A 55,013-nucleotide genomic window follows, 5' to 3' on the forward strand; every position below is an offset into this window, starting at 1 on the left:
ACGCGACGAGACGCAGGCCATACCCGGTGCATTCCCGGCAGTCGCGGCGTTAGGGTCGCAACGTCTTCCGCTCATTACATCTTTGGAGGTTCCCCGTGGCCGGACTGCGCCAGTACCTGGGCGTCTGGCGGATCCCGGGCGCGCCGATGCTGCTCGTCCTCGGCGTGATCGGCCGGCTCGGGATCGGTATGACACCGCTGGCGCTGCTGCTCGTCGTGGAACAGGTGACCGGGCGGTACTCCCTCGCCGCGGTCGCCGGCGGCATCTACGCCCTCTCCAGCGCCGCGTTGAGCCCGATCGCCGGCCGGGTCGCCGACCGGGTCGGCCCGACGCCGGTGCTGCTGGCCACCGCCGTCGCCCACCCCCTCGCGCTGTCCGGCCTGCTGATGGCGAGCCGCTCCGACGCCGGCAACCTGGCCCTGATCTACGTGGCCTCCGGGGTCGCCGGCGCCACGTACCCGCCGCTGACCGCCGCGATCCGGGGGGCCTGGAACGACCTGACCGGCCCCGCCTCCGGCCGGTACCACCTCCGCAACACCGCCCTGGCCGCGGAGACCACGCTCTTCGAGGTGGTCTTCGTGCTCGGTCCGCTGCTGGTGGCCGCGTTCGTCCTGTTCGCCGACGCGACGGCCGCCCTGGTCGGCGCGGCGGTGGTCACCCTGGTCGGCACCACCGCCGTGGCGTTCGGCCGGGTGATGCGCGGCTGGCGCCCGCACGCGCACGAGCACCAGGCGAAGGGGCTCGGCCCGCTGCGGGTCGGCGGCTTCCCCGCACTGCTGCTCTGCGTCGCCAGCCTCGGCATCGCGTTCGGCGCCGCCGGGGTGATCGTGCCGGCCTTCGCCGGGAGCCAGCCGACCGACGACCCGGAGAGCCTGGCCGGGCTGCTGCTCGCGGTCTGGGGGATCGGCAGCGCGGCCGGCGGGTTCTGGTTCGGCGTCCGCAAGCCGGCGGCGAACATGACCCGCCAGTTCGCCTGGCTGCTCGCCGCCGTCGCCGGCAGTTTCGTCGTGTTCGCGGTGATGCCCGGGCCGCTGCCGCTGGGCGTCGCACTGATCGTCGGCGGGGCCACCATCGCGCCCGCGTTGACCCTGGAGAACACCCTGGTCGGGCGGATCGCCCCCGTCGGCATGCTGAACGAGGCGTACACCTGGGTGGTCACCATGTCGGTGGCGGCCAGCGCCGCCGGCGGCGCGGTGGCCGGGCTGATCGTCGACCACAGCGGCGGCGTGTCCTGGGCGTTCCTCTTCGCCGGGGCTGCGGTCGCCGTCGGGGCCACGGTCGCCGCGCTCCCCGCCGGCCCGATCGCCCGGGCCGAGGCCACGGCGGTACGCGCCGAGCAGACCCTCGCCGCCTGACCCCGGCCCGACGGACGGTCGGAATTCGATCCCCCAGCAGGCGCTCCGGGCACCGGGCTGCGGTGCCCGGAGCGCCTGACTGATGTACCGATCAGACCTGGATGCCGACCTTGCGGCGGATCCGGCTGGCCCCGAGCAGGAGCGCACCGGCGGCCAGCAGGCCGCCACCCAGGGAGAGGACACCGGCGGAGCTGTCACCGGTGACCGGCAGCTCCTGTTCGTCCTTGCCCTTGTCGCCCTTGTCGTCCTTGCCGTGCTCGTCGTCCTTGCCGTCCTTGCCGTGCTCGTGGTCCTTACCGTGCTCGTCGTCCTTGCCGTCTTTGCCGTGCTCGTGGTCCTTGCCGTGCTCGTCGTCCTTGCCGTCGTGCCGGGGGTCGAACTTGCCATCCCGGATGCAGACGGTGACGGTCGCAGGATCGGAGACCACGGTCTTGCGGTAGAACTTGCCGATGGCGCGGGCCGTGTTGACCACCTTTCCGGTCTTGACGTCGGCCGAGGTCACCACATGCGGCTTGACGGCGTGGCAGTCGGTGCTCGTGCCCGGTGCCAGCGTGGTGCTGTTGCAGACCACCCGACCGGCCTTGCGGTCGTGGACGGCCACGTCGGTGATGGCGACCGTGCCGGTGTTGGCCACCCGGTAGGTGTAGAAGATCTTGTCGCCCTTGGCCGCGAAGCCATCGTTCTCACACTTGTTGCGGCAGTCCGACTCGACCCGGGCCTTCTTGTCGATCGACAGGCTGATCTGCTTCGGCGGGACCCGCTCGGTGGTCACGGTGAACGTCGCGTAGTCGGACAGCACCTTCTGCCGGTGGAACAACCCGGAAGCCTGCGCGGTGTTGACGATCTTGCCCTTGGCCACGTCGGTCTTCGTGACGGTGTACGTGCCGTGGCAGGTGGTGCTCGCCCCCGGCTTGAGTGACGTGTCCTCGCAGACGATGCCGGTGACCGTGTCGTCGGTGACAGTGATGTCGGTGACGACGATCGGGTAGGTCGTGCCCGTGTTCTGGTTCGTCACCGTGTAGGTGTAGGTGACCTTGTCACCGGCCTGTACGTCGGTGGCCGGGGTTGCGGTCTTGGTCAGCCCCAGCTTCAGGTCCGCCGGTCGCCTCGCCCCACAAGTGCTGATGAGCTCGAAGGAGCGTGCGTTTCCGGACACCAGCACAGCGGTGGCGCCGGTGAGCGTCCCGCCGGCCGGGAGCCGGATCCACGCCTTGCTCGTGCCCATGTCATTGACGATCTTGCTGTTGGGAGCGGTGGGGATCGTCCTCGTGACAGTGCCGCTCGGCGTGCTGAACGTCGCCGTGACCGACTGGAAGGCGCCGCTGGTGTGCGGGTTGCCCGGCAGGTTGAAAACCCACGCGTCCTCGTTCGGGAAGGGCCCACCGCCGAGCTTGGGGTCGCAGTTCTGGGTGAACTGGGCTGCCGTCGTCGGCACGTTGCCCGGGCTGATGTTGATCGGCGGTGCCGCAACGGCCGGCGAGCCGGCCGCGAGCAGCAGGCCGCCGGCCAGCAGCGTGAAGGCGGCCAGTCGTACGCGGATGCCGGCTCGTGTGCGCGGCGAAGAGGTCTTGCTCATGTGTTCCCCCGTGTCGTGGACTGTTGACAAGGGGGGCAACGAGTAGTAAAAGACGCGCGTCACGCAGGAGAAGGTGAAATCCCCCGCTAGATGGAAAAGGTGCCCTTCTCCAACCAAAACACCTCGGCTACCCCATCCAGGCGCCCAGGGCGGCTGCCTGGGGCGTGAGTTTCGTACCCGGCGAGCCCGTCGGCAGCGGACGGGAGGCCCCTGAGGCGGGCTACAGCCTTCGTCCCCGATGTGACTCAGCTGGATCGGACGGGAACGCGGTACTCGCGAGCTGCGCCTTCGGCGACCTCCGGGCGCAGTTGCCGCCGCGCACCGACGGTGGCGGCCGGCCCCCGAGGACGGCGGCCGGTCGCCACCGCGTCAGCGGTAGTTGGTGAACTGGAGGGCGACGCCGAATTCATCACCCTTGAGCAGGGCGATGATGGCCTGGAGATCGTCCTTCTTCTTGCCGGTGACCCGGAGCTGGTCGCCCTGGATCTGCGCCTGGACGCCCTTGGGGCCCTCGTCCCGGATCTTCTTGCTGATCACCTTGGCCTTGTCCGAGTCGATGCCCTGGATCACCTTGGCGTCGATCTTGAAGATCTTGCCGGAGGGACGCGGGTCGCCGGCGTCGAGGGACTTCAGCGAGATGTTCCGCTTGACCAGCTTCTCCTTGAAGACGTCCAGGGCCGCCCGGACCCGCTCCTCGGTCTCCGCCTGGAGGCTGATCGCCTCCTCGCCCGACCAGGAGATCTCCGCGCCGGTGCCTCGGAAGTCGAACCGCGTCGCGAGCTCCTTCTCCGCCTGGCGGAGGGCGTTGTCGACCTCCTGCCGGTCGACCTTGCTCACGATGTCGAACGACGGATTCGCTGCCATGCTCATGCTCCTGCTGTCCGGGCGGTCAGTGCTCGTACGCGTCGCCCGCCGACCAGCGGCACGACTCCCCTGACGGTACCCGGTTGCGCCGGGCCCGGGAGTAACCGCTATCCTTGGCTCCGCTGCCGCGCACAGCGCGGTGGTGACGCCCTGGCGGGTTGCCCGAGCGGCCAATGGGAGCGGACTGTAAATCCGTCGCGAAAGCTTCAGAGGTTCGAATCCTCTACCCGCCACCAGGTGCGAGAACGGCCCCTGAACAGCAGGAATGCTGATCGGGGGCCGCTTTCGTTGGTCCCGCTGGGTCTCACTCCGGACCGCTCGATCTCGCTGGCTGTGTCACATGCGTGTCACCGCCCGGACTGCCCTTGCGGCCTGTTCCCACCATGGGCAAGTGGCGTGGGAGTGGTTAGGGCCGGTTGCGACCGGCGTCGTGGGCATTGCGGGCATCGTAGGTAGCGTCTGGACTGCGGCATCTGCTCGGCGGAGCCAGGCGGAGTCGCTGCGCAGCCAGTCGAACGCGGAGTCTCGACAGGCGTTCCGTGCGGACAAACAGGCCCTCTACACGAGAGTTCTGCATGAGTTGACCACTTTTGTGGAGACCTCTGTTCGCCGTAAGGCACTCACGGCGGCGAAAGCCACCACCGATGAGGAACTAGATGAGTTGCGCTCCGTCGTCGATGCGCACTCCAAGCAGATGCTTGTTGTCGGACGGCTGCGCGCAGAGGTAGCCGTGGTAGCCGGACCAGCTCTAGCCGATGAGGTCCGCAGGGTCGCCGTAAAGTTGATCGCAATCTCAGACGGCAAGGGCGACGTCGACGGTGCCCCGGATGTACTCGCTGAGCTGATCGAAGCCATGCACGCCGACCTCAAGGTCGATGTCTGACTCCCGCAAGTGCTGCCTCGATCCGACGGCGGGCGGCTTCCTCCTGGCCGTAGACACACTTCGCGTAGACCCGCATGAGGACGTGCACGCTGTGCCCGGCCCACTCAGCTACTTGGGTCGTCGGCACCCCGGCATTGAGCCAGAGCGACACGGCGGCGTGCCGTAGGTCGTACGGTCGCCGGGCCAGCGGGGAACGCTGCTGTGCCGGCGTGAGTACCTCTCCCCGCGCGTTGCGCCATGCCGTCCCGTAGGTGTTTGTTCGGGATTGGTTGGCCGGCGCTGGGCACCTACCGGCCACCGGGGCCGTGCCGGGTGACGAACAGCTTCCCGTTCGAGCCGGTCAGGTGCAGTACGCCCCCACCCGCCGGACTTGGCAGGTCGCTTGTACTCATCTTCGCGCAGGTGAAGCATTCCCTCGGGACGCAGCAGGACCAGCGCCGCGTCGGCGAGCGCGGTCAGGTCGACGGCGCTCCTCCACCCGGGGACCGACTCGCACGGCTCGAGGAGGAGGAACCGGAGCCGGAATCTTGCCGGGTGGTCGTAAGGAACCGTGGTCGCAGCGACAAGTAGGGGTGTGAGACCACCACCTGGAGGATCGGTGCCGGATGTGCGGAGGACTGCCGCAGACCGTCAGCGCCTGACTGACTTGTTCTGTCGACACGGCGACGCGGTCTTTGCGTACGCCAATGATCGACTGGGCGGCGAGGATGCGCGGGACCTCGTGAGCGAGGTGTTCGCCGTGGCGTGGCGCCGTTTGGCAACCATCAAGGAAGGCCAGGAACGGCCCTGGTTGTTCGGGGTCGCGCGACGGCTGGTGTTGCAGCATCGGCGCAGTCGCGCGGGTTACGCGGCGTTGCGGGCGCGCCTGCATTCGCAGGCCCAGGCCGACGTGACTGAGTACGCCCCGTCCGCCTCCCAACGAACTGACGTGATGGCGGCATTGGCGGAACTGCCAGAGATCGACCGCGAGGTGTTGCTGCTGCGGTACTGGTACGACTTCAACGGCAGAGAATCAGCGAAGGTGCTGGGGTGTACCGCGGCGACGTTTGCCGTGCGGTTGCACCGGGCTCCTCGCCGCTTCGAGGACGCATACGGGACGTCGGCGGGTGGAGCCGAAAGCGTCTCCGATCGGCGGTCTGACCGCGTACACGAGGGGGCTGGAGTGAAGCACTACGACGCAGCAACCGGAGGCCTGATCAATCGTGCCCGGCCCAGCGCCCGGGTCATGTTCACGACAACCCCCCAGGGACAGGCGATGCTCGCTCGCATCCTCGAGCTGCCGCCGCAGCCCGAGGGGAGGTCCCGGAAGAGGCGTTTCGGTATCGCTGTAGCGGCTGCCGCCATGGTTCTGGCCGCTGGTGGCGCGACCGCCGCGATCGGTGGTTACCATGCGCCGACTGGGCCACCGGAGGCAATGCCTGCAAATGATACGGCCTTCGTGTGCGCCACCACCGGTATGCACCGGATGGGGGAAACGGTGGCGAGAGTTGGCGAGGCTCCGGTCGATGCATGTCGGAGGTCGTGGAGCCGGATCTTCAGTGTCAAGGCGCCAGCCCACCTGTTTGCCTGTGTGCAACGTATCGAGGCGATCCCTTCTCCGCGAAGTAGCGCCTCTCCCTCTTCCGAGACGAGGTGGGGGAAGCTTGTGTACGTCATCGACGGTGAGCAGTTCAAGAACCCATGTGTGGATCGGTCAAGATGTTCGTAGCGCCGGCAGGCGACTGAACGCCGCACGACGCCGTCCCAGGTTCGACGGGTGGCCGGGCGGCGACCCGCCCCGGCCCTCCCCGAGCGCCGATCCCGCAGCGGGTACGTGTCACCGACGTACCCGGTCAGCCGTTCTTGACCTGGGCGAGTTGCACGAGGAGCTGGACCACGTCGTACGCCTCGGCGACGTTCCGGCCGGTGAAGGTGACCGTCCGGGCGCCGGCGGCGCGCTCGACGCCCGGGATCAGCGTCGCCATGTCGACGGCGGAGGGGCTGTACAGATCCACCTCCAGCGCCACCGGACCGACGATCGACAGGGGTGGCACCTGTGCCCGTCGTCCCATCGCGGTGGCCGCCCCGTGCCGGAGCCGGTCGCGCGCGACCGCCGGATGCAGCACCTCGGCGGTGAGCTGGCCCAGCGCCCGCTTCACCGGGACGGTCGACGCGTCGGGCACCAGTTCCAGCAGCTCGGCGCAGGCCGCTTCGTCGCCGCTGAGCAGCACGACCGGGGCGCCGTGCTGACCGGCCAGGGCGGCGTTGAGACCGATCTCGCCGACCTCCCGCCCGTTGAGCCGCACCCCGAGGACGGCGTCGCTGATCGTGTGGGCGAGCACGGCGGGGCCGGTGCCCGCCCGGGCGTGGTAGCCGACGAACAGCACGGCATCGACGTCGTCGGCGAGCCCCGCCAGCATGCCCCGCGGGCGGGGTCTGCCGCGGATCAGCCGCACCCGCCGGTCGAGATCCTCCGGCAGCAGGTTGCGGAAGGGGCCGTGCGCGTCGACCACCACGACCTCCGCCGACGGCTCCGCCTCCAGCACCCCGGCGACGACGGCGTTGACGTCGGCCGTCATCAGCGCCCGGCCACGCTCGTAGTCGTACCGGTCGGGGTTGGTCTCCGTGGGGTGGACGATGCCGGAGATGCCCTCCATATCGGCTGAGATCAGTGCCTTCGCCATCGGCTCACCCTAACGCGATCCGCCGTTCCGCTCGGGCTCCGCAGGCCGGGCGGACGCGGGAGGATGGGCCGATGGTGGGAGCATCCGCCGCGCCGGTGGCGAGCACGGACCGGCTCGTGCTGCGGGCGGCCCGGCCCGCCGACCTGGCGGTCCTCGAACGAATGTGGCGTGACCCGCTGATGCGGCGTCACCTCGGCGGCCCGCTGCCGGACGAGGTGGTGGCGAAGCGGCGGGCCGGCGGCGGGATCGACGGGTTCATGGTGACGCTGCGCCTCGGTGAGGTCGTCGGCTGGTGTCGTCTCGGCCGGTACCGCACGGGCGAGCTCGAACTGTCGTACGTCTTCCTGCCGGAGTGGTGGGGGCGGGGGTACGCCCGGGAGGCGTGCGCCGCGGCCGTCGGCCTGGCCTTCGAGCGGTTTCCGGACGACGCCCGGCTGATCGCGGTCACCCAGGAGGCGAACGACCGGTCGGTGCGCCTGCTCGAGGCTCTGGGCATGACCCGGGTCGACGCGTTCGAGGAGTTCGGCGCCCGCCAGGTCCGGTACGCGGTCGACCGGGCGGGGTGAGCGTGGGGACGCCGGCCGGGCGGCCGGGGGCGATCGCGTCGACGGCCCGTCGGCGCCTTCAAGGGGTCGGACCGCCGACGCGGGGTGGGGAACGGCCGGGTGGGGGTCCGGAAATGAAGGTCCCTTTCGATATCCGCTCCACTGTGCTGTGCCGCCCCGGATATAGCGCCATGCGACTTTAGACGCACTCAATGAGTTTCCGTGATTGGCGCGCTTGGTCCGAGTGTTCGCCAAATGAAGCGGGGCGTGGAACCCGGTAACGCTGGGGTATCACCCCGCCAGGCAGGGCATCCTGCCGATCGGTCGGACTTGCTGCCGTCCAGGCGGAGCCAGGCCACCGAGGGCTTTGTTGCCCTCAGTGCGTGTGGCACCATCATGGAATCTTCACGCCCCCCGTGCTGCCCGTTTCGTGACAGGAGCCCCACAGATGCCTACTCAAAAGCTGGGTCGGCTGCTCGGCATGACCCTGATGCTCTTCGCGCTCGCCTCCGGCGTCGCCTCGGTTGCCGGTGATTCGGTCGCCGGTGACCGGGCGACCCTCGAGTTCGAGTGGAACTAGGTTCTTCGCGGTTCGTTTGACACCCGCCGTCGTTCGGGTCACCGGGCGACGGCGGTAGCGACCGGGCATCGGCGCGGAGTTCACTCTCGGTGACGACAAGGGAGCAGGATGACGAGCCGTGCGACGGCCGTGCGACGACGCGGGACTGACCTGGCCTGGTTGATAACCGGGCCGCTGGCGTTCCTGGCTGTCATCTGCTGCCTGCTGATCGCGCTGGTCGAGCGGGAGCCGTACGGCGAGTGGGGCCTGGGCCTGCTGCTGCTCACCGCCCTGTTCGCCGCCCACCTGCCGGTCCTGAGCTTCGTCGTACGGCGGCAGACGTTCTCGGCCACGATCACCGAGATTCCGCTGGTCCTGGCGCTGTACTACCTGCCGCCGCTGACCCTGGTGCTGGTTGCCACCCTCGCCGCGCTGATCGCCCAGCTCCGGCGCCGACTCGGCCCGGCCAAGTTCGCCTTCAACGTCGCCCGCTCCGCCGCGGCGACCTCCCTTGCCGCCCTGGTCCTGCTGGCGCTCCCCCCGATCAGGGGCGTGGGGCCCGGCACCTGGGGCATCCTCTTCGCGGCGGTCAGCACCATCACCCTGGTCACCCTCGCCGCCGTGGTCGGCGTGATCACCCTGCTCCAGGGCTCGCAGGCCGGGCTCGAGGTGGTCCGCACGTCCACCGTGCCGCTGCTGGTCGCCGGCGTGAACGCCACCGTCGGCCTGATCATCCTGCTCGCGTTGACCGCCACCTACTGGTCGCTGCTGGTGCTCGGGGCGCTCGCGGTGACAGTGGCCGTGGTCTACCGGGCCTACGCCCACTTCCTCCGCCAGCACCGCACCCTCGCCGACATCTACGAGCTGACCCGGGCCACGACCCGCAGCGGCCAGGACGGCACGCTGCCGGATGCGCTGCTCGGCCGGGTCCGCGCCCTCATGCAGGCCGAGTACGCCACCCTGTGGCTGCCCGCCCAGGGTCGGCACCCGGAGGTGCTGCTGACCGCCCGGGTCGACGGGCGCGGCCTGCTCGACTTCTCCAAGATCCCGGGGGCGGTCCGGGAGCGGGTCGTGCAGCAGCGACAGACCGCCGCACTCGGCGCCCGGCTCGGCGGCGACCGGGAGCAGCTGGAAATGCTGCGGACCGCGCCCGCGAAGGACGCGATCATCGTGCCGCTGCGCTCGGGGGAGGCGGTGATCGGCACCCTGGAGGTGGTCAACCGGCTCAGCAGCCTCGGTCACTTCACCCCGGCCGACGTGCCGGTGATCGAGACGGTGGCCGCGCACGCGGCGGTGGCCCTGGAAAACTCCCGGCTGGTCGACCGGCTGCGGCACGACGCGTACCACGACACGCTGACCAAGCTGCCCAACCGGCGGAGGATCAGCGGCGCGCTCGACGAGGCCGTGAAGATCCGGGCGCCGGGCGAGGTGGTCGCCGTGCTGCTGTTCGACGTGGACGGGCTGCGTCAGGTCAACGAGTCGCTCGGCCACGCCGCCGGGGACCAGGTCCTCGCCGAGGTCGCCGTACGGCTGCGCGCCTCCGCGCCGTCGTCGGCCCTGGTCGGTCGGGCCGGCGGCGACGAGTTCCTGGTGACGCTGCGGCTGGAGAACGCCGACGTGGCACTGGAGTTGGCCGCGCGGCTGCGCGAGGAGATCCGTGCCGAGATGGTCTTCGACGCGTTCACCCTCGACGTGGACACCGCGGTCGGGGTGGCCGTGCACCCCGACCACGGCAGCGACGCGGCGACCCTGCTGCAGCGGGTCGACCTGGCCGCATCGGCGGCGAAGTCCATGCCCGGCAGCATCCAGCTGTTCAACCCGGCCCTGGAGTCCCGGTCGCTGCGCCGGCTCGGCCTGGCCGGCGACCTGCGCAAGGCCCTCGACGACGGCGAGCTGGAGGTCTACTTCCAGCCCAAGGTGACGCTGCGGGACCGCCGGCTCGTCGGGGTGGAGTGTCTGGCCCGCTGGGAGCACCCCGCGCACGGCGAGGTCGCCCCGGAGGACTTCGTGGCGGTGGCCGAGCACACCGGCCAGCTCGGCAGGCTCACCGAGGTGGTGCTGCGGGAGGGGCTGCGGCGCAGCCGGGACTGGACGCACACCGAGCAGCCGCTCGCCGTCGCGGTCAACCTCTCCGCCCGTACGCTCACCGACCGGCACTTCCCCGACCAGGTGCGCGAGCTGCTGGCCGAGTACGACGTCCCACCGCAGCGGCTCACCTTCGAGATCCGCGAGGCCGGGGTGCTGGACGGCACCGACCGCCCGATCCCGACCCTGCGCCGGCTGCGCGACCTCGGCGTCCGGCTGTCGGTGGACGACTTCGGCACCGGATCGTCCTCGCTGGCCTACCTGCGCCGGCTGCCGGTGCACGAGGTGAAGGTCGACCGGTCGTTCGTGCAGGGCATGGCGACGGACCCGAGTGACCTGGCCATCGTCAACGCGGTGGTGACCCTCTCCCAGCAGTTCGGCCTGGCGGTGGTGGCCGAGGGCGTGGAGAGCGAGCTGACCCTTGAGTTGCTCCAGGACATCGGCTGCGAGATCGGCCAGGGCTTCCTGTTCAGCCGCCCGCTGCCGTACGAGCGGCTGGAGGCGTGGTTCGGGGCCCAGTTGGAGTCCGAGGCGCTCGTCGGCCCGGACGTCCGCCGGCTGCGCGTCGTCCCCTGAGGCGCTGCCCCGAAGGCCGCTCACCTGGGCGGATGTCCCCCCGCCCGAGGGTGGGGGGATCCGATTTCACCTCCAGGGCGGGGCCGTGTACTCTTACTCCTGCGCGGCCACCGGGTGATCGTGCAAGCCCCCTTAGCTCAGTCGGCAGAGCGTCTCCATGGTAAGGAGAAGGTCTACGGTTCGATTCCGTAAGGGGGCTCAAAGGGTCCGGCTGGACCCGCCGCGGCGGTGTAGCTCAGATGGCAGAGCAAGCGGCTCATAATCGCTGTGTCGCCGGTTCAATTCCGGCCACCGCTACTCTCGTCCTTCGGGCTCGTTCCCGGTGGTCGTTGGGATGGGCGCTACAGGCGCCCACTTTGCATGTCCGCGCCCCCAGCACATAGGCTGAGGCGTTGTAGTTAGTGACCGTTAGCGAGGAAGGCACTCCGCCGTGGCGAAGGCTACCGATGTCCGGCCGAAGATCACTTTGGCGTGTGTGGAGTGCAAGGAGCGCAACTACATCACGCGCAAGAACCGCCGCAACAACCCGGACCGCATCGAGCTGAAGAAGTTCTGCCCCCGGGACGGCCGGCACACGGCCCACCGCGAGACCCGCTGATCCGCGCCGGCGCAAGCCGGCCGCACGACACCCGATCGCCGATCCGGAACGGATGCGCGGCTTCTTCCGCGCGTTCGCCCCCGGGTCGGCTTTCGTGCTTTCCGTGTAGGTTCTCGGCATGCCCTTGGACCAGTCCTTCGTCGGCCGGACCTATCCGCCGACCGCCCCCTACCAGGTGGGCCGAGAGAAGATCCGCGAGTTCGCCACGGCGGTCGGCGCCACCGACCCCGCGTACCACGATCCCGAGGCCGCCCGGGCGCTCGGTCACCCGGATGTGGTCGCCCCGCCGACCTTCCCCGTGGTCCTGACGATGGCCGCCAGCCGGCAGATCATCGACGACCCGGCGATCGGTGTCGACTACAGCCGGGTGGTCCACGGCGACCAGCGGTTCGCCTACACCCGTCCGGTGGTGGCCGGTGACGAGCTGGTCTGTGCGAACACGATCGAGGACATCAGCAGCCGGGGCGGGCACGACTTCCTGACCACCCGCACCGACGTCACCACGGCCGCCGGCGAGCCGGTGGTCGCCGTCTGGTCCAAGCTCGTCGTACGCGGGGAGGCCTGACGTGGAACTGCCCACCAAGACCTTCCGGGTCACCCGGGCCGACCTGGTCCGCTACGCGGGTGCCTCGGGCGACTTCAACCCGATCCACTGGAGCGACCGGTTCGCCACCGGCGTCGGCCTGCCCGGGGTGATCGCACACGGGATGTTCACCATGGCGCTGGTCGGCCGGGCGGTGACCGAGTGGGCCGGCGCGCCCGACGCGGTGGTCGACTACGGGGTCCGGTTCACCCGTCCAGTGGAGGTTCCCGACGATGACGACGGCACCGAGGTCGAGGTGACCGCCAAGGTCAAGGACACCACCGAAGAGGGCCTGACCAGGCTCGACATCATCGCGACGTGCCGCGGGCAGAAGGTGCTCTCGCAGGCCCGGGCGGTGATCCGGACACCCCGCTGAGGGGGTTCCGCCACGCGAGGAGGTGGACCAGTTGGGAAAGTGGCCTCGCTACCCGTACACTGGTCCGCCGTGGGGCAAGTGACCCCGCCCGGTGCTGCACGACCGGGTCGGGGGAGCGTTGCCACACAGGGGTGTAGCTCAATTGGCAGAGCAGCGGTCTCCAAAACCGCAGGCTGCAGGTTCAAGTCCTGTCACCCCTGCGCCTCAGGCCTGACCGTTCCCGTGGGTCGCGCCGCCAACCGGCGGCGTCCGGCCCGTGGTGGTGGCATCGGCGGGGTGGTTCCGAGGCATCTCGGGCCCCATCCGTCGATCCGCCGGCCGCGGCCCGTCGCGGGACGGTTGGTCCGGCCGGCGTGACCAGCGCCGCGTACGCCGCACCGGCGTGCGACCCCGATTCCCGCGACGGAGGGCGAAGTGGCCGAGAACAAGCGGCGCAGCGAGGACGCCGGCGACGACGACCGTCTGAACGACGATGTCGTCGACGACGTGGCCGCCGACGACGCCACCGACGCGGACGAGCCGGTCTCCCGTGGCGGCACGGCGACCCGGGCGCGGGCCAAGGCTGAGTCGGCCGACGAGAGGAAGACCCGCAAGGACACCGAGCGGGTGGGGCCGTTCGCCCGCATCGCGCGGTTCTTCCGCGAGGTCGTGGCCGAGCTGCGTAAGGTCATCTGGCCTACCCGCAAGGAGCTGCTGACCTACACCGCCGTGGTCGTCACCTTCGTCGCGGTGATGCTGACGATCGTGGCAGGCTTGGACTACGCCTTCGCGAAGGGCGTGCTGTGGGTCTTCGGCAACCCCAGCTGACCGGCTGACTCAAGCCGATAGTGACGGAAGTGAGCGAGCGTGCCTGAGTACGACGAGACCGCCGAGACCACGGACGAGCAGTCCGCGGTGGCGACGGCGGCCAACGATGAGTCGGTCGAGGCCGCCAGCGAGCCGGACTTTCCGACCACCGAGCCCGCACCGGAAGAGGACTTCGACCCGGTCGCGGAGCTGCGTCAGAAGCTGCGCTACGCGCCGGGCGACTGGTACGTGGTGCACTCGTACGCCGGCTACGAGAACAAGGTCAAGACCAACCTCGAGACCCGGATCACCTCCCTCGACATGGAGGACTACATCTACCAGGTCGAGGTGCCGACCCGGGAAGAGATCGAGGTCAAGAACGGCAAGCGGTCCCAGATCCAGGCCAAGGTGTTCCCCGGCTACATCCTGGTCCGGATGGAGCTGACCGCGGAGTCCTACTCCTGCGTGCGTAACACCCCCGGGGTCACCGGGTTCGTGGGGGCGACCGACCGGGCCGACCGGCCGGCGCCGCTGAGCCTCGATGAGGTGCTCAAGTGGCTCGCCCCGGCGGTCGAGACTGGGCAGAAGAAGGCCAAGCCTGAGGTCAGGGTGCTGGACTTCGAGGTGGGCGACTCGGTCACCGTCACCGACGGCGCGTTCGCCTCGCTGCCGGCGACGATCAGCGAGATCAACGCCGACCAGCAGAAGCTCAAGGTGCTGGTGTCGATCTTCGGCCGGGAGACCCCGGTCGAGCTGAACTTCAACCAGGTCACCAAGATCTGACGTTCCGGTCGCCGGCGGTGGGCAGCAGCCCGCCGTCGGCGTATCCGTTCCGCCCCCTCGCCGGACCTCGGCGGAGGGGGCGGCGGAGCATTGCGCTACTCTAGAACGTCGGTCGTCGCATCGCGCTGACCGTGCGCGCCCCCGGCCGGCACCTTTCCCAGTTCCAAGCCCCAGGAAGTGACATGCCTCCGAAGAAGAAGAAGCTCGTCAAGACGTTCACGCTTCAGCTGAAGGCGGGCCAGGCCACGCCGGCGCCGCCGGTCGGCCCCGCGCTCGGCCAGCACGGCGTGAACATCATGGAGTTCTGCAAGACCTACAACGCGCAGACCGAGTCCCAGCGGGGCGACATCGTCCCCGCCGAGATCAGCGTCTACGAGGACCGCTCCTTCACCTTCGTGCTGAAGACCCCGCCCGCGGCCCGGCTGCTGATCAAGGCCGCCGGCGCCGAGAAGGGTTCCGGCGTGCCGCATAGCCAGAAGGTCGGCTCCGTCACCCGCGCCCAGCTGCGGGAGATCGCCGAGAAGAAGATGGCCGACCTCAACGCCAACGACATCGACCAGGCTCAGAAGATCATCGCCGGCACCGCCCGGTCGATGGGCATCACCGTCTCCGACTGACCTCGGTCACCGCTTCCCCGTCATTTCGTGGGAGGGTGCGCGGTCACCGCGGCCCGCCATAGACCACAGGAGTAGCAAGAAATGCAGCGCAGCAAGACCTACCGCAAGGCCGCCGAGGTCATCGACCGGTCGAAGCTCTACACCCCGGCCGAGGCTGTCAAGATCGCCAAGGACACCACCAACGCCAAGTTCGACGCCACGGTCGAGGTCGCCATGCGCCTCGGCGTCGACCCTCGCAAGGCGGACCAGATGGTCCGTGGCGTGGTCAACCTGCCGCACGGCACCGGCAAGACCGCCCGCGTGATCGTCTTCGCCTCCGGCGCGAAGGCCGAGGAGGCCGCCGCCGCCGGTGCGGACGAGGTGGGCACCGACGAGCTCGTCGCCCGGATCCAGGGTGGTTGGCTCGACTTCGACGCGGCGATCGCCACCCCGGACCAGATGGCCAAGATCGGCCGGATCGCGCGGATCCTGGGCCCGCGCGGCCTCATGCCGAACCCGAAGACCGGCACGGTGACCATGGACGTCACCAAGGCCGTCTCGGACATCAAGGGCGGCAAGATCACCTTCCGGGTGGACAAGCACTCCAACCTCCACCTGATCATCGGCAAGGCCTCGTTCTCCGAGTCCCAGCTGGTCGACAACTACGCCGCCGTCCTCGACGAGGTGCTGCGGGCCAAGCCGTCGGCGTCGAAGGGCAAGTACCTCAAGAAGGTCACCCTCACCACCACGATGGGCCCGGGCGTTCCGGTCGACCCGAACCTGGTCAAGAACCTCCAGGAGGGCGTGACCGAGGCCTGAGCACCGCTGCCTCGACGGGGCCCCGCCACGACTCGTGGCGGGGCCCTTTCCGTCTCTCCGGTGTGGCAGGCTCGCGGCATGCGGTGGGAGGGTGTGTGGCTGCGGTACCACCGGCGCGGCCCGTGGGTGCTGCGGGAGACCAGCCTGCGGCTCGACCCGGGCGAGGCCGCCGTGGTGCTCGGCCGCAACGGTGTCGGCAAGTCCACTCTGCTCCAGTTGGCGGCCGGGGTGCTCCGGCCGACCCGGGGCCGGGTCGTCGACCGCCCGCGGCACGTCGGCTGGGTGCCGGAGCGGTTCCCTGTCGACCAGCCGTTCACCGTGAGGCGTTACCTGACCGGGATGGCCCGGGTGGCCGGACTGGGTAAGGGCGAGGCGGACCTGGCGGTCGACCGGTGGACCGAACGGCTGGGCCTGACGCGGTTTCGCGGCGTGCGCCTTCCCGAGCTGTCCAAGGGCACGGCCCAGAAGGTGGGCTTGGCCCAGGCGATGCTGCGCCGGCCCGGTCTGCTCATCCTCGACGAGCCGTGGGAAGGCCTCGATGCCGCCGCCCGGGAACTGGTCCCCGGGCTGATCGGCGAGGTGCTGGCGGCCGGCGGGTCGGTGCTCGTCAGCGACCACCGGGGCGAGACGGCACGGCTGCCGGGCGCCGCCCGCTGGGCCGTCGCCGACGGCACCGTCACCGCGCAGGCGCCGGCCGACGCGCTCGTCGTGGTCGAGGTCGCGGTGCCGGCCGCGCGGGTGGCCGGCACCGTCGCCCGGTTGCGCGCCGACGGCCACCACGTCCTGCGGGTACGCTCCGACGCCGCCCCGCCCGACGCCCTCGCCAGGAAGCCGGCCGCCCTCGTCGCCGGGGAACTGGTGACAACGGTTGCGGCGGAGCCGGCCGTCCCCGCCGCCGGTGGCGCGCCCGCCTCCGTCGCCAGAGAGGTGGGCGCTGCTGCCGTCGTGGAACCGGCGGCTCCCGTCGCCGGCGCGCCGGCCGCACCCGTCGCGCCCCCGATCAGCGGTCCGCCGGGCCCTGCCGACGGGGCGGGCGGGGACGTGCCGGCCCCAGGGCCGGCAGGGCGGGTGAGCCGGTGAGCGCGCTGGTCCGGCTGAGGCTGGCCGGCTTCCTGCGTACCGGACGGGCGGTCGCGCCCCTGTTGGCCGGCCTGCTCGCCCTCGGCGTCCTCTACGGCGGTGGGCGGGCCCAGCCTGGCGAGGCGTACGGCGTCTCGGCGGTGGTGTTGTTCCCGGTAGTGGCCTGGCAGACCAAGATCCTGCTCGACGTCGAGCCGGACGTGCAGCGCCGGCTGGCACTGGTGCTCGCCGGGGCGGCCCGGGAACGGGCCGCCGGGCTGCTCGCGGCGGTCGTGGCCGGGCTCGGTACGGTCGCCGCCGGGCTGGTCTACCCGTGGCTGGTGGGCGGGGTGACCAGCCAGGTGCCGCCGGGCGGCCGGTCGCTGGCCGTCGGTGTCGCCCTCGGCGTCTGGGCGCACCTGCTCGCCCTGCCGGCAGCCGTGGCGCTCGGCGCGCTGGCCAGCCGGGCCGTCACGGGCAGCGCCGGGTACGGCGTCGCGGTGCTGGCGCTCGGCGTGGTCGGCACGCTGGTCCTGGGTCTCTCCGACTCGGTGGTCCCGTGGTTGGCGCCGCCGGTGATGTCCACCGCCCGGGCCGCCGCCGCCGGACCGTCCGGCGCCACCCTGGCCCTGCTCAGCGGGTGGGGGGTCGCCTGGAGCGCGACGGCCCTGGCCGCGTACGCCTGGCGCCGGCGGGTTCGCGTCTGATCGCGACCGTCCGGGGTGCCGCACGCTGTGCCCTCCCGAGCTGCTGAGGGCCCCGGTGCACGGTGAACGGGTGCGATCACCGGCGGGGGAGTGACCGGGCGCACCCGGGGGCGATTTGGCGGTCACGGGCGTGTCGCGTAGCCTGAGGCGAAGTAACACCCAGAGACCGCTGGTCACCGTGCCCCGGCACGGTCGAAGGTCCCGCTTCGACGGGCGACCCGCGCAGGGCGGCAAGCGAAACTTGGCCGTGTTCCCGTGGTCCGCCGACTGCGGTGCGACCGGCCGACCCTCGCCCCGTGCGCCCTGCGCCGGGGCGTTTCTCGTTGTCGTGGCCCTCCGGTATCGCGGAAGCCTGCCGGCTTCCCGGTGGGCCAGCCTGGAGCAACGAGAGAGGAGGGACATGGCGGACAAGCCGATCCGGGCCGACAAGGCCACGGCCGTCGTCGAGCTGACCGAGAACTTCCGCAACGCGGGCGCTACGGTGCTGACCGAGTACCGTGGTCTGACGGTTTCCCAGCTCACCCAGCTGCGGCGCTCGCTCGGCAAGGAGACCACCTACACGGTCGCGAAGAACACGCTGGCGAAGCGTGCCGCGACCGACGCGGGCATCTCCGGGCTCGACGAGCTGTTCACCGGTCCTACCGCGCTGACTTTCGTTTCGGGCGACGTCGTCGAGGCGGCGAAGGGGCTTCGCGACTTCGCGAAGGCCAACCCGAAGCTCGTCATCAAGGGCGGCGTCTTCGAGGGCAAGGCCATTTCCGCGGCCGAGGTCACGAAGCTTGCCGACCTGGAGTCCCGCGAGGTGCTGCTGGCCAAGCTGGCCGGCGCGATGAAGGGCAACCTGAGCAAGGCCGCGGCCCTGTTCCAGGCCCCGCTGTCGAAGACCGCTCGTGTCGCGGCAGCCCTGCAGGACAAGCGCGAGAAGGAGGGCGCCGAGGCGGCCTGAGGCCCCGCGGCGCACCCACGTTCTTAGTCAAACATTAGGAAAGGACGCCAGATATGGCGAAGCTCAGCACCGACGAGCTGCTTGACGCGTTCAAGGAGATGACGCTGATCGAGCTCTCCGAGTTCGTGAAGCAGTTCGAGACGACCTTCGAGGTCACCGCCGCGGCTCCGGTCGCCGTCGCCGCCGGGGGCGCTGCCCCGGCCGCCGCCGAGGCCGAGCCGGAGAAGGACGAGTTCGACGTCGTCCTCGACGCCGCCGGTGGCAAGAAGATCCAGGTCATCAAGGTCGTGCGTGAGCTGACCGGCCTGGGCCTGAAGGAGGCCAAGGACCTTGTCGAGGCCGCGCCGAAGGCGGTCCTGGAGAAGGTCAACAAGGAGGCCGCCGACAAGGCCAAGGCCAAGCTCGAGGGCGAGGGTGCCACGGTCGTCCTCAAGTAATTGGGGCTGACCGGGCGCGGGCCCGGCTCAGGTGCACGTGAGCCGGGGCGTACTCCGACACGGCGGGCGACGATCTCGAATTTGGATCGTCGCCCGCCGTGTTCATGTTGGGACCGCCAGCAACGTTCTGAGCAGGGCGCGGACGCCCGGCGCCCGGCGGTACGGCCGGAGCGGAGGTCGTCCGTCAGTGGGAAACACGTGTCGCCGGCGAGACCGGCCCTTGACGCGGCCCCGGGCCGCCAGGCACGCTGACACCTGCAAGACCTTCCGCGCTTGCAACGGCCACCTCTTGGGTATTGGCAGCGGCGGCACCACTGGCCGCCGCACCCGAGCGGATCCGTAGGTCCGCCGCGTTCCGAGCGGCCCGGTCGTCCCTCTTTCGGGGGATGCCGAGGCGCGTTCCGCGACGACCTGCGGGCTGGGCTGGACAGCGGTTAGCCTCTCGGCTACACTGCTAGTTTGCGCTGCCTTCCGACTTGACCCCTGCGCGGAAATGTCCGATTGCGGATATTTCTGGTGGGGATATTGGAGTGCACGCGTACCAGCCGTTCTGCAGCACCGGTCCTCGGAAGGACGCATCTTGGCAGCTTCCCGCCCTGCGAAGACCAGTCGTACGTCGAGCGCTTTCGCTCCCCGCCGAGTCTCTTTCGGCAGGATCACCGAACACCTCGAGGTCCCCAACCTCCTCGCCATTCAGAACGAGTCCTTCGACTGGCTCGTCGGCAACGAGGGTTGGCAGGGCCGGTCGGCGGACGACCCGCACGCACGCTCGGGTCTCGCGGAAATCCTCGAAGAGATCAGTCCCATTGAGGACTTCTCCGGCACCATGTCGCTCTCCTTCTCGGCACCGCGCTTCGACGAGGTCAAGGCCTCGATCGAGGAGTGCAAGGAGAAGGACCTGACCTACTGCGCCCCGCTGTTCGTGACCGCGGAGTTCACCAACAACACCACCGGCGAGATCAAGAGCCAGACGGTGTTCATGGGTGACTTCCCGATGATGACGCCGAAGGGCACCTTCATCATCAACGGCACCGAGCGCGTCGTGGTCAGCCAGCTCGTCCGCTCGCCGGGCGTGTACTTCTCGAAAGAGCCGGACAAGACCTCCGACCGCGACCTCTCCAGCGTCAAGGTCATCCCGAGCCGGGGTGCCTGGCTGGAGTTCGACATCGACAAGCGCGACACGGTCGGCGTCCGCATCGACCGCAAGCGCCGGCAGGCCGTCACGGTCCTGCTCAAGGCCATCGGTTGGTCCGCCGAGCGGATCCGCGAGAAGTTCGGCTGGTCCGAGCTGCTGATGACCACGCTCGAGAAGGACCACATCGCCGGCGCCGACGAGGCGTTGCTCGACATCTACCGGAAGCTCCGCCCTGGCGAGCCGCCGACCCGTGAGAACGCCCAGACCCTGCTCGACAACCTCTTCTTCAACCCGAAGCGGTACGACGTCGCCAAGGTCGGTCGGTACAAGTTCAACAAGAAGCTCGAAGTGGGCGTGCCGATCACCACCGGCACCCTGACCGAGGACGACATCGTCGCCACCGTGGAGTACCTCTGCCGGCTGCACGCCGGCGAGGACGGCTACGAGGCCGACGACATCGACCACTTCGGCAACCGGCGCCTGCGCACCGTGGGCGAGCTGATCCAGAACCAGGTCCGGGTCGGCCTGTCCCGGATGGAGCGGGTCGTCCGCGAGCGGATGACCACCCAGGACGTCGAGGCGATCACGCCGCAGACCCTGATCAACATCCGTCCCGTCGTGGCGGCGATCAAGGAGTTCTTCGGCACGTCGCAGCTGTCCCAGTTCATGGACCAGACCAACCCGCTGGCGGGTCTGACCCACCGGCGCCGGCTGAGCGCGCTCGGCCCGGGTGGTCTGTCCCGGGAGCGGGCCGGCTTCGAGGTCCGCGACGTGCACCCGTCCCACTACGGCCGGATGTGCCCGATCGAGACGCCGGAAGGCCCGAACATCGGCCTGATCGGCGCGCTCTCCACCTTCGCCCGGGTCAACCCGTTCGGCTTCATCGAGACGCCGTACCGGAAGGTCGTCGAGGGTCGGGTCACCGACCAGATCGACTACCTGACCGCGGACGAGGAGGACCGGTTCGTCAAGGCGCAGGCCAACGCGCGGCTGAAGGCCGACGGCACGTTCGCCGAGGACCGGGTCCTGTGTCGCCGTAAGGGTGGCGAGACCGAGGACGTGGTCCCCGGCGCCGTCGACTACATGGACGTGTCGCCGCGGCAGATGACGTCGGTCGCGACCGCGATGATCCCGTTCCTCGAGCACGACGACGCCAACCGGGCACTGATGGGCGCGAACATGCAGCGCCAGGCGGTGCCGCTGGTCAAGGCCGAGTCGCCGTTGGTCGGCACCGGCATGGAGTACCGCGCCGCCGTCGACGCCGGTGACGTGGTCGTGGCCGAGGTCGGCGGTGTCATCGAGGATCTCTGCGCCGACTACATCACCATCCACCAGGACGACGGCCACCGCCGGACGTACCTGCTGCACAAGTTCCGCCGCTCCAACGCCGGCTCCTGCGTCAACCAGAAGCCGGTCGTCTTCGAGGGCGACCGCGTCGAGGCCGGTCAGGTCATCGCCGACGGTCCGTGCACCGACGAGGGCGAGATGGCGCTCGGGCGCAACCTGCTGGTGGCGTTCATGTGCTGGGAGGGCCACAACTACGAGGACGCGATCATCCTGTCGCAGCGCCTCGTGCAGCAGGACGTGCTCACCTCGATCCACATCGAGGAGCACGAGGTCGACGCCCGGGACACCAAGCTCGGCCCGGAGGAGATCACCCGCGACATCCCGAACGTCAGCGAGGAGATGCTCGCCGACCTCGACGAGCGCGGCATCATCCGGATCGGCGCCGAGGTCGTTCCCGGCGACATCCTGGTCGGCAAGGTCACGCCCAAGGGCGAGACCGAGCTGACCCCGGAGGAGCGGCTGCTCCGCGCGATCTTCGGCGAGAAGGCGCGCGAGGTCCGGGACACCTCGCTGAAGGTGCCGCACGGCGAGACCGGCACGGTCATCGGCGTGCGTACCTTCTCCCGCGAGGACGGCGACGAGCTGCCGCCGGGCGTCAACGAGCTGGTCCGGGTCTACGTCGCCCAGAAGCGGAAGATCCAGGACGGCGACAAGCTCGCCGGCCGGCACGGCAACAAGGGCGTCATCTCGAAGATCCTGCCGATCGAGGACATGCCGTTCCTGGAGGACGGCACCCCGGTCGACATCGTGCTGAACCCGCTGGGTGTTCCGTCCCGGATGAACATCGGCCAGGTGCTGGAGACGCACCTCGGCTGGGTGGCCAAGACGGGTTGGAGTGTGGACGGCGACGACACCGACTGGAAGCGCCAGCTGCGCTCCATCGAGGCGCACGAGTCCGAGCCGGACACCAACGTGGCCACGCCGGTCTTCGACGGCGCCCGCGAGGAGGAGATCTCCGGTCTGCTCTCGTCGACCCTGCCCAACCGGGACGGCAAGCAGCTGATCGGCTCCAGCGGCAAGGCGCAGCTGTTCGACGGCCGCTCGGGCGAGCCGCTGCCGGACCCGATCGCGGTCGGTTACATCTACATCCTGAAGCTCAACCACCTGGTCGACGACAAGATCCACGCCCGGTCGACCGGCCCGTACTCGATGATCACGCAGCAGCCGCTGGGTGGTAAGGCGCAGTTCGGTGGCCAGCGCTTCGGTGAGATGGAGTGCTGGGCGATGCAGGCGTACGGCGCCGCATACGCCCTGCAGGAGCTGCTCACGATCAAGTCCGACGACGTCCTGGGCCGGGTCAAGGTCTACGAGGCGATCGTCAAGGGCGAGAACATCCCGGAGCCGGGCATTCCGGAGTCGTTCAAGGTGTTGCTCAAGGAGCTGCAGTCGCTGTGCCTCAACGTGGAGGTGCTCTCCAGCGACGGTGTGGCCCTGGAGATGCGCGAGACCGACGACGAGGTGTTCCGGGCCGCGGAGGAGCTGGGCATCGACCTGTCCCGGCGCGAGCCGAGCTCGGTCGAAGAGGTCTGAGGTGAGCGGTCGGGAGCCGGCTCGCCGGCTCCCGACCCCACCCATTAGCTAAGCAGTACAGACGACGACATAGGGGACATAGTGCTCGACGTCAACTTCTTCGACGAGCTGCGCATCGGTCTCGCCACCGCCGACGACATCCGTCAGTGGTCGCACGGCGAGGTCAAGAAGCCTGAGACGATCAACTACCGCACCCTCAAGCCGGAAAAGGACGGGCTCTTCTGCGAGAAGATCTTCGGCCCTCAGCGGGACTGGGAGTGCTACTGCGGTAAGTACAAGCGGGTCCGGTTCAAGGGCATCATCTGCGAGCGCTGCGGCGTCGAGGTGACCCGCTCCAAGGTGCGCCGGGAGCGGATGGGTCACATCGAGCTGGCCGCTCCGGTGACCCACATCTGGTACTTCAAGGGCGTGCCGAGCCGGCTGGGTTACCTGCTGGACCTCGCCCCGAAGGACCTCGAAAAGATCATCTACTTCGCCTCGTACGTGATCACGAGCGTGGACGCCGAGTCGCGTCACCGTGACCTCTCGACCATCGAGAACGAGATCCTGGCCGAGAAGCGGCAGGCCGAGAACAGCCGCGACTCGGAGATCGAGAAGCGGGCCGCCAAGCTCGAGGCCGACCTGGCCGAGCTGGAGGCCGAGGGCGCGAAGGCGGACGTCCGGCGCAAGGTCAAGGAGGGCGGAGAGCGCGAGATGCGCCAGATCCGCGACCGGGCCCAGCGCGAGATCGACCGCCTGGACGAGGTGCTCGACACCTTCCGCAAGCTGGACTCGAAGCAGCTGGTCACCGACGAGCTGCTCTACCGGGAGCTGCGCGACCGGTTCGGCGAGTACTTCACCGGCGCGATGGGTGCCGAGGCCATCAAGGCGCTGGTCCAGAACATGGACCTCTCCACCGAGGCCGAGAGCCTGCGCGAGACCATCCGCTCCGGCAAGGGTCAGCGGAAGATCCGGGCGCTCAAGCGGCTCAAGGTCGTGGCGGCGTTCCTGAACACCCGCAACTCGCCGCTCGGCATGGTGCTGGACTGCGTCCCGGTCATCCCGCCGGACCTGCGCCCGATGGTGCAGCTCGACGGTGGCCGCTTCGCGACCTCCGACCTGAACGACCTGTACCGCCGCGTGATCAACCGGAACAACCGCCTCAAGCGGCTGATCGACCTCGGCGCGCCCGAGATCATCGTCAACAACGAGAAGCGGATGCTCCAGGAGGCCGTCGACGCGCTGTTCGACAACGGCCGCCGCGGCCGGCCGGTCACCGGGCCGGGCAACCGCCCGCTCAAGTCGCTGTCCGACATGCTCAAGGGCAAGCAGGGCCGGTTCCGGCAGAACCTGCTCGGCAAGCGCGTCGACTACTCCGGCCGTTCGGTCATCGTGGTCGGCCCGAAGCTGAAGCTGCACCAGTGCGGCCTGCCCAAGCAGATGGCGCTGGAGCTGTTCAAGCCGTTCGTGATGAAGCGGCTCGTGGACCTCAACCACGCGCAGAACATCAAGTCCGCCAAGCGGATGGTCGAGCGGCAGCGGCCGGTCGTGTGGGACGTGCTGGAAGAGGTCATCGGCGAGCACCCGGTGCTGCTGAACCGCGCGCCGACTCTGCACCGACTGGGCATCCAGGCCTTCGAGCCGCAGCTCGTCGAGGGCAAGGCGATCCAGATCCACCCGCTGGTCTGCACCGCGTTCAACGCCGACTTCGACGGTGACCAGATGGCGGTGCACGTGCCGCTGTCCGCCGAGGCTCAGGCCGAGGCGCGGATCCTGATGCTGTCGTCGAACAACATCCTCAAGCCGGCCGACGGCAAGCCGGTCACGATGCCCACCCAGGACATGGTCATCGGCCTGTACCACCTCACCCACCTCAGGGCCGGTGAGAAGGGCGAGGACCGGCCGTTCAGCTCGGACGCCGAGGCCCGGATGGCTTTCGACGCCAGCGAGCTGCACCTGCAGGCGCCGGTGAAGATCCGTCTGCGCGGGCTGGTCGGGGTCGACAACGGCGTCGGCGCGGAGCCGTGGGTCGCGCCGGAGGGCTGGGTCGAGGGTGACCCGCTCACCGTCGAGACCACCCTGGGCCGGGTGCTGTTCAACGAGACGCTGCCGCAGGGCTACCGCTTCGTGAACTACGAGATCCGCAAGGGGCAGCTCTCCGCGATCGTCAACGACCTGGCCGAGCGCTTCCCGAAGGTGGCGCTGGCCGCCACCCTGGACGGCCTCAAGGAGGCCGGTTTCCACTGGGCGACCTGGTCCGGCGTGACGATCGGCATGGAGGACGTCATCGCTCCGCCGCGCAAGCGGGAGATCCTGGAGAAGTACGAGAAGGAAGCCGACCGGATCGACAAGCAGTACCAGCGGGGTCTGATGACCGCCGAGGAGCGTCGCGGCGAACTCATCGAGATCTGGACCAAGGCGACCAACGAGGTCGCCAAGGAGATGGACACCGCGTTGCCGCAGGAGAACCCCCTGTGGAAGATGATCCACTCGGGCGCCCGCGGTAACCTGCTCCAGCTCCGTCAGATCGCCGCGATCCGTGGTCTGGTGGCCAACCCGAAGGGCGAGATCATCCCCCGGCCGATCAAGGCCAGCTACCGGGAGGGTCTGTCCGTGCTGGAGTACTTCATCTCCACGCACGGTGCCCGCAAGGGTCTCGCCGACACCGCGCTGCGGACCGCCGACTCGGGTTACCTGACCCGTCGTCTGGTGGACGTGTCGCAGGACGTCATCATCCGCGAGGAGGACTGCGGCACCGACCGGGCCATCCCGATGCAGATCGGCGAGCGGCGCGACGGCAAGCTGTACGTCCACGAGCACGCCGAGACCAGCGTGCACGCCCGGACCCTGGCGGACGACATCAAGGGGCCGGACGGCAACGTCGTCGCCGAGCGCGGCCAGGACGTCAACTCCATCGGGGTCGACCGGATCGTCGCTGCCGGGGTGGAGACGGTGCGGGTGCGCAGCGTACTCACCTGCGAGTCGAAGCTGGGCGTCTGCGGTGCGTGCTACGGCCGCTCGCTGCCGACCGGCAAGACCGTGGACGTCGGCGAGGCGGTCGGCATCATCGCCGCCCAGTCGATCGGTGAGCCCGGTACGCAGCTGACGATGCGTACGTTCCACACCGGTGGTGTCGCGGGTGAGGACATCACCCAGGGTCTGCCCCGCGTCCAGGAGATCTTCGAGGCCCGGGTCCCGAAGGGCAAGGCGCCGATCGCCGACACCCCGGGCCGGATCCGGATCGAGGACGGCGAGCGGTCGCGGAAGATCATCGTTGTGCCGGACGACGGCAGCGAGGAGATCGTCTACGACAAGATCTCCAAGCGGGTCCGGCTGCGGGCCCACGACGGCGACCACGTCGAGGTCGGCGAGAAGCTCACCGAGGGCACCATCGACCCGCACGAGCTGCTGCGCATCCTCGGCCCGCGCGCGGTCCAGGTCCACCTGACCCAGGAGGTCCAGCAGGTCTACCGCTCGCAGGGTGTGCTCATCCACGACAAGCACATCGAGATCATCATCCGCCAGATGCTGAAGCGGGTGACGGTCATCGACTCCGGCTCGACCGAGTTCCTGCCGGGCGTGCTGGTCGACCGGGCGCTGTTCGAGTCGGAGAACCGCCGGCTCGTCTCCGAGGGTGGCGAGCCCGCCGCCGGTCGCCCGGTGCTGATGGGTATCACCAAGGCCTCGCTGGCCACGGACTCCTGGCTGTCGGCGGCCTCCTTCCAGGAGACCACCCGGGTGCTGACCGACGCGGCGATCAACTCGCGCAGCGACTCGCTGGTCGGCCTCAAGGAGAACGTGATCATCGGTAAGCTCATCCCGGCCGGTACGGGCATCAGCAAGTACCGCAACGTCCGGGTCGAGCCGACCGAGGAGGCCAAGGCCAAGGTCTACTCGATGACCGGCTACCCGGAGACCGACTACGGCTTCGGGCCGGCCAGCGGGCAGGCCGTGCCGCTGGACGACTTCGACTTCGGGTCGTACCGCTAAGCAGTAGGAACGACGAGGCCCCCGGCAGCCGCCGGGGGCCTCGTCGTATCCCGGTTCGGACAGAACCGATGGAAGAGATCTCCCGGCCGGGTGCCGTGGTTGCCGAACCCCCGTGGGCGGCGGGGTGGCTCCGGCGGGGAAGAGGGCGGCGGGGGCCGGGTCGCCGACCGGGCCGGAGGGGCATGATGGTGGGCATGACGACCGCACCCGGGCAGGTGCCCGTCGCGCAGCCGGGGCCGCGCCATCCGCTCGATCCTGACCCGGTCCGGTCCAGCAAGGCCCGCGCGGTCTTCGCTCTCGGCCTGATGGGCGCGCTCACCGGGCTCTTCGTCGGTGGGGTGGTGCCGGCCACGCTCGCCCTCGTGCTGGCCCGTCAGGCCCGGCGGGAGGCGTACGCCTCGGGGGGTTTCCTCACCGGCGGGGCCTGGCTGCGGCGGGGGGAGCGGCTGGCCTGGGCGGGGTTGGTCCTGGTCGCGACGACCGTCGTGGTGGCGGTGGTGATCGGGCTGGTCCGACTGGCCGGACAGCCGTTCGGGCACGACTACGCGCCGAACGTGGACTGACCGTCCCGGGGGATGCGTCCCCGCCCACCCACGAGGGCTGGGGCGGCGGCGGTAGCCTGACCGGTGTCCGTCGCGCGGCGGCGGACAGCGACCGGCGACTGGAGGCCCTCGTGACGGAACCGGCGCGGCCCTCGGGCGATCCGGCGGAGCGACCCGCCGCGCCCCCGGATCCGGCCGGGCCCCCCGCATCGCCGGGGGGGAGCCCATGGGCCAGGCCGGCTGCCGACGCGGACGCCGGGCCCCGCATCGCCCCGGAGGTCGCCTCCGTGGAGTACGCGCCGCCGCCGGTCTCCCCGCCGCCCCCGCCGGCCGGGAACGCGGAAGCTCCTCCGGGTCCGTTCCCGCCGGTCGGTCCCGCGTCGCAGGTCGGTCCCGCGTCGCACCCGGGCACCGCGTCGCAGGTCGGTCCCGCCTCGCACCCGGGCACCGCGCCGCCGGTCGGCTGGTCGTCGCCGGCGGGTCCGTCCGGCGGTGAGCGGCCGGCCGGCCCGTATCCGACGCGGGCACCCTGGTCCGGGCAACCGGCAGGGGCTCACCCCGCAGCGGGACCGGTGGGGTATCCGGGCCAGCACGCGGGCCCCGGCTGGGGCGGGCCGGGCACCGGCTGGGGGCGGGTGCCCCCGCCGCCGCGGGAGGCCCCCCGGCCGCCGAAGCGGGTCGACCCGGTGCCCGGCACCCCGTTCGGTGTGGTGCACCTCGACGTCCCCCCGGTCACCTCCGGGCTCGCGGTCGGCTCGTTGGTGGCCGGGATCGCCTCGGCCCTGGTTTCGCTCCTGGTGATCTGTCTGGGGGCGACCGCGGCCTCGCAGGGAGTCTGGGCCGCCGGCGTGTTCGCGTTCCTCGGGGTGCTGGCCGGGGCGGCGGCCGTGGTGGCCGGTCTGCTCAGCACGCGACAGATCCGGCGACCTGCGCCGCCGCCCGCGGTGCGGTTCACCGGCCGGGGCCTGGCCCTGGCCGGGATCAGTTGCGGCGCTTTGGGCCTGGCGCTCAGCCTGCTCGGTCTGGGCCTGGCGCTGCTCTCCGGCCTCGGCTGAGCCGGTGGTCCGCCGGGCCCGGTGATCGACGGCGTCAGGCGGCCGGCCCGAGGTGTTCGGTCCTCCCCGGGCCGTCGAGGTGGCGGGGGCGGACGGCGCGGGCTGGCCGGGGTCCTGCGGGGGCGACCGGGTCGTCTCCGACGGAAGCCGTTACACTTGTTTCCGTAGGTGCCCATCGCGGATGGGCAGGCACGACGGTTCGGCCCGCAGGGCGGTGACGCCGATCTCCGGGACCTCTCCGTTTTGACCTGTGCGGCTGTGATAGGTACTCTTTCCCCTTGCGCCCGGGCCTGCCCGGGCGACTCGTGCGTGCGCTGGACCCGGGCGACCTGGTGATCATGCGGCGACACGACATAGCCAAAGACCCGGCGCGGGTGATCGCGGGCCGGTGACAGAAATCCGGTGCGCGCGCGAGCGGCGGCACCGGGACCGTGAGCTGGGCGACACGCCCGACCGCGGGTGCCGGGACCTCCGCAAGGTGGCCCTGGCCGGAATGTAGGAGAGCCTTCCCACCAGGGGCGGTTACGAGTAGACGGCGCGGCCGCCGGATGGCGGCCGAAGGGAGCGGAGAAACCCGGTGCCCACGATTCAGCAGCTGGTCCGAAAGGGCCGCAAGGCCAAGACGACCAAGACCAAGACCCCGGCGCTGAAGGGTTCCCCTCAGCGGCGCGGTGTGTGCACCCGCGTGTACACCACCACCCCCAAGAAGCCGAACTCGGCGCTCCGTAAGGTCGCTCGCGTCAAGCTCAGCAGCCAGATCGAGGTGACCGCCTACATCCCGGGCGTGGGTCACAACCTGCAGGAGCACTCGATCGTGCTCGTTCGCGGCGGCCGGGTGAAGGACCTCCCCGGCGTGCGTTACAAGATCGTTCGCGGTTCGCTGGACACCCAGGGTGTCCGCAACCGCAAGCAGGCGCGCAGCCGTTACGGCGCGAAGAAGGAGAAGAGCTGAGATGCCGCGTAAGGGACCCGCTCCGCGGAAGCCGCTGGTCGCTGACCCGGTGTACAACTCGCCGTTGGTCACCCAGCTGGTGAACAAGATCCTCATGCGCGGTAAGCGTCAGCTCGCCGAGCGTATCGTGTACGCCGCTCTGGAGGGCTGCCGCGAGAAGTCCGGCACCGACCCGGTCGTCACCCTCAAGCGGGCGATGGACAACGTCAAGCCGACCCTCGAGGTGCGCAGCCGCCGCGTCGGTGGCGCCACCTACCAGGTGCCGGTCGAGGTCCGTCCGACCCGCGCGACCACCCTCGGTCTGCGCTGGCTGGTGACGTACTCCAAGGCCCGGCGCGAGAAGACCATGATCGAGCGGCTCATGAACGAGCTGCTGGACGCGAGCAACGGCCTGGGTGCTGCCGTGAAGCGGCGCGAGGACACGCACAAGATGGCCGAGTCGAACAAGGCCTTCGCGCACTACCGCTGGTAACACACTTGGTTCCGGCGCCTCTCTGGGCGCCGGAACCGCCACCAGTTGTGTCGAGACGACGATAAGTAGGGATTGAAGTGGCCGCCGCAGACGCGCTCGCCAACGTACGCAACATCGGCATCATGGCGCACATCGATGCCGGTAAGACCACCACCACCGAGCGGATCCTCTTCTACACCGGTATCACGTACAAGATCGGTGAGGTCCACGATGGCGGTGCCGTCATGGACTGGATGGAGCAGGAGCAGGAGCGTGGTATCACCATCACCTCCGCTGCTACCAAGTGTGAGTGGAAGGGCCACACGATCCAGATCATCGACACGCCCGGCCACGTCGACTTCACGGTCGAGGTCGAGCGGTCGCTGCGGGTGCTGGACGGTGCGGTCGCGGTCTACGACGGTGTGGCCGGCGTGGAGCCGCAGACGGAGAACGTCTGGCGGCAGGCCGACAAGTACGACGTCCCGCGGATGTGCTTCGTCAACAAGCTCGACCGGACCGGCGCGGACTTCTTCCGCTGCGTGCAGATGATGATCGACCGGCTCAACGCCACCCCGCTGGTGCTCCAGATCCCGATCGGGCTCGAGGGCAACCACATCGGAGTCGTCGACCTGATCGGCATGCGCGCCCTCACCTGGCGCGGGGAGACCCAGAAGGGTGAGGACTACGCGATCGAGGAGATCCCGGCCGACCTCGCCGACTCCGCCGCGGAGTGGCGCGAGAAGCTGTTGGAGACCCTGGCCGACGTCGACGACGCGGTGATGGAGAAGTACCTGGAGGGCGAGGAGATCTCCGTCGAGGAGATCAAGGCCGCCATCCGGCGCGCCACCATCGCCAGCAAGGCCAACCCGGTGCTCTGCGGCTCGGCGTTCAAGAACAAGGGCGTCCAGCCGATGCTCGACGCCGTGGTCGACTTCCTGCCGTCGCCGCTGGACGTCCCGGCGATCGAGGGCACCGCGACCGACGGCGAGACGCCGCTGCAGCGGAAGCCGTCGAAGGCGGAGCCGTTCGCCGGCCTCGCCTTCAAGATCCAGACCGACAAGCACCTTGGCAAGCTCACCTACGTCCGGGTCTACTCCGGCGTAATCGAGACCGGCAACCAGGTGGTCAACTCCACCAAGGACCGCAAGGAGCGGATCGGCAAGATCTACCAGATGCACGCCAACAAGCGGGAAGAGCGCGGCTCGGCCCAGGCTGGCGACATCATCGCGGTGCAGGGTCTGAAGCAGACCACCACCGGTGACACGCTGTGCGACCCGGCGAACCCGGTCATCCTGGAGTCGATGACCTTCCCGGAGCCGGTCATCGAGGTCGCCATCGAGCCGAAGACCAAGGCCGACCAGGAGAAGCTCAGCACCGCCATCCAGCGGCTGGCGGAGGAGGACCCGACCTTCCGCGTCAAGCTGGACGAGGAGACCGGTCAGACGGTCATCTCCGGCATGGGCGAGCTGCACCTGGACATCCTGGTCGACCGGATGCGCCGCGAGTTCAACGTCGAGGCGAACATCGGCAAGCCGCAGGTGGCGTACCGCGAGACCATCCGCCGCAAGGTGGACAAGATCGAGTACACCCACAAGAAGCAGACCGGTGGCTCCGGCCAGTACGCCCGGGTCATCGTCAGCGTGGAGCCGCTGCCACTGGGCAACGACTCCCCGACGTACGAGTTCGCCAACGCCGTCACCGGTGGCCGTATCCCCCGGGAGTTCATCCCGTCGGTGGACGCCGGCGCCCAGGACGCGCTGCAGTACGGCATCCTGGCCGGCTTCCCGCTGGTCGGTGTCAAGCTGACGCTGCTGGACGGCCAGTACCACGAGGTCGACTCCTCGGAAATGGCGTTCAAGATCGCCGGCTCGATGGTGATGAAGGAGGCGGCCCGCAAGGCCGACCCCGCACTGCTCGAGCCGATGATGGCCGTTGAGGTCACCACTCCTGAGGAGAACATGGGTGACGTCATCGGCGACCTCAACTCCCGCCGTGGCTTGATCCAGGCGATGGAGGAGCGCAGCGGCACCCGCATCGTGAAGGCCCTGGTGCCGTTGTCGGAGATGTTCGGCTACGTCGGCGACCTGCGGTCGAAGACCCAGGGCCGGGCCAGCTACAGCATGCAGTTCGACTCCTACGCCGAGATTCCGCAGAGCGTGGCGAAGGAGATCATCGCCAAGGCTACGGGTGAGTGACGCTCACCTGAGCTGATCCGATGAACCGGGGCTGGTCGCGGGAGGGTATCCCCGCCGGCGGCCACCTCGGTCGGGATGCGTGAGACCGGGTCTGTAGGCTTCATCGCCGCAGAACCCACCAAAGCTCTCCGGCCGCGAGGCCGGAAAGGCTGTCGACAGAGTCCTAAGCGCCGACCTGGCGCGCCGGGGCGAACGAACCAAGAAGTCCACAGGAGGACACCAGTGGCGAAGGCGAAGTTCGAGCGGACTAAGCCGCACGTCAACATCGGCACCATTGGTCACATCGACCACGGTAAGACGACGCTGACGGCGGCCATCACCAAGGTCCTGCACGACCAGTACCCCGACCTGAACCCCTACACGCCGTTCGACCAGATCGACAAGGCGCCGGAGGAGAAGGCCCGCGGCATCACGATCTCGATCGCGCACGTCGAGTACCAGACCGAGTCTCGGCACTACGCGCACGTCGACTGCCCCGGGCACGCCGACTACATCAAGAACATGATCACCGGTGCCGCGCAGATGGACGGCGCGATCCTGGTGGTCGCGGCGACCGACGGCCCGATGCCGCAGACCCGCGAGCACGTGCTGCTGGCCCGTCAGGTCGGCGTGCCGTACATCGTCGTGGCGCTCAACAAGAGCGACATGGTCGACGACGAGGAGCTCCTGGAGCTCGTCGAGCTCGAGGTCCGCGAGCTGCTCTCGTCGCAGGAGTACCCGGGTGACGACCTGCCTGTCGTCCAGGTCTCCGCGCTGAAGGCGCTCGAGGGCGACCCGGTCTGGACCGAGAAGCTGCTCGAGCTGATGAACGCGGTCGACACCGCGATCCCGCAGCCTGAGCGCGAGATCGACAAGCCGTTCCTGATGCCGGTCGAGGACGTCTTCACGATCACCGGTCGTGGCACCGTCGTCACCGGTCGCGTGGAGCGCGGCGTTCTCCTGCCGAACGAGGATGTCGAGCTCGTCGGTATCAAGGAGAAGGGCTTCAAGACCAAGGTCACCGCGATCGAGATGTTCCGGAAGACCCTGGACGACGCCCGCGCGGGCGAGAACGTCGGCTTGCTGCTGCGTGGCACCAAGCGCGACGAGGTCGAGCGCGGCATGGTCGTGGTGAAGCCGGGCTCGAACACCCCGCACACGGAGTTCGAGGCGACGGTCTACATCCTCTCCAAGGAGGAGGGCGGCCGGCACACCCCGTTCTTCCAGAACTACCGTCCGCAGTTCTACTTCCGGACCACGGACGTCACCGGCGTCGTCACGCTGCCCGAGGGCACCGAGATGGTCATGCCGGGCGACAACACCACGATGACCGTGAACCTGATCCAGCCCATCGCGATGGAGGACAACCTCAAGTTCGCGATTCGGGAGGGTGGCCGTACGGTCGGCGCGGGTCGCGTCACCAAGATCATCAAGTGACCTGGGTAACCCCGATTAGCGTTGCTGCCGGTAGTGGGGCATACTAGTCAGGTTGCGTAACGACAGTTCGTCGCCCCGCGTCCGGCGTTCGCTGGACCTCCGGGTCGTTGAGCAGTCGCGCGTAGGGTGGTTGGCTTGTCCCTGGCGGCCAACCACCCTCGCACGGCGTTCAGGTCGCGGTGACGCGATCGGCGCCATGACCCACCGCGCGGTCAGCAGAGCTCCGGAGACCCGGGGCGGAGCCTGGTCCGAGGGCGCGACACGCCCGACCGCGGGGGTCGGCGGAAGTGGGCCTGTGCCAGCCGGTGCAGGTGCCCGCAACACAGCGGCATCGAGAGAAGGAACAGAAGCCACCATGGCGGGACAGAAGATCCGCATCCGGCTCAAGGCCTATGACCACGAGGTCGTCGACTCCTCGGCGCGGAAGATCGTCGAGACGGTGACGCGTACCGGGGCGCAGGTCGCTGGCCCGGTGCCGCTGCCCACGGAGATCAACCGTTTCTGCGTCATCCGCTCGCCGCACAAGTACAAGGACTCGCGCGAGCACTTCGAGATGCGCACTCACAAGCGGCTGATCGACATCATCGACCCGACTCCGAAGACGGTCGACTCGCTCATGCGCCTCGACCTGCCGGCTGGCGTCGACATCGAGATCAAGCTGTAGGGACCGGACAAATGGACAGGCAAGTCAAGGGGATCCTGGGCGCAAAGCTCGGCATGACCCAGGTCTGGGACAACAACCGTGTTGTCCCGGTGACCGTGGTTCAGGCCGGCCCGTGCGTCATCAGCCAGGTTCGTAGCGCCGAGAAGGACGGTTACTCCGCAGTCCAGCTCGCCTACGGCACGATCGACCCGCGCAAGGTGAAGAAGCCGGTCAGCGGGCACTACGCGAAGGCGGACGTGGCGCCGCGCCGACACATCGTCGAGCTGCGCACCGCGAACGCCGCGGACTACTCGCTGGGCCAGGAGGTCACGGTCGAGGAGTTCCCGGTCGGCGTCAGCATCGACGTCACCGGCAGGACCAAGGGCAAGGGCTACGCCGGCCCGATGAAGCGGCACGGCTTCCACGGTCTGCGCGCCAGCCACGGTGTCGAGCGCAAGCACCGCTCACCGGGCTCGATCGGCGCGTGCGCCACCCCGGGTCGCGTCTTCAAGGGCACCCGGATGGCCGGCCGGATGGGTGGCGTGCGCTACACCGTCCAGAACCTGACCGTCCAGGCGGTCGACACCGAGAACAACCTCCTGCTCGTTCGTGGGGCCATTCCCGGTCCCAAGGGCGCGCTGGTCCTGGTCCGCAGCGCGGCCAAGACCAAGGTGAAGAAGGGCGGTGTGGCCAAGTGACCACCGTTGACGTCCTCAACGTCGAAGGCGCCAAGAGCAGCTCCGTCGAGCTGCCGGGCGACATCTTCGACGTCCAGGCCAACCTCGCGCTGATGCACCAGGTCGTGGTGGCCCAGCTTGCGGCAGCCCGCCAGGGCACGCACAAGGCCAAGACCCGCGGCGAGGTCGCCGGCGGCGGCAAGAAGCCGTACAAGCAGAAGGGCACCGGTCGGGCCCGTCAGGGTTCGATCCGCGCGCCGCAGTTCGCCGGCGGTGGCGTGGTCCACGGCCCGGTGCCGCGTGACTACAGCCAGCGGACCCCGAAGAAGATGAAGGCCGCCGCCCTGCGTGGCGCTCTCTCCGACCGGGCCCGCGCTGGCCAGGTGCACGTCGTCGAGGCGTTCGTCTCGGGCGAGAAGCCGTCGACCAAGGCCGCCCTGGCCACGCTGGTCAAGCTGACCGAGGCCACCCGGGTCCTGGTCGTGCTGAGCAGCACCGACGAGCTGAACTGGGTGTCGCTGCGCAATGAGCCGCGGGTGCACCTGATCGAGGCCGGCCAGCTCAACACGTACGACGTGCTGGTGGCCGACGACGTGGTCTTCACCAAGGACGCCCTGGACGAGTTCCTGGGTGTTCCCGCCGAGACCACCGAGGAGGGTGGCAAGTGAGCACGATCGCCGATCCGCGGGACATCATCGTCGCGCCGGTCGTCTCGGAGAAGAGCTACAGCGAGCTGAACCGGAACTGGTACACCTTCCTGGTGCGCCCGGACGCGAACAAGACTGAGATCAAGATCGCTATCCAGCAGATCTTCAACGTCCGCGTCCTGACGGTCAACACGCTCAACCGCGAGGGCAAGCGCAAGCGCACCAAGACCGGTTTCGGTCAGCGCAAGGCCACCAAGCGGGCGATCGTGAAGCTGGCTGACGGTGACCGTATCGAGGCCTTCGGCGGCCCGGTCAGCTGAGGGGTGTAGACAATGGCTATCCGTAAATACAAGCCGACGACGCCGGGCCGGCGTGGCTCGAGCGTCGCCGACTTCGCCGAGATCACCCGGTCGAAGCCCGAGAAGTCGCTGCTGGCGCCGCTGCCGAAGAAGGGTGGGCGTAACGTCCACGGCCGGATCACCACCCGGCACCACGGTGGCGGCCACAAGCGCCAGTACCGTCTGATCGACTTCAAGCGGGTCGACAAGGACGGCATCCCGGCGAAGGTCGCGCACATCGAGTACGACCCGAACCGCACCGCGCGCATCGCGCTGCTGCACTACGCCGACGGCGAGAAGCGCTACATCATCGCGCCGAAGGACCTGAAGCAGGGCGACGCGGTCGAGTCCGGACCGGGCGCCGACATCAAGCCGGGTAACAACCTGCCGCTGCGCAACATCCCGGTCGGTACCACCATCCACAACGTGGAGCTGCGTCCGGGCGGCGGCGCCAAGTTGGCCCGCTCGGCCGGCGTCGGCGTCCAGCTGCTCGGCCGGGAGGGCGTGTACGCCACCCTGCGTCTGCCGTCCGGTGAGATCCGGCGGGTCGACGTGCGGTGCCGCGCCAGCGTCGGCGAGATCGGCAACGCCGACCAGTCGAACATCAACTGGGGTAAGGCCGGCCGCATGCGGTGGAAGGGCAGGCGCCCGACCGTCCGAGGCGTCGCCATGAACCCGGTCGACCACCCGCACGGTGGTGGTGAGGGTAAGACCTCAGGTGGCCGTCACCCGGTCAACCCGCAGGGTAAGCCCGAGGGCCGCACCCGTCGCAAGGGCCAGCCGAGTGACCGGCTGATCGTTCGCCGCCGCTACGCCACGCGTAAGCGCGGCTGAGGGAGATAAGACATGCCTCGCAGCCTGAAGAAGGGCCCGTTCGTCGACGACCACCTGCTCAAGAAGGTGGAGACGCAGAACGACAAGGGCTCGAAGAACGTCATCAAGACCTGGTCGCGGCGCTCGACGATCATCCCCGAGATGCTCGGCCACACGATCGCCGTGCATGACGGACGCAAGCACGTCCCGGTGTTCGTTACCGAGGCGATGGTCGGGCACAAGCTCGGCGAGTTCGCGCTGACCCGCACGTTCAAGGGTCACGAGAAGGACGACCGGAAGAGCCGCCGGCGCTGACGCCGCGGGCATACGGATAGAGGAACAAGGGGTTACAGCGATGCCAGGAAAGGGCGACGCTCCGGTGCTTCCGGGCGCGCGGGCGATTGCGCGGCACGTGCGCATCTCGCCGATGAAGGCGCGCCGGGTGGTCAACCTCGTCCGCGGCCTGCCCGCGAAGGAGGCGCTTACGGTGCTGCAGTTCGCGCCGCAGGCTGCGAGTGAGCAGGTGTACAAGGTGCTCGCGAGCGCGATCGCGAACGCGGAGAACAACGAGCGGCTGGACCCCGATGCGCTGCTCGTCAGCGAGGCGTTCGTCGACGAGGGCCCGACGATGAAGCGGTTCCGGCCGCGCGCGCAGGGCCGGGCGTACCGGATCCGCAAGCGGACCTGCCACATCACTGTGGCGGTCGAGGCGGTCGCGCCGGCTGCGCCGAAGAAGTCCGCGGCGAAGAAGGTCGCCCCGGCGAAGCAGGCCGAGGCCGCTGAGACGGAGAGCAAGACGGAGGGCGCCGAGTAATGGGTCAGAAGGTTCACCCCACTGGGTTCCGGCTCGGCATCTCGACCGACTGGAAGTCCCGCTGGTTCGCGGACAAGCTCTACAAGGACTACATCGGCGAAGATGTCAAGATTCGCCGGATGATGTCCAAGGGCCTCGAGCGTGCCGGCATCTCCAAGGTCGACATCGAGCGCACCCGGGACCGGGTCCGCGTCGACATCCACACCGCCCGGCCGGGCATCGTCATCGGCCGGAAGGGTGCGGAGGCCGACCGGATCCGCGGCGAGCTGGAGAAGCTCACCGGCAAGCAGGTACAGCTGAACATCATCGAGGTGAAGAACCCCGAGTCGGACGCGCAGCTGGTCGCCCAGGGCGTCGCCGAGCAGCTCTCCAGCCGGGTCAGCTTCCGTCGGGCGATGCGCAAGGCGATGCAGTCGGCGATGAAGAACCCGGTGTGCAAGGGCATCCGGGTCCAGGTCTCGGGTCGCCTCGGCGGTGCCGAGATGAGCCGGACCGAGTTCTACCGCGAGGGTCGCGTCCCGCTGCACACGCTGCGGGCCAACATCGAGTACGGCTTCTTCGAGGCCCGTACCACCTTCGGCCGCATCGGCGTGAAGGTCTGGATCTACAAGGGTGACGCGGTGCCGGGTCGGGAGACCCCGGCCGAGGCGCCGTCGCGCCCGCGTCGTGAGCGTGCCGACCGCCCCGAGCGTCCGCGCCGTGGTCGGTCCGGTTCGTCCGGCACGACCGCCGGTGGCACCGAGGCCGGCCGGGCTGCTGCGACCACCATCGCGCAGCAGGCTGAGACGCCGAGCGGCGAGCCGATCGACAGCGCTGCTGTCGCCTCGGTCGCTTCGACTCCGGCAGAAACGCAGCAGGAGGGCTGACAGATGCTGATGCCGCGCAAGCCCCCGAAGGGCTTCCGCAAGCCGCACCACCCGGACCGCAGTGGCGCGTCCAAGGGTGGCAACCGCGTGGTGTTCGGCGAGTTCGGGATCCAGGCTCTCGAGCCGGCGTACGTGACCAACCGGCAGATCGAGTCGGCGCGTATCGCGATGACCCGCCACATCAAGCGTGGCGGTAAGGTCTGGATCTCGATCTTCCCGGACCAGGCCCTGACCAAGAAGCCGGCCGAGACCCGGATGGGTTCCGGTAAGGGCTCGCCCGAGTGGTGGGTCGCCAACGTCAAGCCGGGGCGGATCCTCTTCGAGATGTCCTTCCCCAACGAGCAGATCGCGCGAGAAGCGATGCGTCGCGCGATCCACAAGCTCCCGATGAAGTGCCGCATTGTTACGCGCGAAGTGGGTGAATCCTGATGGCAGCGGGCGTTAAGGCCTCCGAGCTGCGTGAGCACTCCGACGAGGAGCTGGTCGCGAAGCTGCGCGAGGCCAAGGCGGAGCTGTTCAACCTCCGCGTGCAGGGCGCAACCGGGCAGCTGGACAACAACCGGCGGTTGCAGGTCATCCGTCGGGAGATCGCCCGGATCTACACGATCATGCGTGAGCGCGAGTTGGGTCTCTCCGCCGCGCCGACTGAGGTGACTGCATCATGAGCGAGAACACCACCACCGCCGAAGCGCGGGCCCGCCGCAAGGTGCGCGAGGGCCTCGTGGTCAGCGACAAGATGGACAAGACCGTCGTGGTCGAGGTCGAGGACCGGGTCAGGCACGCGCTGTACGGCAAGATCATGCGCCGTACCAGCAAGCTGAAGGTGCACGACGAGCAGAACGCCGCCGGCATCGGCGATCGGGTTCTGATCATGGAGACCCGGCCGCTGTCCGCCACGAAGCGTTGGCGGATCGTGGAGATCCAGGAAAAGGCCAAGTAGCGAAGGCTCGATCTCGCCCGGCTTCAGTCGGGCGCGGGTTCCGCCAGGCTCCGGCCGCGGCAGGCGGCCGGAGAACCGGCAGACATAGGAGATAGACGTGATTCAGCAGGAGTCGCGACTGCGCGTCGCCGACAACACGGGTGCCCGGGAGATCCTGTGCATCCGGGTTCTCGGGGGCTCCGGTCGGCGCTACGCGAGCATCGGCGACGTCATCGTGGCCACGGTCAAGGACGCGATCCCGGGTGCCGGTGTGAAGAAGGGCGACGTCGTCAAGGCCGTCGTCGTCCGCACCGCCAAGGAGCGGCGGCGGCCGGACGGCTCGTACATTCGCTTCGACGAGAACGCCGCCGTCATCATCAAGGACGGTGGGGACCCGCGCGGCACCCGTATCTTCGGCCCGGTGGGCCGGGAGCTGCGGGACAAGCGGTTCATGAAGATTATTTCCCTCGCGCCGGAGGTGTTGTGACCGTGAAGGTCAAGAAGGGCGACACGGTCGTCGTCATCGCCGGCAAGGACAAGGGTGCCAAGGGCAAGGTCATCGCGTCCTACCCGCGGCAGGACAAGGTCCTGGTCGAGGGCGTGAACCGGGTCAAGAAGCACACCCGTATCAGCACCACCCAGCGTGGCGCCAAGACCGGTGGCATCGTCACCCAGGAAGCCCCGATCCACGTCTCCAACGTGCAGGTCCTGGATTCCGAGGGGAACCCGACCCGCGTCGGGTACCGCTTCGACGACAACGGCCAGAAGGTCCGCATCGCGCGTAGCACCGGTAAGGACCTGTGATGACCACGGCTACCGAAGCCAAGACCATGCCGCGCCTCAAGGAGCGGTACCGCAACGAGATCGTGGCCAAGCTGCAGGAGCAGCACAGCTTCGGCAACCCCATGCAGGTGCCGCGGCTGGTCAAGATCGTCGTCAACATGGGTGTCGGCGAGGCCGCCCGGGACGCCAAGCTGATCGATGGCGCCGTCCGGGACCTGGCCACCATCACCGGCCAGAAGCCGCAGGTGCGGCGGGCGACCAAGTCCATCGCGCAGTTCAAGCTCCGCGAGGGCATGCCGATCGGCGCGAAGGTCACCCTGCGCGGCGACCGGATGTGGGAGTTCCTGGACCGCCTGCTGTCCATCGCGCTGCCTCGTATCCGCGACTTCCGCGGTCTGGACGGGCGCAAGCTCGACGGGCACGGCAACTACACGTTCGGTCTGACCGAGCAGTCGGTGTTCCACGAGATCGACCAGGACAAGATCGATCGCCAGCGGGGCATGGACATCACGGTGGTCACGACCGCCACGACCGACGACGAGGGCCGGGCGCTGCTCAAGCTCCTGGGCTTCCCGTTCAAGGAGAACTGAGATGGCCAAGAAGGCGCTGATCCTCAAGGCGGCCGCGAAGCCGAAGTTCTCGGTTCGCGCGTACACCCGCTGCCAGCGGTGTGGGCGTCCCAAGGCGGTCTACCGCAAGTTCGGGCTCTGCCGGATCTGCATCCGGGAGATGGCCCACCGCGGTGAGCTGCCGGGCGTGTCCAAGGCTTCCTGGTAAGGGCGACCGCGCCCCGGCTGCCGGCCGGGGCCCCTTGCACCGATCATGTATTGCTCTTCGCCGTAGGCCCGGGGCTCACCGCCCCGGGAACCCCGGCGAGAAAGGCTGACGAAATCCATGACGATGACCGACCCGATCGCAGACATGCTCACGCGTCTGCGTAACGCCAACCAGGCGTACCACGATCAGGTGAAGATGCCCTACTCCAAGATCAAGGCGAACATCGCCGAGGTCCTGAAGGCCGAGGGTTACATCGCAACCTGGTCGGTCGAGGAGCCCGAGGAGGGCGCCGTCGGCAAGCGACTGGTCGTCGAGCTGAAGTACGGCCAGAGCCGCGAGCGGAGCCTGGCCGGCATCAAGCGCGTGTCCAAGCCCGGTCTCCGGGTGTACGCCAAGTCGGACGGGCTCCCGCGGGTGCTCGGCGGGCTGGGCGTGGCGATCATTTCGACGTCCCAGGGGCTGCTCACCGACCGGCAGGCCCGCAAGCGGAGCGTTGGCGGGGAAGTCCTCGCCTTCGTCTGGTAACGGGAGACAGGTAGAAATGTCGCGTATTGGACGTAAGTCGATCCCGGTGCCTGCCGGCGTCGACATCACGATCGACGGCCAGACCGTCAAGGTCAAGGGCCCGAAGGGCGAGCTGTCGCACACGCTCGCCGAGCCCATCACGGCGGAGCGCGCCGAGGACGGCCAGTTGCAGGTCAACCGGCCCAACGACGAGCGCAAGGCCAAGGAGCTGCACGGCCTGAGCCGTACGCTGGTCGCCAACATGATCGTCGGCGTGACCGAGGGCCACCGCAAGAGCCTGGAGATCGCCGGCACCGGTTACCGGGTCACGGCCAAGGGCAAGGACCTGGAGTTCGCGCTCGGGTTCTCGCACGCGGTGTTGGTCCCCGCGCCGGACGGCATCACCTTCACGGTGGAGAAGCCGACGGTGTTCCACGTGGCCGGCATCGACAAGCAGCAGGTCGGCGAGGTCGCCGCCAACATCCGGAAGATCCGCCCGCCGGAGCCCTACAAGGGCAAGGGCGTGAAGTACCAGGGCGAGGTCATCCGCCGCAAGGCTGGAAAGGCAGGTAAGAAGTGAGCGCCACGCTGCTCAAGCGCCGCCGCGGCGTTGCCGCCAAGCGCGCCGTCGGCCGTGCGCGTCGGCACTTCCGGGTCCGCAAGAACGTCAGCGGCACCACCGAGCGCCCCCGTCTGGTCGTCACCCGGTCGCTGCGCCACGTCGTGGCCCAGATCGTGGACGACACCAAGGGTCACACCCTGGCGTCGGCCTCGACCCTGGACGCCTCGCTGCGCGGCACCGAGGGCGACAAGAGCGCCCTGGCCGGCAAGGTCGGCACGCTGCTCGCCGAGCGGGCCAAGGCTGCCGGCATCTCGAAGGTCGTCTTCGACCGCGGTGGCAACCGGTACGCGGGGCGGGTCGCCGCGCTTGCCGACGCCGCCCGCGAAGCCGGGCTCGAGTTCTAGAAACCCCGTCACGAGAGATAAGGAAGGCTGCTGATGCCAGGTCAACAGCGCCGTGGCGGCGGGTCCGGTGGCAACGAGGGTGGTCGCCGCGACAACCGCCGTGAGGGCGGCCGCGGAAACGCGCCCGTCGAGAAGACCCCGCACCTCGAGCGGGTCGTCGCGATCAACCGCGTCGCCAAGGTCGTGAAGGGTGGTCGTCGCTTCAGCTTCACCGCCCTGGTGATCGTGGGCGACGGCGACGGCACCGTCGGCGTGGGCTACGGAAAGGCCAAGGAGGTGCCCGCGGCGATCGCCAAGGGCGTCGAGGAGGCCAAGAAGCACTTCTTCAAGGTGCCGCGGATCGGTAAGTCGATTCCGCACCCGATCACGGGTGAGGCCGCCGCCGGCGTGGTGCTGCTCAAGCCGGCCTCGGCCGGTACGGGCGTCATCGCCGGTGGCCCGGTGCGTGCCGTGCTGGAGTGCGCCGGCATCCACGATGTGCTCTCCAAGAGCCTCGGGTCGTCGAACCCGATCAACATCGTGCACGCCACGGTGGCGGCGCTGAAGGGGCTCGAGTCCCCGGAGGCCGTCGCGGCCCGTCGTGGCCTGCCGGTCGAGGACGTCGCGCCGGCCGCCATGCTGGCGTCGCGGGCGGGGGTGGCATCCTGATGGCTCGCCTGAAGGTCACCCAGCTCCGATCCGTGATCGGGACCAAGCACAACCAGCGTGAGTCGCTGCGTTCGCTCGGTCTCAAGCGGATCAACGACGTGGTGGTCAAGGAGGACCGGCCGGAGATCCGGGGCATGATCTTCGCGGTCAACCACCTCGTGAAGGTCGAGGAGGTCGAGTAATGACGATCAAGGTCCACCACCTGCGCCCGGCGCCCGGGGCCAAGACCGCGAAGACCCGCGTGGGTCGCGGTGAGGGCTCCAAGGGCAAGACCGCCGGTCGCGGTACCAAGGGCTCCAAGGCCCGCAAGAACATCTCGGCGGCGTTCGAGGGTGGGCAGATGCCCATCCACATGCGCCTGCCGAAGATGAAGGGCTTCAAGAACAAGTTCAAGGTGGTCTTCCAGGTGGTCAACCTGGACAGGCTCGCCGAGCTGTTCCCGAACGGCGGCCAGGTCGGCCCGCTGGAGCTGGTCGAGGCCGGCGCGGTCCGCAAGGGCCAGCCGGTCAAGGTCCTCGGCACCGGCGACCTGAGCGGCGTGTCCATCCAGGTGTCGGCGCACGCGTTCAGCGCGTCGGCCAAGGAGAAGATCACCGCCGCCGGTGGCTCCGTCACCGAGCTGTAGGGCAGAACCCGTGGCGCCCGCTCAGTTGTCTGTGACTGGGCGGGCGCCACGGTCTACCCCGAACGTGTGCACCGGGTAATATCGGATTCGGTTTATGTAGCCGGGCACACCTGCCCGGACCGGGATCGGGCTGTTAGAGTCCCATCCCAGCTATGGATATCGGGCGCTCGCCCGGCACCCACCCCGACCGCCAGGGACCACCACCGGCGGCCCGCCTCGCGCAGGAGGAAGAAAGTTGCTGTCCGCCTTTCTCAGTGCGTTCCGTACGCCTGACCTGCGCAAGAAGCTGCTGTTTACGGTAGGCATCATTGCGGTCTACCGGCTCGGCGCAACCCTGCCCAGCCCGGGTGTGTCGTACGGCAACGTGCAGAAGTGTCTCGACAGCATCCAGGGGGACACCACCGGGGTGCTGAACCTGCTCGACCTCTTCTCCGGCGGGGCGCTGCTTCAGCTCTCGGTCTTCGCGCTGGGGATCATGCCCTACATCACAGCGTCGATCATCCTGCAGCTGCTCACCGTGGTCATCCCGCGGTTGGAGCAGCTCCGCAAGGAGGGTCAGGCCGGCCAGGCGAAGATCACCCAGTACACCCGCTACCTCACCCTCGGCCTGGGCATCCTCCAGTCGTCGGCGTTCGTGGCGCTGGCCCGCTCCGGGCAGCTCTTCCAGAACAAGTGCGACCAGTTCCCGATCGTGCCCGAGGGCACCGGCATCCCGAACTGGCTGACGCTGACCATCCTGGTCATGACGATGACCGCCGGCACGGGCATGGTGATGTGGCTCGGCGAGCTGATCACCGACCGGGGCGTCGGCAACGGCATGTCGGTGCTGATCTTCACCTCGATCGCGGCGCGTCTTCCCGCCGAGGGTTGGAAGATCAAGACTCAGCAGGGCTGGGGCAAGTTCTTCCTGGTGCTCGCGCTGGTCCTGGTGGTCATCACCGCCGTCACCTTCATCGAGCAGGCACAGCGCCGGATCCCGGTGCAGTACGCCAAGCGGATGATCGGCCGGCGGATGTACGGCGGCACCTCGACCTACATCCCGCTGAAGGTCAACCAGGCGGGTGTCATCCCGGTCATCTTCGCCTCGTCGCTGCTCTACCTGCCGCAGCTGGCGCTCCAGTTCTTCGACCCGAACAACCCGGGCAAGACCCAGGCCTGGATCCAGAACAACGTGGTCAACCCGTCGAGCCCGGCGCACATCGTGATCTACTTCATGTTGATCATCTTCTTCACGTACTTCTACGTCTCGATCACGTTCAACCCGACCGAGGTCGCGGACAACATGAAGAAGTACGGCGGCTTCGTGCCGGGCATCCGCCCCGGCAAGCCGACCGCCGACTACCTCGACTTCATCCTCAGCCGGATCACCCTGCCGGGCGCGCTCTACCTGGGTATCGTCGCGGTCCTGCCGAACTTCTTCTTCATCTGGCTGAACAACCAGCAGTTCCAGAACTTCCCGTTCGGCGGCACCGCTGTGCTCATCATGGTCGGCGTCGGTCTGGAGACCGTGAAGCAGATCGAGAGCCAACTCATGCAGCGGAACTACGAAGGGTTCCTGCGGTAGATGCGACTCGTTCTGGTTGGCCCGCCGGGCGCGGGCAAGGGCACACAGGCGGAGTTCATCGCCGCTCACCTCTCGGTGCCCAAGATCTCGACCGGTGACATCTTCCGGGCGAACGTCTCCCAGGGCACGCCCCTGGGCATCGAGGCCAAGCGGTACATGGACGCCGGCAAGCTGGTCCCGGACGAGGTGACCATCAACATGGTCCGGGACCGGCTCGCCGAGCCGGACGCCAGCGAGGGCTTCCTGCTCGACGGATTCCCGCGCACCACGCCGCAGGCCGCCGCGCTGGACAAGCTGCTCGCCGACCTCGGCACCGCGCTGGACCTGGTGCTGGAGCTGGTCGTCGACGACGACGAGGTGATCCGGCGGCTCTCCGGCCGGCGTACCTGCCGGGGCTGCGGGAAGATCTGGCACGTCGAGTTCGACGCGACGACCCGGGACGACATCTGCGACCGCTGCGGCGCGGAGCTGTTCCAGCGCGACGACGACAAGCCGGAGACCATCGCCGCCCGGCTGCGGGAGTACGCCGAGAAGACCGCGCCGCTGGTGGACTACTACGGCGCCCAGGGCAAGCTGGTGGGCATCGACGCCACCGGCCCGGTGGAGGACGTCACCGTCCGCGCCATCGACGCCCTCCGCTCATACGGCGGCTGACGACCGCCGGGGCTCCGGCGGATAGAGTGCGAACAGCGGGGTACGTGTCGACGTGCCCCGCTGATCCGCGCGACGAAAGGTAACGGCTCCATGCGTCGTCCACAGCTGGACATCCAGCTGAAGACCCCCGACCAGATCGAGATGATGCGCGCCGCCGGGCTGGTGGTCGCCGAGGCGCTGCGTCGGATGCGAGAAGCGGTCGCTCCCGGGGTCAGCACCGCCGACCTGGACGCGATCGCCGAATCGACGATCCGGGAGGCCGGCGCGGTTCCCTCGTTCAAGGGCTACCACGGCTTCCCCGCCTCGATCTGCTCGTCGGTCAACGAGCAGGTGGTGCACGCCATCCCGTCGCCCGCCCAGGTGCTCCGGGACGGTGACCTGATCTCGATCGACTGCGGCGCGGTGCTGAACGGCTGGCACGGCGACGCGGCGATCACCGCCGGCGTGGGGGAGGTCGACCCGGCACTGCTGAAGATGGCCGCGGTGGCCGAGGACTCGATGTGGGCCGGGATCGCCGCCGCGGCGCGGGGGGCGGCCAGCGGCAAGGGCCGCCTGACCGACATCTCGCACGCGGTGGAGAGCGCGGTCCGCAAGGGCGGCCGGTACGGCATCGTCGACGGGTACGGCGGGCACGGCATCGGCACCGAGATGCACCAGGACCCGCACGTGCTCAACCACGGCCGGCCCGGCAAGGGCCCCCGGCTGGTGCCGGGTATGGCGCTGGCCATCGAGCCGATGATCACCAAAGGCTCGCCGCGCACGGCCGAGCTGGCCGACGGCTGGACGGTCGTCACCCGGGACGGCTCGATGGCGGTGCACGTCGAGCACACGATGGCGCTGCTGCCCGACGGGGTGTGGGTGCTCACAGCGTTCGACGGGGGCCGGGGGCGCCTCGGCGACCTGGTCACCTCCCGTCAGCCCGCGGACTCACCGACCCGCTGAGCCCTCCGCCGCGTCCCGTTGGCGTCTGCGCAGCACCCGGGCCCCCGGCCCGCTGCGGCTCCCACCGCCCCGCCTGGAGCCCGCGCGGTGGCCTTCTGAGGTCCCGCGCGGTGCCGGACACCGGCACGCTGGTGCCGGCCCGGCTCCAGCCGACGCGAGGAGCCGGTGGTCGCCGGACGGTGGCATGCTTGCTGGCATGGAGGGACGCGACGGGATGCGGGCCGCCGACGCGGACCGGCAGGTGGTGGCGGACCGACTGCGGGTGGCCGTCGACGAGGGCCGGCTCGACCTGCACGAGTACGACGAGCGGTTACAGCGGGCGTACGCCTCGCGCACGTACGGCGAACTGGACGCGCTGGTGACCGACCTGCCGGTGCCGGCCACCCCGGCAGCGTCGGAACTCGCAACGGTGCCGGACGCGGTCCCGCCAGCGGTGGACCGCGCCCGGTCGTCGGTGACCGCCCGGTGGCTGGCCGAGGTCTGGCTTCCGTACCTGCGGGTGGTCGCGATCGTGGTGACCGTCTGGGCGGTGACCTCGGTCCTCGCCACCGACCTGCTCTACTTCTGGCCCGCCTGGGTGGCCGGGCCGTGGGGGGCGGTGCTCCTGGTGCGCACGGTCGCCGGTCTCACCTCCGGGGAGCCGCAGCGGTGGGCGGCGGAGCAGGAGCGGCGGCGTGAACACCGGCTCGCGAAGCGGGCGCGCAAGCGGGCGCGGAAGTTGGCTGCCGCCGCCGAGGAGCCCGAGCGGCGGGCGCTGCCGGCCGCCGAAGAGCGGCAGCGCCCGGACCTGGTCCCGCCGGACGGGGAGGACCCTCGGGGGCCGACGGGGAAGGTGCCGGCCGACGAGCGGAAGCGCCGGCGGGGCGAGGCCGGTGCCGAGGTCTGAATGGCCTGGTCTGTCCGGTCCGGCGCACCGATTCCCGCCCGGTTTGGCGGCGGCCCGCAAGCGGCGTAGACTTTCTGATCGGCGCACAGCGTCCACTCCGGCATGCCCATCCTGCGCTTCGGTGGGAGTCGGAGCCGCGGCTGGCGCGGGTCCCGAAACAGCGTTCCGGGGCCCGTGTAAGACGTTGTGAGCCGTCCGGAGCAACCGACGTCAGGACAGCGGAAGTACATGCCGAAAAAAGACGGAGCCATCGAGATCGAGGGGCGGGTCATCGAGCCTCTGCCGAACGCCATGTTCCGGGTGGAACTCGCGAACGGTCACAAGGTGCTGGCTCACATCAGCGGCAAGATGCGGCAGCACTACATCCGTATCCTGCCGGAGGACCGGGTCGTCGTCGAACTCTCGCCGTACGACCTGACCCGCGGGCGCATCGTCTACCGCTACAAGTAAGCGACCTGACGGCGGCCGGGTAGTCCCCGTGTCCGTCTTCGACGTCCGGCGTCGCGCGTGTCGCGTCTCCGGGCCAGATGGGAAGTAAGGCAACCGTGAAGGTCAAGCCGAGCGTCAAGAGGATCTGCAACAAGTGCCGGGTGATCCGTCGGCACGGCCGGGTCATGGTCATCTGTAGCGACCCGCGCCACAAGCAGCGCCAGGGCTGAACCAGTCCGATCGACCGTGATCTACTGATCACGGCCAGTCGAACCGGTCCGGGCCGCAGGTCCAGCCAACACATCATCAGCTCGTCCCAGCCACGAGCGGTACGCGTAGCGCGTACCCCTGCGTGGTTGACCCCCGGTCGGAGGCCGGGGCCCGCTCGGGCAGCGGTCGATCCTCCCGGCGCCACGGCGCCGGGCCGACCGGAGCGGGGTGGGGCGGGTGCAGACCTCCGCAGAACACCACAAGGAGTACGCCCGCACATGGCACGTCTAGCCGGCGTGGATCTTCCCCGCGAAAAGCGGATGGAGATCGCGCTCACCTACATCTTCGGCGTGGGTCGTACCCGCGCCCTGGAGACGCTCGCCGCCACCGGCATCTCGCCGGACAAGCGCGCTCGGGACCTCACGGACGAGGAGCTGGTCCAGCTCCGGAACCACATCGAGGGCAACTACAAGGTTGAAGGCGACCTGCGCCGCGAGGTCGCCGCTGACATCCGCCGCAAGGTCGAGATCGGCTGCTACGCCGGCATCCGGCACCGCCGGGGTCTGCCCGTGCGTGGCCAGCGGACCAAGACCAATGCGCGGACCCGCAAGGGCCCGAAGCGGACCGTCGCCGGCAAGAAGAAGCCCGGCAAGAAGTAACTAGGAGCGCACAGACTTATGCCACCGAAGGCTCGTGCCGGAGCCGCCGTCAAGAAGGTCCGGCGCAAGGAACGCAAGAACGTCGCCCACGGGCAGGCGCACATCAAGAGCACCTTCAACAACACCATCGTGTCCATCACGGACCCGACCGGTGCGGTCATCTCCTGGGCTTCCGCCGGCCAGGTCGGTTTCAAGGGCTCGCGCAAGTCGACCCCGTTCGCCGCACAGCTGGCCGCCGAGGCCGCTGCGCGTCGGGCGATGGAGCACGGCATGCGCAAGGTCGACGTGTTCGTCAAGGGCCCCGGCTCCGGCCGGGAGACCGCGATCCGTTCGCTGCAGGCCGTCGGGCTGGAGGTCGGGCAGATCGCCGACGTCACCCCGCAGCCGCACAACGGATGCCGTCAGCCGAAGCGTCGCCGGGTCTGAGAGGTAGAGAGAGATGGCTCGTTACACCGGTGCTGACTGCCGCCGTTGCCGGCGGGAGAAGATGAAGCTGTTCCTCAAGGGCAGCAAGTGCGATGGCCCGAAGTGCCCGTTCGAGTCCCGGCCGTTCCCGCCCGGGCAGCACGGCCGCGGCCGCACCAAGGAGACGGAGTACCTGCTCCAGCTCCGCGAGAAGCAGAAGGCCCGCCGCGTCTACGGCGTGCTGGAGAAGCAGTTCCGCGGTTACTACGAGGAGGCCGTGGGCAAGCAGGCCAAGACCGGCGAGGTCCTCCTGCAGATCCTCGAGTCGCGGCTGGACAACGTCGTTTACCGGGCCGGGTTCGCGCACTCGCGTGACATGGCCCGTCAGCTGGTCAAGCACGGCCACTTCACGGTGAACGGCAAGAAGGTCGACATCCCGTCGTTCCGGGTGAAGGAGCACGACATCATCGAGGTCCGGGCCAAGAGCAAGGAGCTCACCCCGTTCATCGTGGCGCAGGCTCAGGCCGGCTCGAAGACGGTCCCGGCGTGGCTGGAGGCCATCCCGAGCCAGATGAAGGTTCTCGTGCACTCGCTCCCGGCCCGCCAGGTGATCGACACCCAGGTCCAGGAGCAGCTGATCGTCGAGCTCTACTCCAAGTAGTCGGGCTCGTTGCGGTGGTCCGCCCTGCGGGGCGGACCACCGGAACAGTTTGTGTCGCGGACGTCAAATAGCGGGCGTCCCGGAAGAGAAGAGAAGACATGCTCATCAGTCAGCGACCGTCTCTTTCCGAAGAGTCGATCAACGAGACCCGGTCCCGGTTCACCATCGAGCCGCTGGAGCCGGGCTTCGGCTACACCCTGGGCAACTCGCTGCGGCGCACGCTGCTGTCGTCCATCCCGGGTGCGGCGATCACCTCCATCAAGATCGACGGCGTGCTGCACGAGTTCACCACGATCCCCGGCGTCAAGGAGGACGTGGTCGAACTCGTCATGAACATCAAGGAGCTGTGCGTCAGCTCCGAGCACGACGAGCCGGTCAGCATGTACCTGCGCAAGCAGGGCCCGGGCGACGTGACGGCGGGCGACATCCAGCCCCCGGCCGGCGTCTCGGTGCACAACCCGGACCTGAAGCTCGCCACCCTCAACGGCAAGGGCCGGCTCGACATGGAGCTGACCGTCGAGCGGGGTCGCGGCTACGTGACCGCGGCGCAGAACAAGCAGTCCGGCGCCGAGATCGGCCGTATTCCGGTCGACTCGATCTACTCGCCGGTGCTGAAGGTGACGTACCGCGTCGAGGCGACCCGGGTCGAGCAGCGGACCGACTTCGACCGGCTGATCATCGACGTCGAGACCAAGCCGTCGATGGGCCCGCGTACCGCGCTGGCCTCCGCCGGTTCGACGCTGGTGGAGCTCTTCGGGCTGGCCCGGGAGCTGGACGAGACCGCCGAGGGCATCGACATCGGGCCGTCCCCGCAGGACGCGCAGCTGGCGGCGGACCTGGCCCTGCCGATCGAGGAGCTGGACCTCACCGTCCGCTCCTACAACTGCCTCAAGCGCGAGGGCATCAACTCCGTCGGTGAGCTCATCGGGCGCACCGAGGCTGACCTCCTCGACATCCGCAACTTCGGCCAGAAGTCGATCGACGAGGTCAAGATGAAGCTGGCCGGGATGGGTCTGGGGCTGAAGGACTCGGCCCCGAACTTCGACCCGGCGAACGTCGTGGACGCCTTCGGTGAGGCCGACTACGACACCGACGACTACCGCGAGACCGAGCAGCTCTAGTCCCCGCTGCCGCCACACCTGAGGAGCACCAAAGATGCCCACGCCCACCAAGGGCCCCCGCCTCGGCGGCAGCCCCGCGCACGAGCGGCTGATGCTGGCCAACCTGGCCACCGCGCTGTTCCAGCACGGCAAGATCAAGACCACCGAGACGAAGGCCAGGCGGCTGCGTCCGCTGGCCGAGCAGCTCATCACCAAGGCCAAGCGGGGCGACCTCGCCGCGCGGCGGCGGGTGCTGGGCGTCGTCAAGGACAAGGACGTGGTCTACTCCCTGTTCGACCAGATCGCGCCCCGGTACGCCAACCGCAACGGTGGCTACACCCGGATCGTGAAGACTGGCCCGCGCAAGGGTGACAACGCTCCGATGGCGGTCATCGAGCTGGTCGAGGAGCTTCAGGTCGCCGAGCCCAAGGCGAACAAGAAGACCGCCGCTCGCAAGGCCGCACAGCAGGACAAGGTCGAGGCGCTCGCCCCCGCGGAGGAGACCCCGCAGGCGAAGTCCGGCGACCAGGACGCCGAGGCGCCGGTGTCGGCGTCCGGCGACACCGACGCCGCCCGCGAGGACAGCGACGAGGCCACCGAGAACAAGGCCTGACCAACGGCACCTTCGGGCCCGGCACCCCCACGGGGATGCCGGGCCCGACCCGTGAGGAGGTACGCGAGGTGGACGAGCGGATCCGGCTGCGGCTGGACGTCTCGTACGACGGCACGGACTTCTCCGGCTGGGCGGCCCAGCCGACCCGGCGGACGGTGGCCGGCGTACTCGTGCAGACCCTGGACCTGGTCCTCGGGGCGGGCGTGGCGACCGGGCTGACCGTGGCCGGGCGGACGGACGCCGGGGTGCACGCCGCCGGTCAGGTGTGCCACCTCGATCTGCCCGCCGCCGCGTGGCGCGAGTGGGAGGGCTCGTTGCTGCGCCGGCTGGCCCGGCTGCTCCCCACCGATGTGCGGGTGCGGGCGATGACCGAGGTGCCGGCCGAATTCGACGCCCGGTTCTCGGCGACCTTCCGCCGCTACGAGTACCGGGTGACCGACGCGCCGTTCGGGGCCGAGCCGCTGCGCCGGCACGAGGTGCTGGCCTGGCCGAGGTCGCTCGACCCGGGCCTGCTCAACGCCGCAGCGGCGGGCCTGGTGGGGGAGCACGACTTCGCCGCGTACTGCCGGCGCAAGGAGAACGCCACCACGCTGCGGGAGGTGACCCGGCTGGACTGGCGGCGCGACCCGGACGGCATCCTGGTCGCCACCGTCCAGGCCGACGCGTTCTGCCAGGCGATGGTCCGCAGCCTGGTCGGGGCGATGCTGGTCGCCGGGGACGGCCGGCGCCCGGTGGACTGGCCGGGCGGCCTGCTGACCCGGCGGGACCGGTCCAGCGAGGTGACGGTGGCCCCGGCGCACGGGTTGACCCTGGTCGCCGTCGGCTACCCCGACGACCCGGCCGAGTACGCCCGCCGCTCAGACCTCACCCGCCGGCTTCGCGTCCCCACGCAGACCTGAGGGCCGCGGGTTCCCGGGCGCCGGTCAGTTGGTTCCGCCGGGGGCGGCTGTGGCCTGGCCGGTCGAGCCGCCGGTCGCGCGGCGCTCCAGCACCTTCTTGTCCAGGTGCAGCTCGATCAGGTCGTACAGGACCTCGCGGACCTTCGGGTCACCGGCCTTCACGGGCTTGCCGTCGGCCCGGACCACCAGGCAGTACGCGAGGTAGTGGCCGCGTACCTGCCAGCCGACCCGGGAGGGCGCCTCGGTGAGCGCCTCGGTGTCGTCGCCGGCCGGCATGCCGCGGAACCGCCCCTCCCGCCCGTCGAGCAGCTCCCGCAGGCGGTCCCGGACGCGCTGGGCGGTGGCCAGGTCGGTCAGGTTGAACAGCCCTGCGGTGAGCAGGTACTCCTCGTCGGGGGAACGCAGGGTTGCCCGGATCACCTGGTTGCAGCCGAGCCGGACGAGCAGGTCGGCCACCTCGTCGGTGGCGGCGGTGGGGCAGTTGGCGCTCGACTGGGTCTTGAGCACCGCGTAGGGCTCCTCACCGTCGCCGATGGTCAGCTGCCGGCCGGCGAAGACCTCCTTGGCGGTCAGCGGCGCCGGGTCGGTGTCCCGGGAGTCGATGTCCTGCCGTTCGGTGCGTGACGGCGACGGGGCGGCGGCCGGCAGGCTCGGGGTGGCCTTCGGTTGCGAGATCCCGTCGGGCAGCAGGGCGGCGCCGGCCAGCCCGCAGAGGGCGAGGAGCACCAGGACCGCCGCGCCGCCGATCAGCACCTGCCAGAGTCGGCCGCCACTTCGGCCGGGTTCCGGGGCCCGCCGGTTCCGGGGCAGGTTCAGCGGCTGGGTGGTGGCGGGAGCCCGGGTGGCCGGCGGGGGGAACGGGGGTGCGCCGCGGGGCGGGACCGGGCCCGGCGGGGTGGGCGGCGCGACCCGGGCGGTCCGGGGCAGGGACGGCGTCGGGAAGCGGGACGGGGAAGGGCCGGCATGGGCGGGGCCGGCGTCGCCGATCGTCGACAGTTCCGAGCCGGGCCGAGGGCGTCCCTCGAATGCGTCCTCATCGGATTCGTACCGGTACACCATGCCGCCCAGAGTAGGGCTTATTGTCCCTTTAGGGGGTAATAACGAGATATCGCGATGCCGGGTCGTCGCCACCGCCCACCGCGCCACCGGCGGTCCACCCGGCGGTGCGAGAATGCCGGACGTGACCGGCGACCACTACTTCAGCGCTGAACCCGGAACCGACGCCCGTCCCCGGGAGGTCGAGTTCACCGCCGTCGGGCGCGAATACACCCTGACGTCGGCCGGTGGGGTCTTCTCCGCCGCCCGCCTCGACCCGGGCACGGCGGTGCTGCTCCGCAAGGCGGACCTGCCGTCGCCCGCCGTCGCCGGCCCGCTGCTCGACCTCGGCTGCGGCTTCGGCCCGATCACCTGCGTGTTGGCCGACAGCGCTCCGGCGGCCACCGTCTGGGCGGTCGACGTCAACGAGCGGGCCCGGGCGCTCACCACCGCCAACGCCGAGCGGGTCGGCGCCGCGGACCGGGTCCGGGTCGTCGCCCCGGACGACGTGCCGACCGAGCTGGCCTTCGCCCAGATCTGGTCCAACCCGCCCATCCGGATCGGCAAGGAGGGTCTGCACGAGCTGCTGCTGCGCTGGCTGCCCCGGCTCGCCCCGGAGGGCGTGGCCTGGCTGGTGGTCGCCCGCCACCTCGGCGGCGACTCCCTGCACCGCTGGCTGGTCGACCAGGGCTGGCAGGTGCGGCGGCACGCCAGCCAGAAAGGCTTCCGGGTGCTGCGGGTCACCCGGTAATCGAGTGTCGCCCGGCCCACCCGCTCGGGCAGGATGCCGACGTGGGATATGTGGACGTGGCGATGGTCGGGCACATCCTGCCCGACGGCCGGGAACTCTTCACCGACGTGTCGTTCCGGGTCGGTGAGGGTGCCAAGGTCGCCCTCGTCGGGCCGAACGGGGCCGGCAAGACGACGCTGCTGCGGATGGTCGCCGGCGACCTGCCGGTGCGGACCGGTGCCGTCTCCCGCTCCGGGGGCCTCGGCGTGATGCGCCAGTTCATCGGCATGATCGGCGACGACTCCACCCTCGCCGACCTGGCCCTGTCGCTCGCCCCGCCGGGGCTGCGCGACGCCGGCCGCAAACTCGCCGATACCGAGGCGGCCATGCGGGCGGCCGAGACCCGCGGCAAGTTCAGCACCGCCGCGGGCAGGGCCCAGCTCGCGTACGCGGACGCGCTCGCCGCCTGGGGCGAGACCGGCGGGTACGACGCCGAGGTGCTGTTCGACACCGTCACCACCATCGTGCTCGACCTGCCCTGGGACGCCGCCCGGGACCGTCCGGTGCGGACCCTCTCCGGCGGCCAGCAGAAGCGCTTCGCCCTCGAACTGCTGCTGCGCGGCACCGACGAGGTGCTGCTGCTCGACGAGCCCGACAACTTCCTCGACGTGCCCGGCAAGCGGTGGCTGGAGGACCGGCTGCGCGAGTCGCCGAAGTCGGTGCTCTACGTCTCGCACGACCGGGAGTTGCTGGCCCGCACCGCCGGCCGGGTGGTCGCCGTGGAGGGCGGCAGCGCCTGGGTGCACCCGGGCGGCTTC

Annotated in this window: 63 protein-coding genes, 4 tRNA genes and 2 pseudogenes (1 of these 69 running past the window's edge); 64 read left to right on the forward strand and 5 right to left on the reverse strand. The window is 69.6% G+C overall.

Going from position 1 to position 55,013, the window contains the following annotated elements:
- The first annotated feature begins 95 nt into the window (after positions 1-95).
- Positions 96-1,355 carry an MFS transporter gene (locus tag ACH4T9_RS07280; RefSeq protein WP_396670355.1) on the forward strand — a complete coding sequence of 420 codons (1,260 nt, stop codon included), beginning with the start codon at positions 96-98 and terminating at the stop codon, positions 1,353-1,355.
- A gap of 91 nt (positions 1,356-1,446) precedes the next feature.
- Here ACH4T9_RS07280 and ACH4T9_RS07285 read toward each other — a convergent pair whose 3' ends face one another.
- On the reverse strand, positions 1,447-2,931 hold the full coding sequence (locus tag ACH4T9_RS07285; RefSeq protein WP_396670354.1) for an LPXTG cell wall anchor domain-containing protein: 1,485 nt from the start codon (positions 2,929-2,931) through the stop codon (positions 1,447-1,449).
- A 369-nt stretch (positions 2,932-3,300) separates the two neighbouring features.
- Positions 3,301-3,795 (reverse strand): YajQ family cyclic di-GMP-binding protein, encoded by a 495-nt coding sequence (locus tag ACH4T9_RS07290; RefSeq protein ID WP_387014918.1) that lies wholly within the window; start codon positions 3,793-3,795, stop codon positions 3,301-3,303.
- 152 nt (positions 3,796-3,947) lie between these two features.
- Here ACH4T9_RS07290 and ACH4T9_RS07295 point away from each other — a divergent pair.
- Together ACH4T9_RS07295 and ACH4T9_RS07300 are read left to right on the forward strand one after the other, a co-directional pair.
- Positions 3,948-4,031 (forward strand) — tRNA-Tyr (locus ACH4T9_RS07295).
- Between the two features lie 155 nt (positions 4,032-4,186).
- A complete protein-coding gene (locus tag ACH4T9_RS07300) occupies positions 4,187-4,678 on the forward strand; it encodes a hypothetical protein (RefSeq protein ID WP_396670353.1) in 492 nt (163 codons plus the stop codon).
- Here the strand turns inward: ACH4T9_RS07300 and ACH4T9_RS07305 are convergent.
- A pseudogene (locus ACH4T9_RS07305) lies at positions 4,662-5,104 on the reverse strand (integrase); the annotation flags it as partial. The gene ACH4T9_RS07300 and the pseudogene ACH4T9_RS07305 sit on opposite strands and share 17 nt — an antisense overlap.
- 181 nt (positions 5,105-5,285) lie before the next feature.
- On the opposite strand from ACH4T9_RS07305, the gene ACH4T9_RS07310 reads away from it, so the two are divergent.
- Positions 5,286-6,386, forward strand: coding sequence for an RNA polymerase sigma factor (locus ACH4T9_RS07310; protein WP_396686823.1), 1,101 nt, complete (start codon positions 5,286-5,288; stop codon positions 6,384-6,386).
- 124 nt (positions 6,387-6,510) lie between these two features.
- On the opposite strand, the gene ACH4T9_RS07315 is transcribed toward ACH4T9_RS07310, so the two are convergent.
- Entirely contained in the window at positions 6,511-7,341 is an 831-nt protein-coding gene (locus tag ACH4T9_RS07315) for a M55 family metallopeptidase (protein ID WP_396670351.1), read from the reverse strand.
- A 71-nt stretch (positions 7,342-7,412) separates the two neighbouring features.
- Between ACH4T9_RS07315 and ACH4T9_RS07320 the strand changes: the two genes are divergently transcribed.
- From ACH4T9_RS07320 to truA, 58 genes and pseudogenes are all read left to right on the forward strand, one after another.
- Positions 7,413-7,907, forward strand: coding sequence for a GNAT family N-acetyltransferase (locus tag ACH4T9_RS07320; RefSeq protein ID WP_396670350.1), 495 nt, complete (start codon positions 7,413-7,415; stop codon positions 7,905-7,907).
- 427 nt (positions 7,908-8,334) lie between these two features.
- On the forward strand, positions 8,335-8,466 hold the full coding sequence (locus tag ACH4T9_RS07325; protein ID WP_350882010.1) for a hypothetical protein: 132 nt from the start codon (positions 8,335-8,337) through the stop codon (positions 8,464-8,466).
- Positions 8,467-8,574: 108 nt separating this feature from the next.
- Entirely contained in the window at positions 8,575-11,106 is a 2,532-nt protein-coding gene (locus ACH4T9_RS07330; protein WP_396670349.1) for a putative bifunctional diguanylate cyclase/phosphodiesterase, read from the forward strand.
- 126 nt (positions 11,107-11,232) lie between these two features.
- Positions 11,233-11,305: transfer RNA gene (locus ACH4T9_RS07335), tRNA-Thr, on the forward strand.
- A 25-nt stretch (positions 11,306-11,330) separates the two neighbouring features.
- Positions 11,331-11,403 (forward strand) — tRNA-Met (locus ACH4T9_RS07340).
- Positions 11,404-11,536: 133 nt separating this feature from the next.
- Positions 11,537-11,704: a 50S ribosomal protein L33 gene (gene rpmG / locus ACH4T9_RS07345; RefSeq protein ID WP_387014966.1), complete on the forward strand. Its 168-nt coding sequence runs from the start codon at positions 11,537-11,539 to the stop codon at positions 11,702-11,704.
- Between the two features lie 118 nt (positions 11,705-11,822).
- Positions 11,823-12,269, forward strand: coding sequence for a MaoC family dehydratase N-terminal domain-containing protein (locus ACH4T9_RS07350; RefSeq protein WP_396670348.1), 447 nt, complete (start codon positions 11,823-11,825; stop codon positions 12,267-12,269).
- A 1-nt stretch (position 12,270) separates the two neighbouring features.
- Positions 12,271-12,663 carry a MaoC family dehydratase gene (locus ACH4T9_RS07355; protein ID WP_396670347.1) on the forward strand — a complete coding sequence of 131 codons (393 nt, stop codon included), beginning with the start codon at positions 12,271-12,273 and terminating at the stop codon, positions 12,661-12,663.
- Positions 12,664-12,790: 127 nt separating this feature from the next.
- Positions 12,791-12,863: transfer RNA gene (locus tag ACH4T9_RS07360), tRNA-Trp, on the forward strand.
- 214 nt (positions 12,864-13,077) lie between these two features.
- Positions 13,078-13,470, forward strand: a complete 393-nt coding sequence (secE, locus tag ACH4T9_RS07365) for a preprotein translocase subunit SecE (RefSeq protein ID WP_387014975.1) — start codon at positions 13,078-13,080, stop codon at positions 13,468-13,470.
- Positions 13,471-13,509: 39 nt separating this feature from the next.
- Positions 13,510-14,232 carry a transcription termination/antitermination protein NusG gene (gene nusG / locus ACH4T9_RS07370; protein WP_396670346.1) on the forward strand — a complete coding sequence of 241 codons (723 nt, stop codon included), beginning with the start codon at positions 13,510-13,512 and terminating at the stop codon, positions 14,230-14,232.
- A 182-nt stretch (positions 14,233-14,414) separates the two neighbouring features.
- Positions 14,415-14,849, forward strand: a complete 435-nt coding sequence (rplK, locus tag ACH4T9_RS07375; RefSeq protein ID WP_387014980.1) for a 50S ribosomal protein L11 — start codon at positions 14,415-14,417, stop codon at positions 14,847-14,849.
- Between the two features lie 81 nt (positions 14,850-14,930).
- Positions 14,931-15,647, forward strand: coding sequence for a 50S ribosomal protein L1 (gene rplA, locus ACH4T9_RS07380; protein ID WP_350881996.1), 717 nt, complete (start codon positions 14,931-14,933; stop codon positions 15,645-15,647).
- A gap of 78 nt (positions 15,648-15,725) precedes the next feature.
- Positions 15,726-16,727, forward strand: coding sequence for an ATP-binding cassette domain-containing protein (locus ACH4T9_RS07385; protein WP_396670345.1), 1,002 nt, complete (start codon positions 15,726-15,728; stop codon positions 16,725-16,727).
- Positions 16,724-17,413: a hypothetical protein gene (locus tag ACH4T9_RS07390; protein ID WP_396670344.1), complete on the forward strand. Its 690-nt coding sequence runs from the start codon at positions 16,724-16,726 to the stop codon at positions 17,411-17,413. Before ACH4T9_RS07385 ends, ACH4T9_RS07390 begins: the two co-directional genes overlap by 4 nt.
- 400 nt (positions 17,414-17,813) lie before the next feature.
- Positions 17,814-18,359, forward strand: coding sequence for a 50S ribosomal protein L10 (gene rplJ, locus ACH4T9_RS07395; protein ID WP_350881990.1), 546 nt, complete (start codon positions 17,814-17,816; stop codon positions 18,357-18,359).
- 53 nt (positions 18,360-18,412) lie between these two features.
- On the forward strand, positions 18,413-18,796 hold the full coding sequence (rplL, locus tag ACH4T9_RS07400) for a 50S ribosomal protein L7/L12 (protein WP_396670343.1): 384 nt from the start codon (positions 18,413-18,415) through the stop codon (positions 18,794-18,796).
- A 580-nt stretch (positions 18,797-19,376) separates the two neighbouring features.
- A complete protein-coding gene (locus ACH4T9_RS07405) occupies positions 19,377-22,808 on the forward strand; it encodes a DNA-directed RNA polymerase subunit beta (RefSeq protein ID WP_396670342.1) in 3,432 nt (1,143 codons plus the stop codon).
- Positions 22,809-22,889: 81 nt separating this feature from the next.
- Positions 22,890-26,777 (forward strand): DNA-directed RNA polymerase subunit beta', encoded by a 3,888-nt coding sequence (locus ACH4T9_RS07410; protein ID WP_396670341.1) that lies wholly within the window; start codon positions 22,890-22,892, stop codon positions 26,775-26,777.
- A 194-nt stretch (positions 26,778-26,971) separates the two neighbouring features.
- Complete coding sequence (locus ACH4T9_RS07415; RefSeq protein ID WP_350881983.1) at positions 26,972-27,340, forward strand: hypothetical protein; 369 nt, start codon at positions 26,972-26,974, stop codon at positions 27,338-27,340.
- A gap of 665 nt (positions 27,341-28,005) precedes the next feature.
- Entirely contained in the window at positions 28,006-28,374 is a 369-nt protein-coding gene (locus tag ACH4T9_RS07420) for a hypothetical protein (RefSeq protein ID WP_396670751.1), read from the forward strand.
- Between the two features lie 577 nt (positions 28,375-28,951).
- Complete coding sequence (rpsL, locus tag ACH4T9_RS07425; RefSeq protein ID WP_320066535.1) at positions 28,952-29,326, forward strand: 30S ribosomal protein S12; 375 nt, start codon at positions 28,952-28,954, stop codon at positions 29,324-29,326.
- A 1-nt stretch (position 29,327) separates the two neighbouring features.
- A complete protein-coding gene (gene rpsG, locus ACH4T9_RS07430; RefSeq protein ID WP_320066534.1) occupies positions 29,328-29,798 on the forward strand; it encodes a 30S ribosomal protein S7 in 471 nt (156 codons plus the stop codon).
- 77 nt (positions 29,799-29,875) lie between these two features.
- Positions 29,876-31,972, forward strand: coding sequence for an elongation factor G (fusA, locus tag ACH4T9_RS07435; protein WP_396670340.1), 2,097 nt, complete (start codon positions 29,876-29,878; stop codon positions 31,970-31,972).
- A 222-nt stretch (positions 31,973-32,194) separates the two neighbouring features.
- Positions 32,195-33,388, forward strand: a complete 1,194-nt coding sequence (gene tuf, locus ACH4T9_RS07440) for an elongation factor Tu (protein ID WP_387015001.1) — start codon at positions 32,195-32,197, stop codon at positions 33,386-33,388.
- A 355-nt stretch (positions 33,389-33,743) separates the two neighbouring features.
- Entirely contained in the window at positions 33,744-34,052 is a 309-nt protein-coding gene (gene rpsJ, locus ACH4T9_RS07445) for a 30S ribosomal protein S10 (protein ID WP_007073037.1), read from the forward strand.
- An 11-nt stretch (positions 34,053-34,063) separates the two neighbouring features.
- Positions 34,064-34,729 (forward strand): 50S ribosomal protein L3, encoded by a 666-nt coding sequence (gene rplC / locus ACH4T9_RS07450; protein ID WP_396670339.1) that lies wholly within the window; start codon positions 34,064-34,066, stop codon positions 34,727-34,729.
- Positions 34,726-35,376, forward strand: a complete 651-nt coding sequence (gene rplD / locus ACH4T9_RS07455) for a 50S ribosomal protein L4 (RefSeq protein WP_387015007.1) — start codon at positions 34,726-34,728, stop codon at positions 35,374-35,376. The genes rplC and rplD overlap by 4 nt, the downstream gene beginning before the upstream one ends.
- Complete coding sequence (rplW, locus tag ACH4T9_RS07460) at positions 35,373-35,675, forward strand: 50S ribosomal protein L23 (protein WP_161685913.1); 303 nt, start codon at positions 35,373-35,375, stop codon at positions 35,673-35,675. Before rplD ends, rplW begins: the two co-directional genes overlap by 4 nt.
- A 12-nt stretch (positions 35,676-35,687) precedes the next feature.
- A complete protein-coding gene (rplB, locus tag ACH4T9_RS07465) occupies positions 35,688-36,527 on the forward strand; it encodes a 50S ribosomal protein L2 (RefSeq protein ID WP_396670338.1) in 840 nt (279 codons plus the stop codon).
- A 12-nt stretch (positions 36,528-36,539) separates the two neighbouring features.
- Positions 36,540-36,821 carry a 30S ribosomal protein S19 gene (rpsS, locus tag ACH4T9_RS07470; RefSeq protein ID WP_007073032.1) on the forward strand — a complete coding sequence of 94 codons (282 nt, stop codon included), beginning with the start codon at positions 36,540-36,542 and terminating at the stop codon, positions 36,819-36,821.
- 40 nt (positions 36,822-36,861) lie between these two features.
- On the forward strand, positions 36,862-37,320 hold the full coding sequence (rplV, locus tag ACH4T9_RS07475; RefSeq protein ID WP_161685907.1) for a 50S ribosomal protein L22: 459 nt from the start codon (positions 36,862-36,864) through the stop codon (positions 37,318-37,320).
- On the forward strand, positions 37,320-38,186 hold the full coding sequence (gene rpsC / locus ACH4T9_RS07480) for a 30S ribosomal protein S3 (protein ID WP_161685905.1): 867 nt from the start codon (positions 37,320-37,322) through the stop codon (positions 38,184-38,186). The genes rplV and rpsC overlap by 1 nt, the downstream gene beginning before the upstream one ends.
- 3 nt (positions 38,187-38,189) lie before the next feature.
- A complete protein-coding gene (rplP, locus tag ACH4T9_RS07485; protein ID WP_229400536.1) occupies positions 38,190-38,615 on the forward strand; it encodes a 50S ribosomal protein L16 in 426 nt (141 codons plus the stop codon).
- Positions 38,615-38,851, forward strand: a complete 237-nt coding sequence (gene rpmC / locus ACH4T9_RS07490; protein ID WP_396670337.1) for a 50S ribosomal protein L29 — start codon at positions 38,615-38,617, stop codon at positions 38,849-38,851. The genes rplP and rpmC overlap by 1 nt, the downstream gene beginning before the upstream one ends.
- Positions 38,848-39,126, forward strand: coding sequence for a 30S ribosomal protein S17 (gene rpsQ / locus ACH4T9_RS07495; RefSeq protein WP_387015016.1), 279 nt, complete (start codon positions 38,848-38,850; stop codon positions 39,124-39,126). The genes rpmC and rpsQ overlap by 4 nt, the downstream gene beginning before the upstream one ends.
- Positions 39,127-39,223: 97 nt before the next feature.
- Complete coding sequence (gene rplN / locus ACH4T9_RS07500) at positions 39,224-39,592, forward strand: 50S ribosomal protein L14 (RefSeq protein ID WP_007465279.1); 369 nt, start codon at positions 39,224-39,226, stop codon at positions 39,590-39,592.
- Positions 39,589-39,909, forward strand: a complete 321-nt coding sequence (gene rplX, locus ACH4T9_RS07505) for a 50S ribosomal protein L24 (RefSeq protein WP_207892590.1) — start codon at positions 39,589-39,591, stop codon at positions 39,907-39,909. Before rplN ends, rplX begins: the two co-directional genes overlap by 4 nt.
- On the forward strand, positions 39,909-40,478 hold the full coding sequence (gene rplE / locus ACH4T9_RS07510; RefSeq protein WP_350881964.1) for a 50S ribosomal protein L5: 570 nt from the start codon (positions 39,909-39,911) through the stop codon (positions 40,476-40,478). Before rplX ends, rplE begins: the two co-directional genes overlap by 1 nt.
- A 1-nt stretch (position 40,479) precedes the next feature.
- Complete coding sequence (locus tag ACH4T9_RS07515; RefSeq protein ID WP_161685895.1) at positions 40,480-40,665, forward strand: type Z 30S ribosomal protein S14; 186 nt, start codon at positions 40,480-40,482, stop codon at positions 40,663-40,665.
- Between the two features lie 117 nt (positions 40,666-40,782).
- On the forward strand, positions 40,783-41,190 hold the full coding sequence (rpsH, locus tag ACH4T9_RS07520) for a 30S ribosomal protein S8 (protein WP_272613586.1): 408 nt from the start codon (positions 40,783-40,785) through the stop codon (positions 41,188-41,190).
- A 16-nt stretch (positions 41,191-41,206) separates the two neighbouring features.
- A complete protein-coding gene (gene rplF, locus ACH4T9_RS07525; protein WP_396670336.1) occupies positions 41,207-41,749 on the forward strand; it encodes a 50S ribosomal protein L6 in 543 nt (180 codons plus the stop codon).
- Positions 41,746-42,135 carry a 50S ribosomal protein L18 gene (rplR, locus tag ACH4T9_RS07530; RefSeq protein ID WP_161685888.1) on the forward strand — a complete coding sequence of 130 codons (390 nt, stop codon included), beginning with the start codon at positions 41,746-41,748 and terminating at the stop codon, positions 42,133-42,135. Before rplF ends, rplR begins: the two co-directional genes overlap by 4 nt.
- A 33-nt stretch (positions 42,136-42,168) precedes the next feature.
- Positions 42,169-42,783, forward strand: a complete 615-nt coding sequence (gene rpsE, locus ACH4T9_RS07535) for a 30S ribosomal protein S5 (protein WP_161685886.1) — start codon at positions 42,169-42,171, stop codon at positions 42,781-42,783.
- The gene (rpmD, locus tag ACH4T9_RS07540; protein ID WP_161685884.1) at positions 42,783-42,965 is read left to right on the forward strand and encodes a 50S ribosomal protein L30; all 183 of its coding nucleotides are present in this window, start codon (positions 42,783-42,785) and stop codon (positions 42,963-42,965) included. Before rpsE ends, rpmD begins: the two co-directional genes overlap by 1 nt.
- A complete protein-coding gene (rplO, locus tag ACH4T9_RS07545; RefSeq protein WP_350881959.1) occupies positions 42,965-43,408 on the forward strand; it encodes a 50S ribosomal protein L15 in 444 nt (147 codons plus the stop codon). The genes rpmD and rplO overlap by 1 nt, the downstream gene beginning before the upstream one ends.
- A 235-nt stretch (positions 43,409-43,643) precedes the next feature.
- Complete coding sequence (secY, locus tag ACH4T9_RS07550) at positions 43,644-44,972, forward strand: preprotein translocase subunit SecY (RefSeq protein ID WP_396670335.1); 1,329 nt, start codon at positions 43,644-43,646, stop codon at positions 44,970-44,972.
- Entirely contained in the window at positions 44,973-45,626 is a 654-nt protein-coding gene (locus tag ACH4T9_RS07555; RefSeq protein WP_396670334.1) for an adenylate kinase, read from the forward strand.
- A gap of 90 nt (positions 45,627-45,716) precedes the next feature.
- On the forward strand, positions 45,717-46,568 hold the full coding sequence (map, locus tag ACH4T9_RS07560; protein WP_396670333.1) for a type I methionyl aminopeptidase: 852 nt from the start codon (positions 45,717-45,719) through the stop codon (positions 46,566-46,568).
- A 196-nt stretch (positions 46,569-46,764) separates the two neighbouring features.
- Positions 46,765-47,340: pseudogene (locus ACH4T9_RS07565) on the forward strand (DUF1707 domain-containing protein); the annotation flags it as partial.
- 342 nt (positions 47,341-47,682) lie between these two features.
- Positions 47,683-47,904 (forward strand): translation initiation factor IF-1, encoded by a 222-nt coding sequence (gene infA / locus ACH4T9_RS07570; protein WP_007073013.1) that lies wholly within the window; start codon positions 47,683-47,685, stop codon positions 47,902-47,904.
- Between the two features lie 95 nt (positions 47,905-47,999).
- Positions 48,000-48,113, forward strand: a complete 114-nt coding sequence (gene rpmJ, locus ACH4T9_RS07575) for a 50S ribosomal protein L36 (RefSeq protein WP_043965539.1) — start codon at positions 48,000-48,002, stop codon at positions 48,111-48,113.
- Positions 48,114-48,371: 258 nt separating this feature from the next.
- A complete protein-coding gene (gene rpsM / locus ACH4T9_RS07580) occupies positions 48,372-48,752 on the forward strand; it encodes a 30S ribosomal protein S13 (RefSeq protein ID WP_089012515.1) in 381 nt (126 codons plus the stop codon).
- Between the two features lie 18 nt (positions 48,753-48,770).
- Positions 48,771-49,178 carry a 30S ribosomal protein S11 gene (gene rpsK / locus ACH4T9_RS07585; protein WP_161685873.1) on the forward strand — a complete coding sequence of 136 codons (408 nt, stop codon included), beginning with the start codon at positions 48,771-48,773 and terminating at the stop codon, positions 49,176-49,178.
- A 13-nt stretch (positions 49,179-49,191) separates the two neighbouring features.
- Entirely contained in the window at positions 49,192-49,818 is a 627-nt protein-coding gene (rpsD, locus tag ACH4T9_RS07590) for a 30S ribosomal protein S4 (protein WP_350881949.1), read from the forward strand.
- Positions 49,819-49,916: 98 nt separating this feature from the next.
- A complete protein-coding gene (locus tag ACH4T9_RS07595; RefSeq protein WP_161685869.1) occupies positions 49,917-50,939 on the forward strand; it encodes a DNA-directed RNA polymerase subunit alpha in 1,023 nt (340 codons plus the stop codon).
- 34 nt (positions 50,940-50,973) lie between these two features.
- Positions 50,974-51,531 (forward strand): 50S ribosomal protein L17, encoded by a 558-nt coding sequence (gene rplQ, locus ACH4T9_RS07600; protein ID WP_387015046.1) that lies wholly within the window; start codon positions 50,974-50,976, stop codon positions 51,529-51,531.
- Between the two features lie 68 nt (positions 51,532-51,599).
- Positions 51,600-52,430 (forward strand): tRNA pseudouridine(38-40) synthase TruA, encoded by an 831-nt coding sequence (gene truA / locus ACH4T9_RS07605; protein ID WP_396670750.1) that lies wholly within the window; start codon positions 51,600-51,602, stop codon positions 52,428-52,430.
- 24 nt (positions 52,431-52,454) lie between these two features.
- On the opposite strand, the gene ACH4T9_RS07610 is transcribed toward truA, so the two are convergent.
- The gene (locus ACH4T9_RS07610; RefSeq protein WP_396670332.1) at positions 52,455-53,489 is read right to left on the reverse strand and encodes a hypothetical protein; all 1,035 of its coding nucleotides are present in this window, start codon (positions 53,487-53,489) and stop codon (positions 52,455-52,457) included.
- A gap of 121 nt (positions 53,490-53,610) precedes the next feature.
- Here ACH4T9_RS07610 and ACH4T9_RS07615 point away from each other — a divergent pair, with 121 nt between their 5' ends.
- Positions 53,611-54,216, forward strand: coding sequence for a class I SAM-dependent methyltransferase (locus ACH4T9_RS07615; protein WP_396670749.1), 606 nt, complete (start codon positions 53,611-53,613; stop codon positions 54,214-54,216).
- A 41-nt stretch (positions 54,217-54,257) separates the two neighbouring features.
- Positions 54,258-55,013 carry the start of an ABC-F family ATP-binding cassette domain-containing protein gene (locus ACH4T9_RS07620; RefSeq protein WP_396670331.1) on the forward strand. Its footprint extends 924 nt past the window's final position, so only the first 756 of its 1,680 coding nucleotides appear in the window; it begins with the start codon at positions 54,258-54,260; its stop codon lies beyond the right edge, outside the window.

This window comes from Micromonospora sp. NPDC020750 (genome assembly GCF_044334565.1).
Taxonomy (GTDB): domain Bacteria; phylum Actinomycetota; class Actinomycetes; order Mycobacteriales; family Micromonosporaceae; genus Micromonospora.

Bases quoted from the DNA above. Each gene is read 5' to 3' on its own strand.
- ACH4T9_RS07285 (WP_396670354.1), bottom strand. From the start codon at position 2,931: ATGAGCAAGACCTCTTCGCCGCGCACACGAGCCGGCATCCGCGTACGA.
- ACH4T9_RS07290 (WP_387014918.1), bottom strand. From the start codon at position 3,795: ATGGCAGCGAATCCGTCGTTCGACATCGTGAGCAAGGTCGACCGGCAG.
- ACH4T9_RS07315 (WP_396670351.1), bottom strand. From the start codon at position 7,341: ATGGCGAAGGCACTGATCTCAGCCGATATGGAGGGCATCTCCGGCATC.
- ACH4T9_RS07320 (WP_396670350.1), top strand. From the start codon at position 7,413: ATGGTGGGAGCATCCGCCGCGCCGGTGGCGAGCACGGACCGGCTCGTG.
- ACH4T9_RS07325 (WP_350882010.1), top strand. From the start codon at position 8,335: ATGCCTACTCAAAAGCTGGGTCGGCTGCTCGGCATGACCCTGATGCTC.
- ACH4T9_RS07330 (WP_396670349.1), top strand. From the start codon at position 8,575: ATGACGAGCCGTGCGACGGCCGTGCGACGACGCGGGACTGACCTGGCC.
- ACH4T9_RS07350 (WP_396670348.1), top strand. From the start codon at position 11,823: ATGCCCTTGGACCAGTCCTTCGTCGGCCGGACCTATCCGCCGACCGCC.
- rplK (WP_387014980.1), top strand. From the start codon at position 14,415: ATGCCTCCGAAGAAGAAGAAGCTCGTCAAGACGTTCACGCTTCAGCTG.
- rplA (WP_350881996.1), top strand. From the start codon at position 14,931: ATGCAGCGCAGCAAGACCTACCGCAAGGCCGCCGAGGTCATCGACCGG.
- ACH4T9_RS07385 (WP_396670345.1), top strand. From the start codon at position 15,726: ATGCGGTGGGAGGGTGTGTGGCTGCGGTACCACCGGCGCGGCCCGTGG.
- rplJ (WP_350881990.1), top strand. From the start codon at position 17,814: ATGGCGGACAAGCCGATCCGGGCCGACAAGGCCACGGCCGTCGTCGAG.
- rplL (WP_396670343.1), top strand. From the start codon at position 18,413: ATGGCGAAGCTCAGCACCGACGAGCTGCTTGACGCGTTCAAGGAGATG.
- ACH4T9_RS07415 (WP_350881983.1), top strand. From the start codon at position 26,972: ATGACGACCGCACCCGGGCAGGTGCCCGTCGCGCAGCCGGGGCCGCGC.
- rpsG (WP_320066534.1), top strand. From the start codon at position 29,328: ATGCCGCGTAAGGGACCCGCTCCGCGGAAGCCGCTGGTCGCTGACCCG.
- rpsJ (WP_007073037.1), top strand. From the start codon at position 33,744: ATGGCGGGACAGAAGATCCGCATCCGGCTCAAGGCCTATGACCACGAG.
- rplC (WP_396670339.1), top strand. From the start codon at position 34,064: ATGGACAGGCAAGTCAAGGGGATCCTGGGCGCAAAGCTCGGCATGACC.
- rplB (WP_396670338.1), top strand. From the start codon at position 35,688: ATGGCTATCCGTAAATACAAGCCGACGACGCCGGGCCGGCGTGGCTCG.
- rpsS (WP_007073032.1), top strand. From the start codon at position 36,540: ATGCCTCGCAGCCTGAAGAAGGGCCCGTTCGTCGACGACCACCTGCTC.
- rplV (WP_161685907.1), top strand. From the start codon at position 36,862: ATGCCAGGAAAGGGCGACGCTCCGGTGCTTCCGGGCGCGCGGGCGATT.
- rpsC (WP_161685905.1), top strand. From the start codon at position 37,320: ATGGGTCAGAAGGTTCACCCCACTGGGTTCCGGCTCGGCATCTCGACC.
- rplP (WP_229400536.1), top strand. From the start codon at position 38,190: ATGCTGATGCCGCGCAAGCCCCCGAAGGGCTTCCGCAAGCCGCACCAC.
- rpmC (WP_396670337.1), top strand. From the start codon at position 38,615: ATGGCAGCGGGCGTTAAGGCCTCCGAGCTGCGTGAGCACTCCGACGAG.
- rpsQ (WP_387015016.1), top strand. From the start codon at position 38,848: ATGAGCGAGAACACCACCACCGCCGAAGCGCGGGCCCGCCGCAAGGTG.
- rplE (WP_350881964.1), top strand. From the start codon at position 39,909: ATGACCACGGCTACCGAAGCCAAGACCATGCCGCGCCTCAAGGAGCGG.
- ACH4T9_RS07515 (WP_161685895.1), top strand. From the start codon at position 40,480: ATGGCCAAGAAGGCGCTGATCCTCAAGGCGGCCGCGAAGCCGAAGTTC.
- rpsH (WP_272613586.1), top strand. From the start codon at position 40,783: ATGACGATGACCGACCCGATCGCAGACATGCTCACGCGTCTGCGTAAC.
- rplF (WP_396670336.1), top strand. From the start codon at position 41,207: ATGTCGCGTATTGGACGTAAGTCGATCCCGGTGCCTGCCGGCGTCGAC.
- rpsE (WP_161685886.1), top strand. From the start codon at position 42,169: ATGCCAGGTCAACAGCGCCGTGGCGGCGGGTCCGGTGGCAACGAGGGT.
- rpmD (WP_161685884.1), top strand. From the start codon at position 42,783: ATGGCTCGCCTGAAGGTCACCCAGCTCCGATCCGTGATCGGGACCAAG.
- rplO (WP_350881959.1), top strand. From the start codon at position 42,965: ATGACGATCAAGGTCCACCACCTGCGCCCGGCGCCCGGGGCCAAGACC.
- ACH4T9_RS07555 (WP_396670334.1), top strand. From the start codon at position 44,973: ATGCGACTCGTTCTGGTTGGCCCGCCGGGCGCGGGCAAGGGCACACAG.
- map (WP_396670333.1), top strand. From the start codon at position 45,717: ATGCGTCGTCCACAGCTGGACATCCAGCTGAAGACCCCCGACCAGATC.
- infA (WP_007073013.1), top strand. From the start codon at position 47,683: ATGCCGAAAAAAGACGGAGCCATCGAGATCGAGGGGCGGGTCATCGAG.
- rpsM (WP_089012515.1), top strand. From the start codon at position 48,372: ATGGCACGTCTAGCCGGCGTGGATCTTCCCCGCGAAAAGCGGATGGAG.
- rpsK (WP_161685873.1), top strand. From the start codon at position 48,771: ATGCCACCGAAGGCTCGTGCCGGAGCCGCCGTCAAGAAGGTCCGGCGC.
- rpsD (WP_350881949.1), top strand. From the start codon at position 49,192: ATGGCTCGTTACACCGGTGCTGACTGCCGCCGTTGCCGGCGGGAGAAG.
- ACH4T9_RS07595 (WP_161685869.1), top strand. From the start codon at position 49,917: ATGCTCATCAGTCAGCGACCGTCTCTTTCCGAAGAGTCGATCAACGAG.
- rplQ (WP_387015046.1), top strand. From the start codon at position 50,974: ATGCCCACGCCCACCAAGGGCCCCCGCCTCGGCGGCAGCCCCGCGCAC.
- ACH4T9_RS07610 (WP_396670332.1), bottom strand. From the start codon at position 53,489: ATGGTGTACCGGTACGAATCCGATGAGGACGCATTCGAGGGACGCCCT.